The organism is Tranquillimonas alkanivorans, assembly GCF_900115595.1.
In the GTDB taxonomy this organism is placed as follows: Bacteria; Pseudomonadota; Alphaproteobacteria; order Rhodobacterales; family Rhodobacteraceae; genus Tranquillimonas; species Tranquillimonas alkanivorans.
In genome coordinates, this window is sequence record NZ_FOXA01000009.1 from 55,540 (window position 1) to 111,701 (window position 56,162).

At 68.2% G+C, this 56,162-nt stretch carries 54 protein-coding genes, 3 tRNA genes and 1 pseudogene (2 of these 58 only partly in view); 42 read left to right on the top strand and 16 right to left on the bottom strand.

Annotation, left to right across the window (positions count from 1 at the left end; genetic code table 11):
- The 9 genes and pseudogenes from BM162_RS23110 to BM162_RS12185 all read left to right on the top strand — a co-directional run.
- Positions 1-40, top strand: partial view of a hypothetical protein gene (locus BM162_RS23110; RefSeq protein WP_218153091.1) — the 3' portion only. 260 nt of this gene lie to the left of the window's left edge; only the last 40 of its 300 coding nucleotides appear in the window; the start codon falls outside the window, past its left edge; the stop codon is at positions 38-40.
- Positions 37-810 carry a gluconate 2-dehydrogenase subunit 3 family protein gene (locus BM162_RS23115; RefSeq protein WP_218153092.1) on the top strand — a complete coding sequence of 258 codons (774 nt, stop codon included), beginning with the start codon at positions 37-39 and terminating at the stop codon, positions 808-810. The genes BM162_RS23110 and BM162_RS23115 overlap by 4 nt, the downstream gene beginning before the upstream one ends.
- A gap of 707 nt (positions 811-1,517) precedes the next feature.
- Positions 1,518-2,566, top strand: a pseudogene (locus BM162_RS12165) (GMC family oxidoreductase).
- Between the two features lie 4 nt (positions 2,567-2,570).
- The gene (locus BM162_RS12170) at positions 2,571-3,413 is read left to right on the top strand and encodes a c-type cytochrome (RefSeq protein WP_093422239.1); all 843 of its coding nucleotides are present in this window, start codon (positions 2,571-2,573) and stop codon (positions 3,411-3,413) included.
- 36 nt (positions 3,414-3,449) lie between these two features.
- Positions 3,450-3,851, top strand: a complete 402-nt coding sequence (locus BM162_RS22415) for a hypothetical protein (protein WP_143096148.1) — start codon at positions 3,450-3,452, stop codon at positions 3,849-3,851.
- Positions 3,846-3,932: transfer RNA gene (locus BM162_RS22810), tRNA-Arg, on the top strand. Before BM162_RS22415 ends, BM162_RS22810 begins: the two co-directional genes overlap by 6 nt.
- A gap of 200 nt (positions 3,933-4,132) precedes the next feature.
- Positions 4,133-4,654 (top strand): TetR/AcrR family transcriptional regulator, encoded by a 522-nt coding sequence (locus BM162_RS12175; RefSeq protein WP_143096149.1) that lies wholly within the window; start codon positions 4,133-4,135, stop codon positions 4,652-4,654.
- Positions 4,651-5,712 (top strand): efflux RND transporter periplasmic adaptor subunit, encoded by a 1,062-nt coding sequence (locus tag BM162_RS12180; RefSeq protein WP_245759253.1) that lies wholly within the window; start codon positions 4,651-4,653, stop codon positions 5,710-5,712. Before BM162_RS12175 ends, BM162_RS12180 begins: the two co-directional genes overlap by 4 nt.
- Before the next feature lie 3 nt (positions 5,713-5,715).
- Positions 5,716-8,805 (top strand): efflux RND transporter permease subunit, encoded by a 3,090-nt coding sequence (locus BM162_RS12185; RefSeq protein WP_093422244.1) that lies wholly within the window; start codon positions 5,716-5,718, stop codon positions 8,803-8,805.
- A gap of 294 nt (positions 8,806-9,099) precedes the next feature.
- Here the strand turns inward: BM162_RS12185 and BM162_RS12190 are convergent, their stop codons facing one another.
- On the bottom strand, positions 9,100-9,684 hold the full coding sequence (locus BM162_RS12190; protein ID WP_093422246.1) for an HPF/RaiA family ribosome-associated protein: 585 nt from the start codon (positions 9,682-9,684) through the stop codon (positions 9,100-9,102).
- Between the two features lie 200 nt (positions 9,685-9,884).
- Here BM162_RS12190 and BM162_RS12195 point away from each other — a divergent pair, with 200 nt between their 5' ends.
- The 6 genes from BM162_RS12195 to urtE all read left to right on the top strand — a co-directional run bounded on the left by BM162_RS12195 (position 9,885) and on the right by urtE (position 16,655).
- Positions 9,885-10,088: a hypothetical protein gene (locus BM162_RS12195; RefSeq protein ID WP_093422248.1), complete on the top strand. Its 204-nt coding sequence runs from the start codon at positions 9,885-9,887 to the stop codon at positions 10,086-10,088.
- Between the two features lie 467 nt (positions 10,089-10,555).
- Positions 10,556-11,845: an urea ABC transporter substrate-binding protein gene (gene urtA / locus BM162_RS12200; RefSeq protein ID WP_093422251.1), complete on the top strand. Its 1,290-nt coding sequence runs from the start codon at positions 10,556-10,558 to the stop codon at positions 11,843-11,845.
- A 55-nt stretch (positions 11,846-11,900) separates the two neighbouring features.
- On the top strand, positions 11,901-13,868 hold the full coding sequence (urtB, locus tag BM162_RS12205; protein WP_093422253.1) for an urea ABC transporter permease subunit UrtB: 1,968 nt from the start codon (positions 11,901-11,903) through the stop codon (positions 13,866-13,868).
- A 3-nt stretch (positions 13,869-13,871) separates the two neighbouring features.
- On the top strand, positions 13,872-15,221 hold the full coding sequence (gene urtC / locus BM162_RS12210) for an urea ABC transporter permease subunit UrtC (RefSeq protein ID WP_093422256.1): 1,350 nt from the start codon (positions 13,872-13,874) through the stop codon (positions 15,219-15,221).
- Positions 15,218-15,958, top strand: a complete 741-nt coding sequence (urtD, locus tag BM162_RS12215) for an urea ABC transporter ATP-binding protein UrtD (RefSeq protein ID WP_093422258.1) — start codon at positions 15,218-15,220, stop codon at positions 15,956-15,958. The genes urtC and urtD overlap by 4 nt, the downstream gene beginning before the upstream one ends.
- Before the next feature lies 1 nt (position 15,959).
- Positions 15,960-16,655, top strand: coding sequence for an urea ABC transporter ATP-binding subunit UrtE (gene urtE, locus BM162_RS12220; protein ID WP_093422261.1), 696 nt, complete (start codon positions 15,960-15,962; stop codon positions 16,653-16,655).
- An 8-nt stretch (positions 16,656-16,663) separates the two neighbouring features.
- On the opposite strand, the gene BM162_RS12225 is transcribed toward urtE, so the two are convergent.
- Positions 16,664-17,107 carry a CBS domain-containing protein gene (locus BM162_RS12225; RefSeq protein ID WP_177215146.1) on the bottom strand — a complete coding sequence of 148 codons (444 nt, stop codon included), beginning with the start codon at positions 17,105-17,107 and terminating at the stop codon, positions 16,664-16,666.
- 383 nt (positions 17,108-17,490) lie between these two features.
- On the opposite strand from BM162_RS12225, the gene BM162_RS12230 reads away from it, so the two are divergent.
- The 6 genes from BM162_RS12230 to BM162_RS12255 all read left to right on the top strand — a co-directional run bounded on the left by BM162_RS12230 (position 17,491) and on the right by BM162_RS12255 (position 23,699).
- Positions 17,491-19,083, top strand: a complete 1,593-nt coding sequence (locus BM162_RS12230; RefSeq protein WP_093422266.1) for an ABC transporter substrate-binding protein — start codon at positions 17,491-17,493, stop codon at positions 19,081-19,083.
- 123 nt (positions 19,084-19,206) lie between these two features.
- Complete coding sequence (locus BM162_RS12235) at positions 19,207-20,211, top strand: ABC transporter permease subunit (RefSeq protein WP_093422269.1); 1,005 nt, start codon at positions 19,207-19,209, stop codon at positions 20,209-20,211.
- Positions 20,208-21,125 (top strand): ABC transporter permease subunit, encoded by a 918-nt coding sequence (locus tag BM162_RS12240; RefSeq protein WP_093422271.1) that lies wholly within the window; start codon positions 20,208-20,210, stop codon positions 21,123-21,125. Before BM162_RS12235 ends, BM162_RS12240 begins: the two co-directional genes overlap by 4 nt.
- A gap of 3 nt (positions 21,126-21,128) precedes the next feature.
- Entirely contained in the window at positions 21,129-22,118 is a 990-nt protein-coding gene (locus tag BM162_RS12245; RefSeq protein WP_093422274.1) for an ABC transporter ATP-binding protein, read from the top strand.
- A complete protein-coding gene (locus tag BM162_RS12250) occupies positions 22,115-23,119 on the top strand; it encodes an ABC transporter ATP-binding protein (protein ID WP_093422276.1) in 1,005 nt (334 codons plus the stop codon). Before BM162_RS12245 ends, BM162_RS12250 begins: the two co-directional genes overlap by 4 nt.
- A 199-nt stretch (positions 23,120-23,318) precedes the next feature.
- Complete coding sequence (locus BM162_RS12255) at positions 23,319-23,699, top strand: hypothetical protein (protein WP_093422279.1); 381 nt, start codon at positions 23,319-23,321, stop codon at positions 23,697-23,699.
- Between the two features lie 114 nt (positions 23,700-23,813).
- Here the strand turns inward: BM162_RS12255 and kce are convergent, their stop codons facing one another.
- Positions 23,814-24,743, bottom strand: coding sequence for a 3,5-dioxohexanoate:acetyl-CoA acetone transferase (gene kce, locus BM162_RS12260; protein ID WP_093422282.1), 930 nt, complete (start codon positions 24,741-24,743; stop codon positions 23,814-23,816).
- Positions 24,744-24,873: 130 nt separating this feature from the next.
- Here kce and BM162_RS12265 point away from each other — a divergent pair, with 130 nt between their 5' ends.
- Positions 24,874-25,650 carry an SDR family oxidoreductase gene (locus BM162_RS12265; RefSeq protein WP_093422284.1) on the top strand — a complete coding sequence of 259 codons (777 nt, stop codon included), beginning with the start codon at positions 24,874-24,876 and terminating at the stop codon, positions 25,648-25,650.
- Between the two features lie 69 nt (positions 25,651-25,719).
- Here BM162_RS12265 and trpE read toward each other — a convergent pair whose 3' ends face one another.
- Both trpE and BM162_RS12275 read right to left on the bottom strand, forming a co-directional pair.
- Positions 25,720-27,231 (bottom strand): anthranilate synthase component I, encoded by a 1,512-nt coding sequence (gene trpE, locus BM162_RS12270; protein WP_093422287.1) that lies wholly within the window; start codon positions 27,229-27,231, stop codon positions 25,720-25,722.
- Complete coding sequence (locus tag BM162_RS12275; protein WP_093422290.1) at positions 27,228-29,081, bottom strand: SurA N-terminal domain-containing protein; 1,854 nt, start codon at positions 29,079-29,081, stop codon at positions 27,228-27,230. The genes trpE and BM162_RS12275 overlap by 4 nt, the downstream gene beginning before the upstream one ends.
- Positions 29,082-29,277: 196 nt before the next feature.
- Here BM162_RS12275 and BM162_RS12280 point away from each other — a divergent pair, with 196 nt between their 5' ends.
- The 4 genes from BM162_RS12280 to BM162_RS12295 all read left to right on the top strand — a co-directional run bounded on the left by BM162_RS12280 (position 29,278) and on the right by BM162_RS12295 (position 36,252).
- The gene (locus BM162_RS12280) at positions 29,278-31,680 is read left to right on the top strand and encodes a mechanosensitive ion channel domain-containing protein (RefSeq protein WP_245759254.1); all 2,403 of its coding nucleotides are present in this window, start codon (positions 29,278-29,280) and stop codon (positions 31,678-31,680) included.
- Between the two features lie 71 nt (positions 31,681-31,751).
- A complete protein-coding gene (locus tag BM162_RS12285; protein WP_093422292.1) occupies positions 31,752-34,424 on the top strand; it encodes a molybdopterin-dependent oxidoreductase in 2,673 nt (890 codons plus the stop codon).
- Between the two features lie 223 nt (positions 34,425-34,647).
- Entirely contained in the window at positions 34,648-35,607 is a 960-nt protein-coding gene (locus tag BM162_RS12290) for an FAD binding domain-containing protein (RefSeq protein ID WP_093422295.1), read from the top strand.
- A 93-nt stretch (positions 35,608-35,700) separates the two neighbouring features.
- Complete coding sequence (locus tag BM162_RS12295) at positions 35,701-36,252, top strand: hypothetical protein (RefSeq protein WP_093422297.1); 552 nt, start codon at positions 35,701-35,703, stop codon at positions 36,250-36,252.
- A 28-nt stretch (positions 36,253-36,280) separates the two neighbouring features.
- Here the strand turns inward: BM162_RS12295 and BM162_RS12300 are convergent.
- A tRNA-Ser gene (locus BM162_RS12300) sits at positions 36,281-36,370 on the bottom strand.
- 153 nt (positions 36,371-36,523) lie between these two features.
- On the opposite strand from BM162_RS12300, the gene BM162_RS12305 reads away from it, so the two are divergent.
- From BM162_RS12305 to BM162_RS12340, 8 genes are all read left to right on the top strand, one after another.
- Positions 36,524-37,348, top strand: a complete 825-nt coding sequence (locus BM162_RS12305; RefSeq protein WP_093422300.1) for a DUF2059 domain-containing protein — start codon at positions 36,524-36,526, stop codon at positions 37,346-37,348.
- A gap of 174 nt (positions 37,349-37,522) precedes the next feature.
- Positions 37,523-38,203 (top strand): 50S ribosomal protein L21, encoded by a 681-nt coding sequence (locus tag BM162_RS12310; RefSeq protein ID WP_093422302.1) that lies wholly within the window; start codon positions 37,523-37,525, stop codon positions 38,201-38,203.
- Positions 38,204-38,209: 6 nt separating this feature from the next.
- On the top strand, positions 38,210-38,479 hold the full coding sequence (rpmA, locus tag BM162_RS12315) for a 50S ribosomal protein L27 (protein WP_093422305.1): 270 nt from the start codon (positions 38,210-38,212) through the stop codon (positions 38,477-38,479).
- Between the two features lie 283 nt (positions 38,480-38,762).
- Positions 38,763-39,302, top strand: coding sequence for a GNAT family N-acetyltransferase (locus BM162_RS12320; protein ID WP_093422307.1), 540 nt, complete (start codon positions 38,763-38,765; stop codon positions 39,300-39,302).
- A gap of 5 nt (positions 39,303-39,307) precedes the next feature.
- Entirely contained in the window at positions 39,308-40,303 is a 996-nt protein-coding gene (locus tag BM162_RS12325) for a GNAT family N-acetyltransferase (protein WP_093422309.1), read from the top strand.
- Positions 40,290-41,324, top strand: a complete 1,035-nt coding sequence (obgE, locus tag BM162_RS12330; protein WP_093422312.1) for a GTPase ObgE — start codon at positions 40,290-40,292, stop codon at positions 41,322-41,324. Before BM162_RS12325 ends, obgE begins: the two co-directional genes overlap by 14 nt.
- On the top strand, positions 41,312-42,442 hold the full coding sequence (proB, locus tag BM162_RS12335; RefSeq protein ID WP_093422314.1) for a glutamate 5-kinase: 1,131 nt from the start codon (positions 41,312-41,314) through the stop codon (positions 42,440-42,442). Before obgE ends, proB begins: the two co-directional genes overlap by 13 nt.
- Before the next feature lie 37 nt (positions 42,443-42,479).
- Positions 42,480-43,745, top strand: coding sequence for a glutamate-5-semialdehyde dehydrogenase (locus tag BM162_RS12340; protein ID WP_093422317.1), 1,266 nt, complete (start codon positions 42,480-42,482; stop codon positions 43,743-43,745).
- Here BM162_RS12340 and BM162_RS12345 read toward each other — a convergent pair.
- The gene (locus tag BM162_RS12345; RefSeq protein WP_177215147.1) at positions 43,735-44,331 is read right to left on the bottom strand and encodes a histidine phosphotransferase family protein; all 597 of its coding nucleotides are present in this window, start codon (positions 44,329-44,331) and stop codon (positions 43,735-43,737) included. The two genes, BM162_RS12340 and BM162_RS12345, sit on opposite strands and share 11 nt — an antisense overlap.
- 30 nt (positions 44,332-44,361) lie before the next feature.
- Here BM162_RS12345 and BM162_RS12350 point away from each other — a divergent pair, with 30 nt between their 5' ends.
- The 5 genes from BM162_RS12350 (at position 44,362) to BM162_RS12370 (ending at position 48,469) form a co-directional block, all read left to right on the top strand.
- On the top strand, positions 44,362-44,544 hold the full coding sequence (locus tag BM162_RS12350; RefSeq protein WP_093422489.1) for a DUF3553 domain-containing protein: 183 nt from the start codon (positions 44,362-44,364) through the stop codon (positions 44,542-44,544).
- A gap of 125 nt (positions 44,545-44,669) precedes the next feature.
- Positions 44,670-45,434, top strand: coding sequence for an L-ornithine N(alpha)-acyltransferase (gene olsB, locus BM162_RS12355; protein ID WP_093422321.1), 765 nt, complete (start codon positions 44,670-44,672; stop codon positions 45,432-45,434).
- Complete coding sequence (gene olsA / locus BM162_RS12360) at positions 45,431-46,252, top strand: lyso-ornithine lipid O-acyltransferase (RefSeq protein WP_093422323.1); 822 nt, start codon at positions 45,431-45,433, stop codon at positions 46,250-46,252. The genes olsB and olsA overlap by 4 nt, the downstream gene beginning before the upstream one ends.
- A 72-nt stretch (positions 46,253-46,324) precedes the next feature.
- Positions 46,325-47,623, top strand: coding sequence for an HlyC/CorC family transporter (locus BM162_RS12365; RefSeq protein ID WP_093422325.1), 1,299 nt, complete (start codon positions 46,325-46,327; stop codon positions 47,621-47,623).
- Between the two features lie 75 nt (positions 47,624-47,698).
- A complete protein-coding gene (locus tag BM162_RS12370; protein WP_093422327.1) occupies positions 47,699-48,469 on the top strand; it encodes a glycerophosphodiester phosphodiesterase family protein in 771 nt (256 codons plus the stop codon).
- Between the two features lie 10 nt (positions 48,470-48,479).
- On the opposite strand, the gene BM162_RS12375 is transcribed toward BM162_RS12370, so the two are convergent.
- The 5 genes from BM162_RS12375 to BM162_RS12395 form a co-directional block, all read right to left on the bottom strand.
- Complete coding sequence (locus BM162_RS12375; RefSeq protein WP_093422329.1) at positions 48,480-49,952, bottom strand: carboxypeptidase M32; 1,473 nt, start codon at positions 49,950-49,952, stop codon at positions 48,480-48,482.
- Positions 49,949-51,097: a heme A synthase gene (gene ctaA, locus BM162_RS12380; protein WP_093422331.1), complete on the bottom strand. Its 1,149-nt coding sequence runs from the start codon at positions 51,095-51,097 to the stop codon at positions 49,949-49,951. Before ctaA ends, BM162_RS12375 begins: the two co-directional genes overlap by 4 nt.
- A gap of 201 nt (positions 51,098-51,298) precedes the next feature.
- On the bottom strand, positions 51,299-52,036 hold the full coding sequence (locus tag BM162_RS12385; RefSeq protein ID WP_093422334.1) for an RNA methyltransferase: 738 nt from the start codon (positions 52,034-52,036) through the stop codon (positions 51,299-51,301).
- 64 nt (positions 52,037-52,100) lie between these two features.
- Positions 52,101-52,565: a disulfide bond formation protein B gene (locus tag BM162_RS12390; RefSeq protein ID WP_093422336.1), complete on the bottom strand. Its 465-nt coding sequence runs from the start codon at positions 52,563-52,565 to the stop codon at positions 52,101-52,103.
- On the bottom strand, positions 52,562-53,140 hold the full coding sequence (locus tag BM162_RS12395) for a YqaA family protein (RefSeq protein WP_093422339.1): 579 nt from the start codon (positions 53,138-53,140) through the stop codon (positions 52,562-52,564). The genes BM162_RS12390 and BM162_RS12395 overlap by 4 nt, the downstream gene beginning before the upstream one ends.
- Before the next feature lie 118 nt (positions 53,141-53,258).
- Here BM162_RS12395 and BM162_RS12400 point away from each other — a divergent pair.
- Positions 53,259-53,342, top strand: a tRNA-Leu gene (locus BM162_RS12400).
- A gap of 125 nt (positions 53,343-53,467) precedes the next feature.
- Here BM162_RS12400 and BM162_RS12405 read toward each other — a convergent pair.
- Together BM162_RS12405 and BM162_RS12410 are read right to left on the bottom strand one after the other, a co-directional pair.
- Positions 53,468-53,671 carry a hypothetical protein gene (locus BM162_RS12405; RefSeq protein WP_093422341.1) on the bottom strand — a complete coding sequence of 68 codons (204 nt, stop codon included), beginning with the start codon at positions 53,669-53,671 and terminating at the stop codon, positions 53,468-53,470.
- A complete protein-coding gene (locus tag BM162_RS12410; protein ID WP_093422344.1) occupies positions 53,668-54,048 on the bottom strand; it encodes a hypothetical protein in 381 nt (126 codons plus the stop codon). The genes BM162_RS12405 and BM162_RS12410 overlap by 4 nt, the downstream gene beginning before the upstream one ends.
- A gap of 88 nt (positions 54,049-54,136) precedes the next feature.
- Between BM162_RS12410 and BM162_RS12415 the strand changes: the two genes are divergently transcribed.
- Entirely contained in the window at positions 54,137-54,364 is a 228-nt protein-coding gene (locus BM162_RS12415; RefSeq protein WP_245759255.1) for a helix-turn-helix domain-containing protein, read from the top strand.
- 62 nt (positions 54,365-54,426) lie between these two features.
- A complete protein-coding gene (locus BM162_RS12420) occupies positions 54,427-54,660 on the top strand; it encodes a hypothetical protein (RefSeq protein WP_093422346.1) in 234 nt (77 codons plus the stop codon).
- Between the two features lie 4 nt (positions 54,661-54,664).
- On the opposite strand, the gene BM162_RS12425 is transcribed toward BM162_RS12420, so the two are convergent.
- Positions 54,665-54,991, bottom strand: a complete 327-nt coding sequence (locus tag BM162_RS12425; protein WP_093422350.1) for a phage tail assembly chaperone — start codon at positions 54,989-54,991, stop codon at positions 54,665-54,667.
- Positions 54,988-56,162: the 3' portion of a phage tail tape measure protein gene (locus BM162_RS12430; protein ID WP_093422352.1), read on the bottom strand. The gene runs 1,153 nt beyond the window's last position; the window shows 1,175 of its 2,328 coding nt (coding positions 1,154-2,328); its start codon lies off the right edge, out of view; its stop codon occupies positions 54,988-54,990. The genes BM162_RS12425 and BM162_RS12430 overlap by 4 nt, the downstream gene beginning before the upstream one ends.

Here is a 56,162-nt window from a genome sequence, read left to right on the forward strand (position 1 = left end):
GATCATGGGAGACCCGCCGGCAGGGGGAGAGATGCAATGAAGGGATTGTCACGCCGCGATCTGCTCAAGGCCGGCGCGGCCGGGGCTGCCCTCACCGTGCCCGGAACGTCCGGCTACGCACAGGAGGCCGACACTCGGCCCATGCCGCCCGAGCGGCCGGACGGGCCGCTCGATACGGCGCTGGAGTACGGCCGCGACGAGGACGTTCTTCTCTGGTTCAAGCCCGACGAGGCGAAGTTCGTGGAGGCCGCGATCGCGCGTCTGATCCCCGCCGACGACGAATGGCCGGGGGCCAAGGAGGCGGGTGTGCTCGTCTATATCGATCGTCAACTCTCGGGCGCCTACGGCAGTGGTGCGCGCATGTTTCTCAACGGCCCGTGGAAGCCCGACGCGCCACCGCAGCAGGGCTATCAACTGCGCTACACGCCCGCCGAGCTTTACCGGCTTGGGATCAAGCAGACGCGTGAATGGCTGGGTGAGCGGGACGACCGCGAGCTGTGGGACATGGAGGACGCCGAGATAGACGAGGTGCTCAGCGCCCTGGAGTCGGGAAAGGCGCAACTGCCCTCCGTCCCAGCGCCGGTGTTCTTCGAGACGCTGCTGGCTAATACCGTCGAAGGCTGGTTCGCGGACCCGGTCTATGGCGGCAATCGCGACATGGTCTCGTGGCGCATGGTCGGCTTTCCCGGCGGCTACGCGCAGTATCTCGAGCTCGTGGACAACTACAACTACCGCTACGACCGCGAGCCGATGGGCATCGCGGGGGGCGCGGCGCTTTTCGCGCAGCAGGCCCGGAAGGAGGACGGCTGATGGCGATCCGCAAGGAACCCGTCGATGTCGTTCTCGTGGGCGGCGGTGCGACCGCCTCGATCATGGGAAAGGAGCTGGCCGAGGCCGGGCAAAGCGTGGTCGCCCTCGAACGCGGGCCGATGCGCCAGACGGTGCCCGACTTCCAGTCCCCCACCATGCACGACGAGCTGAAGTATTCGGTCCGCCATTCGCTGATGCAGGACCCGTCGGTACAGACGATCACCTTTCGCAACTTCGTCGGTCAGCAGGCGCTGCCGATGCGGCAGTTGGGCTCGTTCCTGCCGGGCGAGGGCGTGGGCGGCGCGATGGTGCACTGGAACGGCCAGACCTGGCGCTTCCAGCCCGAGTGGTTCGAGCTGCAAAGCTGGGTGCGCGACCGCTATGGCGACGACTTCCTGCCCGACGACGTGGCGATCCAGGACTGGGGCGTCACCTATGACGAGCTCGAGCCCTATTACGACTTCTGGGAGCAGGTCCTGGGCGTCAGCGGCACCGCGGGCAATGTCGGCGGCGAAGCGCGGGACGGCGGCAACCCGTTCGAGGGGCCGCGCTCGCGCGACTATCCCAACCCGCCGATGAAGCAGTCGGCCTCCGGCCACCTGTTCGAGAAAGGCGCGCGGGAACTGGGCCTCGCCCCGTTCCCGGTTCCCTCGGCCAACGTGACGCGGCACTATACCAACCCGTTCGGTGCGAAGTTCAAGCCGTGCATGTATTGCGGCTTCTGCGAAACCTACGGCTGCGAGCACTACTCGAAGGCCAGCCCCCAGGTCGCCATCCTGCCCTTCGCCCTGAAGAACCCGAACTTCGAACTGCGCCCGCACTCGTATGTCCTGCGGGTCGAGCACGACGGGGAAGAGGCGACCGGCGTGACCTACGTGGATGCCGAGGGACAGGAGGTATTCCAGCCCGCCGGCATGGTCGCGCTCTGCGCCTTCGCGCACCACAACCCGATCCTGATGCTGAAATCCGGCATCGGGCAGGCCTATGACCCGGAGACACGCACCGGCACGGTGGGGCGGAACTTTACCTACCAGACGATGACCGGCATCTCGGTGTTCTACGACGGCGACGTGCGGATAAACCCGTTCATGGGGGCCGGCGCACTCGGCACGGCGACGGACGACTTCAACAACGGCAGCTTCGATCACTCCGACCTCGGCTTCGTCGGCGGGGCCTACATCGCCGCCTACCAGACCACGGGACGGCCGATCCACCACCACCCGGTCCCGCCCGGTACACCGCGCTGGGGGGCGGAATGGAAGCAGGCGGTGGCGCGGCATTACAACTCGACCGTCGGGATCACGGTGCACGGGTCGTCCACGCCGCATCCGAACAACTACATCGGCCTCGACCCCACTTACCGCGACGCCTTCGGGCAGCCGCTCGGGATGCTGACCTTCGACTTCCCGCACAACGACCGGCAGATGTCGCACTACGTCACCTCGAAGGCCGAGGAGATCGCCCACGCCATGGGCGGCAATGAGATCTCGGTCGGCTGGCTCGACGATCACTATTCTATCGTGCCCTACCAGACGACGCACAATACCGGCGGCGCGATCATGGGGGCGGACCCGGAGACCAGCGTCGTGAACCGCTATCTCCAGTCCTGGACCTGCACAACCTGTGGGTGGTAGGCGCCTCCGCCTTTCCCCAGAACGCGGGCTACAACCCCACGGGCACGGTGGGTGCGCTGGCCTACTGGGCGGTGGACGCGATCATCAACCGCTACCTTCCCAACCCCCGACCGCTGGTGTGACGCCATGAGACCGAAGGCCATTGCCCTCGCTCTGTTTACCGCCACCGGCCTCGCCGCGGGCGCCTTCGCGCAGGAGGACTGGCTGCGGCAGCCCGAGCCAAGGAGCCTGGAGGCGCGGGCGAGCCTTGCACAGGGCCGGTTCCTCGCCACGGGCGGCGAGTTTGGCGAGCTTCGCTTTGGCTGCGTGAGCTGCCACGGCGCCTATGGTCAGGGCGACCCCAGCGGGGCCTTCCCGCGCCTCGCCGACCAGAGCGCGTGGTACCTCTACGATGCGTTGCGCGCCTTCGCCACCGGGAGACGGCCGAGCAAGGTCATGGGCCCGGTCGCGGCCATGCTGACCGACCGGCAAATGCGTTCGCTGGCCGCCTGGTTCGCCTCGGTCGAGGAGGCACCGTACCCGCCCGACATCTCGCTCGGCCAGTCGATGGTCGAGGAAGGGCGGCAGATTGCGCAGCAGGGTGCGCCGGACGTGATGGCCTGCGTGATGTGCCACGGCCAGCAGTTGGTGGGCAACGAACCGATCTACCCGTACCTTGCGGGGCAGTCACAGCCATACCTCGAACACCAGCTCAAGCTGTTCCGCGCGGGCAAGCGCGGCGGTGGCATGCTGTCGGTGATGCACGATGTGGCCAACGGCATGAGCGACCGCCAGATCCGGGCGGTCTCGGCCTATGCCTCGTCACTGCGGCCGGAGGAAACGACGCCGCAGGATGAAGAAAAGCGTTCCCGTGCGCCGACACCGCCGCGTGACATCCCGATGATGACGGGCGCGGTGCTGGACGTGGAGGTCGAGCAGAACGACACGGTCCTGCCCGGCGCCGGTGGTATGAAGGGGGCGGAAGATTGAGCCCGCGCGCGGCAGACTCGTCGTCCCGCCGGCACGGTGCTCCTGCTCGGCCTCGTCGCCGGCTACATCCGCAACCGGCTCTGGATCGCGACCTGCCACCGATGCCGGCGTTCCTGCTCGGCGCAATTCTCGCGCCGACCGATCCCGTCGTGGCCGCCTCGATCACCGGCGGGAAGCTGGCCGAGCGCCGCGTCTCTCAAGCACACGGCGATCACGCTCGCGATCCAGGCAGGCATATCGGTCGAGGATGCGGCCGATTACTTTTCCACCTCCCTGGAGACCATCCAGAAGGTCTACTGGCACCACTCGCCGCACCATCAGGCGCGCGCCGTGGCCGCCATGAACAGCGTCGGCAAACACTCTGGGCAGCGCCGCACAGATACGCACAGAAACGACCGCACACGCACAGAAATAACGGCAAGAAAGCGCAGCGCATGACCTGTAAAATAAGGGGAAAATGAAGACTCTGCTGCCCTCCGAAGGCAGAGGCCATAGGTTCGAATCCTATCGGGTGCGCCATTTTCTCTCCCATCAAGAAAGAACTTACGCCGCAGGACATCCCTGTGGTGTTTCTGTCGTGGGCGGTCGCGCTTTGCGAAGATGCACATGGGCGGGCCGTTGCAGTTATTGACATCTGTCAAGAACTGGCCAAATAGGCGCCCATGGACCCGAGACGGAGACGCACGCGCGACCGCCTTCAGGCGGCGTTGCGAGAGGCGTTGGAAACACAGAAAATCAGCGGAATCTCCGTCGAGATGTTAGCCAAGTCGACCGGCGTCACGCGGCAGACCTTTTATGCCAACTACGGCAGCGTGGATGACCTGCTGCGCGAATATCTCGACGCTCATCTGGGGGACCTGAAGCGCCGTCACGAGGGCGCGAGTGCCGACGACGGCGCGCTCGAGGCGCGGATCCGCGAGGATGTCGGCGACCTGTTGCACCGCATTGACCGGGATGACTCGCGGCTTCGCGCGATCCTGGACGGACAGGCGGGGTTCAGCCCCGAGGACCGCTTTGCCGGCATCGTCGAAGGCTTCATGCGGCAGGATTCGGCGGGACGGGCATGCGACGAAACACTGACCGTGCGGGCGCAATTCTATGGCGGGGCCTTCATCGGAACGCTGCGATACTGGGTGCTGCACCGCGAAGGCCTGCCGGCCGACGCGCTGGCCGCCCTTTTCGCGGGGCTGGTCGTGCGCGGCGCGGCGGCGGGCCAGGAAAACGAGGACATGAGAGCATGATGAAACGTGGTGTGATGATCGTGGCGCTGTGCCTCGTCGCGGCGGGAACGGCCCAGGCGCAGGACGACGCGGCGCCGGGCCAGGCGGTGCGGCCGGTGAAGCTGCAAACCGCGGCGCCCGAGGACATGCGCATCCGCCGGCGGTTCTTCGGCCAGGTGCGGGCGCGGCAGACCACGGATCTGAGTTTCCAGGTCGCAGGCCAGATCGTCGATCTTCCGGTCTCCGAGGGCGAGCGGGTCAAGGAGGGCGACGTCATCGCGCGGCTCGACCTCGAGCCGTTCGAACTGGCGGTTGAGCAGGCCGAGATCGAGGTCGAGCAGGCCCGGCGGGATCGCGAGCGGCTGGAAAGCCTTGGACCCGAGACGGTATCGCGGGTGAACCTTCAGGACGCGCGGTCGGCCGAGAACCTGGCGCGGATCGCTCTGCGGCAGGCGCAGAACCGGTTTGACGATGCGACCCTGCGCGCGCCGTTCGACGCGCTGGTCGTGCGGCGCGAGGTGGCGAACTTCGCCACGGTGGGCGCGGGCACGCCGGTGGTGCGGCTGCACGACATGTCCGAACTGCGCGTCGACATCGAGGTGCCGGAGGTGCTGTTCCGCGAGGCGCGCGGCAACCTCGACGTCGACTTCGCCGCGACCTTCCCGGGCGACGACACGGCCTATCCGCTGACCCTGCGCGAGTTCGAGGCCGAGACGGCCGATGTCGGGCAGACCTATTCCCTCACGCTGGCCTTCGAGCAGGTGCCGGGGCCGTGGCTTCTGCCGGGTGCCTCGACGACCGTGGCGGCCTCGGCCGAGGGTGGCGGGGACGACGTGATCGAGGTGCCGCAGACGGCGGTCGTCTTCGGGCCGGACCGCCAGGCGGCGGTGATGGTCTTCGAAGAGGGCGAAGACGGCACGGGCACCGTGACGCGGCGGCCGGTCGAGGTTGCGGCGGACGCGGATGGCGGCGTCGACATCGTGTCGGGGCTCGAGCCCGGCGAGGAAATCGTGGCCGCGGGCGCTGCGCAACTGCGCGACGGGCAGACCGTGCGCCGCTACGTCGCGGCGGGAGAGTAAGCCATGGGCATCGCGCGTGCGTCCATCGACAAGGCCCTCGTGACCTGGATCGTGATCCTCGGCTGCCTGCTGGGCGGGCTCTGGGGCTTCGCCACCATCGGGCGGCTCGAGGATCCGGCCTTCACCATCAAGCAGGCGGTGGTCGTCACCGCCTATCCCGGGGCTTCGGCCGAGCAGGTGGCGCGCGAGGTGTCCGAGCCGCTGGAATCGGCGGTCCAGCAGATGGCCGAGATCGACTATGTCACCTCGTCCAACCGCCCCGGCCTGTCGCGCGTCGACGTGCACATCCAGGACACGTACGACGGCGAGGAACTGCCGCAGATCTGGGACGAACTGCGCAACCGTATTTCCGACGCCGCGCGGGGCCTGCCCCAGGGGGTGGCGCCGCCGCTGGTCAATGACGGATTCGGCGACGTCTATGGCATCTTCTATGCCGTCACCATGCCCGGCTTTACCGATGCCGAGGTGCACGAGGTCGCCGATTTCCTGCGCCGGGAGCTGCTGGCCGTGAACGGCGTGGCCGACGTGGCGGTGGCCGGGCTGCCGGAAGAGGCGATCTTCGTCGAGCCGGACATGCCGATCCTGACCAACCTCGGCCTGTCGCCGGCGGCGATCATCCAGGCGATCTCGGAATCGAACGACGTCGTCGCGGCGGGTGAGGTGACGCGCGAGGGCACCAACATCCGGATCGAGGCGCCCGAGGGGTCGGACAGCGTGGGCGAGATCGCGGGCCTGACCATCGGCGTGGGGGGCGAGGTGATCGAACTGAGCGACGTGGCGCGCGTCTACCGCGCCCGCGTCGAGGACCCGGGCCAGATCATCCGCTTCGACGGGACCGAGGCCTTCACGCTGGGGGTCGCGGGCCTGTCAGACCTCAACATCGTGGACATCGGGCACCGGGTCGACGACCGCCTTGCCGCGCTCCAGCCCGAGATCCCGGTGGGCGTCGACCTGCACCCGATCTACCAGCAGCACCTGGTCGTCGAGGAGGCGTCGAACGCCTTTCTCGTCAACCTTGCCATGTCGGTGGGCATCGTGGCCGTGGTGCTGCTGGTGTTCATGGGATGGCGCTCGGCCGTGGTGGTGGGGGCGACGCTTCTGCTGACGGTCGTCGGCACGATCTTCTTCATGGCAATCTTCGGGATCGAGATGGAGCGCATCTCGCTCGGGGCGCTGATCATCGCCATGGGCATGCTGGTCGACAACGCTATCGTCGTGGCCGAGGGGATGCAGATGCAGATGCTGCGGGGGCGCACATCGCGCGACGCGGCCGAGGATGTGGCCAGCCGCACGCAGATCCCGCTGCTGGGGGCGACGGTCATCGGCATCATGGCCTTCGCGGGCATCGGCCTGTCGCCCGACGCCACCGGCGAATTCCTGTTCTCGCTCTTTGCCGTCATCGGGATCTCGCTCCTGCTGTCGTGGGGGCTGGCGATCACCGCGACGCCGCTTCTGGCGCACTACGTGTTCAAGCGCGGCGCCGCCGGAGAGGGCGAGCAATACGGCGGCCCGATCTTCCGCGCCTATGCCGCCACGCTGGGACTGGCGCTGAAGCTGCGCTGGCTGGTGCTGGCCGCGCTCGTCGGCGTGACGGCGGCTTGCTACGTCGGCTTCGGTCGAGTCGAGCAGCAGTTCTTCCCCGACAGCAACACGCCGATCTTTTACGTGCATTACCGCCTGCCTCAGGGTGCCGACATCCGCCAGACCTCGGCCGACATGGAGCGGGTCGAGGCATGGCTGGAAGACCGGAACGAGGTCGTCTCGGTCGCCACCTTCGTGGGCGGCGGCGCGACGCGCTTCATGCTGACCTATCCGCCCGAGGAGAGTCTGCCGACCTATGGCCACCTGATCATCCGCACCGAAAGCCTGGAGGACATCCCGCCGCTCAAGCGCGAACTCGAGGTCTTCGGCCGGTCCGAGCTGGTCGCGGGCGAGTTCCGGACCGAGCGTCTGGCCTTCGGGCCGGGCGGCGGTGCACCGGTGGCGGTGCGCTTTTCGGGCAGCGATCCGGACGTGCTGCGTGCGCTGGCCGAGGAGGCCGAGGCGCGGCTGGGCGCGGCCTCTGACCGGTTGCAGGATCTGCGCACCGACTGGCGCGAGCGGGAACTGGTGCTCAAGCCCGTCTATGCCGCCGAGCGCGCGCAGACCGCCGGCATCGCGCGGCAGGACGTGGGACAGGCGCTTCAAACGGCGACCGAGGGCGCGCAGGCCGGCGTCTACCGTGAAGAAGATCGCCTGATCCCCATCGTCGTGCGCACGGGCGGCACCGAGGACGACACGCAACTGATCGACCAGCCCGTCTATTCCGACGCGGCCGGGCGCTTCATCCCGCTGGAAGAGGTCATCGACGGCTTCGGGTTCGAGGTGCACGACACGCTCCTGCGCCGCCGGGACCGGCTGCCAACGATCACGGTGCAGGCGGGCGTCGTGGACGGCGAGAACGTCTCGGACGTCTTCAACGAGGTGCGCAGCGCGGTTGAGGCGATGGACCTGCCCGAGGGCTATGCCATGGAGTGGGGCGGCGAGTACGAAAGCTCCAGCCAGGCGCAGGAGAAGCTGGGCAGCCAGCTCCCCCTCAGCCTGTTGGTGATGGTGCTGATTTCGATCCTGCTGTTCGGCAAGCTGCGACAGCCGCTGATCATCTGGCTTCTGGTGCCGATGTCGGTCAACGGGGTGGCGATCGCGCTACTGGGCTCGGGGCTTCCGTTCTCGTTCACCGCGCTTCTGGGGCTTCTCAGCCTCTCGGGCATGTTGATCAAGAACGGCATCGTGCTGGTCGAGGAGATCGACCTGACGCGGGCGGCGGGTGTCCCCTTCCGACAGGCCATCGTCGAGGCATCGACGTCGCGTCTGCGGCCCGTGGTGCTGGCGGCGGCGACGACGATCCTGGGGATGATCCCGCTTCTGTGGGACGCCTTCTTCGCCTCGATGGCGGCGACGATCATGGGTGGTCTCGCCTTCGCCACCATCCTCACGCTGATCGCGGCGCCGGTGCTTTACTACTCGTTCTTCCCCCGCGCGCGGAAGGCGGACAAGGCCGGCGACCCGGTGGAGCTTCGCGACGCGCCGCAAGAACCAGCCGCCGCGGCCTGAGGCTCGAAGGCCGGTCCGAACAAGAAGCGCCCGGGTCAATGCCCGGGCGTTTCGCTTTCAGCGGCGCCGTCATTCCCGCGAAAGCGAGAACCTCACCCCGCCCGCGCGACAGCCGAGCCACCGCCTGCGCGGTGGGAGGCCCCCGCTTGCGCGGGGGGACACCGGGCGGCGTGGGATCGGTTGCGGTGCTTCAATGGAACACCTCGACCCGTGCCGTGCCACAGCCGAGCCGGGAACAACAGGGAGAGGCCCTCGCGTGCGCCGCGGTGACACTTGCCGACGGGTATGGCTCCGTCACGTCCGCGACGGCACCTCGCCCATAAGCTCCATCGGCCCGATCGGTCGCACCATCGATGCCTGCGGGCCCATCGCGCCGATCGATTCCGAGATCGACAGTTCGACGCTGTCGCCCTCCTTCAGGTCGTCGAATTCGCCTTGCACCACGGCGGTCTCGTTGAACCAGTATTCCTGGCCATCCGTCGCCTCGACGAACCCGTAGGTTTCGAACTTGCGCACGACGCGGCCTTGCGGCTGGCCCTCGAGCGTCTTCACGTCGCCGCGCACGCGCTGCGAAAATCCCTCGAGCTGGCGGTCCATCGCGTCAAAGGCGTCGCGCATCGCGATGTAGGGGTCGTAATGGTTGCCGCGCTTGTGCGGGTCGTTGCTGACCACCAGCTCGTCGCCGGGCACGCGCGTCTCGATCCGGACATGGTAGTCCTTCTTCGCGTGCTGGCTGCGGTGGGGCATGTCCACCACCACGTGCACCGAGTTGATATGCTTGAAATAGCGATGCAGCTTGTCCACCCGGTCGCGGATCGCCTCCTCCAGCGCGTCGGACTTCGCGACATTGTGCCAGGCGATTTCGAGGGGAACGTCCATGACGACCTCCGTTCTTGTGGATGTGCCCGAAAAACGCGCGGCCCGGATCCGCCGTTCCGTTGCGCACGATCACAAGTGCCCGGGGCGGCAGAGGAGCGCCGGGAACGGATCGCCGGGCCGTACGCTAGGACCGTGGTGCGGACGCGGCGGCCGGTGCCGTTTCACGCGTCCGGCGGGACGAGCGACAGGAGGAATAAGCCATGAGAGCCGACATGCAGCGCGATACCTCGGCCATGCGCGCGCGCCTGAGCGAGGACCTCGAGCATTTGAGGGTCGAGGTCGAGCGCACCGACGATCCGCAGACGCGCGCACTCTACGAGACGGCGGCCGAGGTTCTGAAGGGACTGGTGACCGCGATGGAACATCACGACGCGCGCAGCGAAGCGGCTTGGAAACCACTCTGACACGGCAAGGGGCCGGCCTGGTGCTGACGCAGAAGAACCCGCAGCCCATGCAGGGCGAGAGCACTGCGTGCGCGGGAAGTGGAGGGGCGCAGGACACCTGAGAAGCCGCCCGGTCCACGTGCCGGAACGGTTCCTCGTGCCGTGTCGCCGCACGCCCCTCGGCCTCAGCAGCTGCACAACTTTCGCGCAGAGGGGCGTGTCCCGCCCGTTTTTTGAACTTCCGGGTCCGCCCGCGCTTTGCCGGATGCCGTTTTCGGCAGCACCTCTTTGCGCTTCGGCGCCCGGGCGGCTCATCTGAAGCCGGCCCTACGGAAGGCCGAGGAAAGGATGCGCGGTGGCGAGCGTTCTTGGCGGTCCGTCACCACCGCGCGGGTGCAACTTACGCTGCGAGTGCCGGATATCGGTCGCTTCGCTCAAAGATCAAGCGCTTCGGCGCGCCGCGGCGTCCGACAAGGGAATGACCGGACATGTCTGCAACGAAATCGACACTGATGGGCGCGAGCCTGCTGATCCTCGCGCTGACCGGCGCGGCGAGCGCGCAGGAGACCGAGTGCCCCGTCAAGGTCGGCGTGCTCCACTCGCTTTCCGGCACGATGGCGATCTCCGAGACGACGCTGAAGGACACGATGCTCCTGCTGATCGAGCAGCAGAACGAGAACGGCGGCCTTTTGGGCTGCGAGATAGAGCCGGTCGTCGTGGACCCGGCCTCGGACTGGCCGCTCTTCGCCGAAAAGGCGCGTGAGCTTCTGACCGTGCACGACGTCGACGTGATCTTCGGCAACTGGACCAGCGTCAGCCGCAAGTCCGTCCTGCCGGTGATCGAGGAACTCAACGGCCTGCTGTTCTATCCGGTGCAGTACGAGGGCGAGGAAAGCTCGAAAAACGTCTTCTACACCGGCGCGGCCCCGAACCAGCAGGCGATCCCGGCCACCGATTACTTCCTGGAAGAGCTGGGCGTCGAAAAGTTCGCGCTGCTGGGCACCGACTATGTCTATCCGCGCACGACGAACAACATCCTCGAGTCCTATCTGAAGTCGAAGGGCATTCCCGAGGAGGACATCTTCGTCAACTACACGCCCTTCGGCCATTCCGACTGGTCCAAGATCGTCTCCGACGTCGTCGCGCTCGGGGCAGACGGCAAGCAGGTCGGCGTGATCTCGACCATCAACGGCGATGCCAATGTGGGCTTCTACAAGGAGCTCGCCGCGCAGGGCGTGTCGGCCTTCGACATCCCGGTGGTCGCCTTCTCGGTCGGGGAAGAGGAGCTGTCGGGCCTCGACACCTCGAACCTCGTCGGCCACCTCGCGGCGTGGAACTATTTCCAGTCCGCCGACACCGAGGCGAACGAGGAATGGATTGCCGCGTGGAAGGCCAAGATGGGCGAGGACCGGGTGACCAACGACCCGATGGAGGCCCATTACATCGGCTTCAACATGTGGGTGAACGCGGTCGAGGAGGCCGGCACCACCGACGTCGATGCCGTGCGCGAGGCGATGTATGGCCAGGAGTTCCCGAACCTGACCGGCGGCACCGCCGTGATGCTGCCGAACCACCACCTGGCAAAGCCGGTGCTGATCGGAGAGATCACCGAAGACGGGCAGTTCGACATCGTCAGCCAGACCGAGGAAGTGCCGGGCGACGCCTGGACCGACTTCCTGCCGGACTCGGCGGTGCTGAAGTCCGATTGGCAGGAACTCGGCTGCGGCATGTACAACACCCAGAACGAGAGCTGCGTGCAGATCAAGTCGAACTACTGAGCGACCTACGCGGGGCGGCGACCGGCCGCCCCGTCCTCCACGCGGACAGGCTGGCATGACACGACATCTCCGACCCCTTCTGGCGGCGTTGGCGCTGCTACTCGCGCCCCTCGCGGCCGCGGCGCAGACGCCCGGCATCCAGGCGCTGCTGCAAGAAAACCGCGACCTGATCGAGGAAAGCTCGCGCCGCAGCATCGGCCCGGCCATCGACGCGCTCGCCGACAGCGGCCTTCCCGAGGCGCAAACGGTGATGGAGCGCTGGCAGGACCGCGACCTCTATATCCGTGAAAGCGACGGCCGGTTCTTCTTCGCCGAGGAGACGGACGACGACGCCTACACCCTCACCGACGTCGCTACCGGCGAGACGGCGGGCGAGGTGCCTGACGACGCTTTGATCCAGCTGCGCCCCAACGGCGGCATCCGCAAGATGATCGGCGCGGCGCTGGTGCAGTTCCAGCTATCCGATCCCGATCCGGCGACCCGCCGCCAGGCGCTCACGGCCATCGGCCGCGACGCGGAGGCCTCGCACCTCGCCGCGCTGCGCAAGTCCATCGACAGCGAGCCCGATGCAGTCATCCGCGCGGCGAAAGAGCGGCTCGAGCGCCTGCTGACCATCCAGTTCGGCGAAAGCGACGAAGAGCGGGTCAACGCCATCGAAAGCTTTCGGGGCGACACGGACATGGATGTGCGCGCCACGCTCAACCCCATCCTCGCCACCCGCCGCAGCGTGGCGCCGGGCGACGACGCGCCCGCCGACCTGAACGTGGCTCGCACCCTGCGCCCGGGCGGTGAGGCGCTGAGCGAGGAAGAGGCGTACGGACTTCTCGTCGATGAAGGCCTGGCCCAGCCGCGCATCAGCCGCGACGACCGCCGCGCCGCGCTTGTCGCCAACATCGATGCGGGGCAGGTGGCGGGCGTCCGCGTCTCGACCCTCGACACGGAGGCGGCGCGCGACACCGCCTATGCCCAGCTCGCCAGCCTTGGCCTTGCCGAACCCACGGCGACCGAGGAAGAGGTGCGCGCGGCGCTCGACGCCCACACTTTCTTCGACAGCTACTTCGAGCCCTCGGTCGCCGTGACGCAGGCCGCCGAGCGTGCGCTGTCGTCGATCGAGCTGTCGGTGGCGACGAACCGGACGCTCGACCTGGCGCTGGACGCGCTGTCGCTGGCCTCGATCTATTTCCTCGCCGCCATCGGGCTGGCCATCACCTTCGGCGTGATGGGCGTGATAAACATGGCGCATGGCGAGTTCATCATGATGGGCGCCTACACGGGCTACGTCGTGCAGCAGATCGTCCCCGACTACACGCTATCGATCCTCATCGCCCTGCCGCTGGCCTTCGCCGTCACCTTCGCCGCCGGCGTGGCGATGGAGCGGCTGGTGATCCGCTGGCTCTATCACCGCCCGCTCGAGACGCTGCTGGCGACCTTCGGCATCTCGATCGCGCTGCAACAACTCGCCAAGAACATCTTCGGCACCCAGGCGCGGCCGCTGACCTCGCCCGACTGGCTCGACGGGGCGCTGGTGATCAACGACATCGTCTCGATCAGCTATATCCGCATCGCCATCTTCGTGCTCGCGCTGGTCTTCCTCGCAGTCTTCCTGTTCATCATGAACCGCACGCGGCTGGGGCTCGAGGTGCGCGCGGTCACGCAGAACCCGCGCATGGCCGCCTCGATGGGCATCAATCCTGACCGGATCAACATGCTGACCTTCGGGCTGGGCTCGGGCATCGCCGGCATCGCGGGCGTGGCCGTGGGTCTCTACGCCAAGGTCACCTCCGAGCTCGGGCAGGACTACATCGTGCAGTCCTTCATGACGGTGGTCGTGGGCGGCGTGGGCAACATCTGGGGCACGCTCGCGGGCGCGACCCTCATCGGGTTCCTGCAGAAGGGCATCGAGTGGATGAACCCCTCGAACACGCTCGCCGCACAGACCTACATGATCCTCTTCATCATCCTCTTCATCCAGTTCCGCCCCAGGGGCATCATCGCCCTGCGCGGCCGCGCCGCAGGAGACTGACCCATGCCAGCCGACGCAGCCGTCACCGACAAGCTCCCTCATGTCTCATCTTCGGTCCGGAAATACCTCGGGGGGTCCGGGGGGCAGGCCCCCCGGGATCGCGGCGGCGCAGCCGCCGCAAGACCTCGTGGCTTCTTCGCGAATAACCCCTCCGTCCTGATCTTCATCGCCTGCCTCGCCGTCTTCACGCTCGCCGTGACGATCCTGTCCGAGGGGCTGGGCCTCGGCATCATCTCCACCAGCTTCGTCAAGACGCTGGGGAAGACGCTGTGCCTTTGCCTCGTCGCCATCGCGATGGATCTCGTCTGGGGCTATTGCGGCATCCTCAGCCTGGGGCATTTCGCGTTCTTCGGGCTCGGCGGCTATATGATCGGCATGTGGCTGATGTACGAGCGCACGCGCCTGATCGTGGTCGACAGCCTTGCCAACGCACCGCTTCCGCCCACGCCGGACGAGGTCCGCGACGGCATCGCAACGCAGATCTTCGGCGTCGTCGGCGCCTCGGATTTTCCCGCCGTGTGGGCCTTCGCCCATTCGCTGCCCATCCAGCTGGCGCTGGTGGTGATCGTGCCGGGGCTGCTGGCGCTGGTCTTCGGCTGGCTGGCGTTCCGCAGCCGGGTGACGGGCGTCTACCTGTCTATCCTGACGCAGGCGATGACGCTGGCGCTGGCGCTCTACCTCTTCCAGAACGACAGCGGGCTCAGGGGCAACAACGGCCTCTCCGGGCTCCAGAACCTCCCCGGGCTCGAGGCCGTGCCGCAGGCGCTGATCTCGGTGTGGTTCCTGTGGGGCTCGGCACTGGCGCTGGGGCTGGGCTACGTGCTGGCGGCCTGGGTGGTGTCGGGCAAGCTGGGCAGCGTGATCCGCGGCATCCGGGACGACGAGGCGCGGGTGCGGTTCCTGGGCTACCCGGTCGAGGGCTTCAAGCTTTTCATCTTCACCCTCACCGCCGTCATCGCCGGCATCGCCGGCGCGCTCTATTACCCGCAGGCCGGCATCATCAACCCGGCCGAGATCGCGCCCATCGCGTCGATCTACCTTGCCGTCTGGGTCGCCATCGGCGGGCGGGGGCGGATTTACGGCGCGGTCATCGGCGCGGCCTTCGTGTCGCTCCTGTCCACGTGGTTCACGGGCGGGCAGGCGCCCGACCTGCCGCTGGGCATCTATACCGTGCAGTGGGTGGACTGGTGGCTGGTGCTCCTGGGTCTGAGTTTCGTGCTGGTCACGCTGTTCGCGCCCAAGGGGATCGGCGGGCTGTTCGACCTGGTCTCGCACCAACGCCACCCCGACCGGCACGGCGCGGACCTCGGCCCCGACATGGGCAGCTACCGCGAGCAGGAGGCGCAGGAATGAGCACGCTTCTGGAAGTCTCGGGCGTCTCGGTCAGCTTCGACGGGTTCCGCGCCATCAACAACCTGTCGTTTTCCATCGGCCCGACCGAGCTGCGGGCGATCATCGGGCCGAACGGCGCGGGCAAGACGACGTTCATGGATATCGTCACCGGCAAGACGAAGCCGGACGAGGGCAGGGTGCTTTGGGGCGACGAGAACGCTTCGCTCCTGCGGATGTCGGAAAGCCGGATCGCGCAGGCGGGCGTCGGCCGGAAGTTCCAGCGCCCGACGGTGTTCGAGGACCAGTCGGTTTTCGACAACCTGATGATGGCGCTCAAGAAGCCGCGCAACCCGTTCAAGGTGCTGGTCTTCCGCCCCACCTCCGAGGACGAAGACCGAGTGGTGGCGCTGGCCGAAGAGATCGGGCTGGCTGCGCACCTGTCACGCAAGTCGGGCGAGTTGAGCCACGGGCAGAAACAGTGGCTGGAGATCGGGATGCTGCTGGCGCAGGAGCCTCGGCTTCTGCTGGTGGACGAGCCCGCGGCGGGGATGACGCTGGCCGAGCGCGAGCACACGACCGAGATCCTCAAGGAGGCCGCGAAGACGCGCGCTGTGGTGGTGGTCGAGCACGACATGGAGTTCGTTCGCCGGCTCGACTGCAAGGTGACGGTGCTGCACGAGGGCTCGGTCCTCGCCGAGGGCAGCCTGGATCACGTGACGAAGAACAAGGACGTCATCGACGTCTACCTGGGGCGCTGAGATGTTGAGAACCGACGGACTGACCCTTCACTACGGCGGCTCGCAGATCCTCCACGGCATCGGCGTGGAGGCCGAGACGGGCGAGGTGACCTGCGTCATGGGCACGAACGGCGTGGGCAAGACCTCGCTTCTGAAGGCCATCTCGGGCACGCACCCCCGCTCGGGCGGCAGCTATACGCTGGACGGCCAGGAGGTCGGCAAGCTGCCTGCGCAGGCGCTCGCCCGGATGGGGGTGGGATATGTCCCCCAGGGGCGCGACATCTTCCCGCTGCTGACCGTGCGCGAGAACCTCGAGACCGGGTACGCCTGCCTGCCGCGGGGCGAGCGCGAGGTGCCCGAGCGGATTTACGAGCTGTTCCCGGTGCTTCGGGAAATGCGGAACCGGCGCGGCGGAGACCTGTCGGGCGGTCAGCAGCAACAACTCGCGATCGCGCGAGCGCTGATCACCAGGCCGAAGCTGTTGCTGCTGGACGAGCCGACGGAGGGCATCCAGCCCAACATCATTCAGCAGATCGGGCGTGTCATCTCGTATCTTCGGGACGAGGGGCGCATGGCGATCGTGCTGGTTGAGCAGTATTTCAGCTTCGCCTACGACCTCGCCGACCGCTTCTATGTCCTCGAACGGGGCGCGGTGCGGATGAGCGGGACGAAGGCGACACTGACCCGCGACGAGTTGACCGCCGCCGTTTCGGTCTGACCCCTCTTTCAGCCGGCGGCCTGGTGCGACAGGGCGATGTCACGCAGGGTGTCGCGTTCAAGCTCCATCTCTTCGATGCGGTCGCGCACCACGTCTCCGACGCTCACGATGCCGATGACGCGGCTGTCCTCGATCACCGGAAGGTGGCGGGCGCGGTGCAGGGTCATCACCTTCGCAGCGAGCGACAGGTGATCGCCGGGGCGGCAGGTCGGCGGACGGTGGGCCATGTAGTCCGACACCGGCAGCTTCAGCGCGCGCGGCCCGTGATCCACGATGGCCTGCACCACGTCGCGTTCCGAGATCAGCCCGGCCAGCGCGCCTTCCGGCGTGCGCACCACCAGCGCACCGACCTGTTCGAGGCGCATCAGCGCCGCCGCGATCTCGATGGCCTCGTGCGGGCTGACGGCCTTGACGTCGTGGCCCTTCCTTTCAAGCACGTCCCTGACCAGCATCTCTTCCTCCCCGGATCCGTTGCGGTTCGACGGGGCGACCCTGCGGGCGCGGCATCTCCGGCGCCCCGCGGGGCACCCTTCAGCCAGCATAGCACGAAGCCGCGCCCGGGGCGTTCAGCACTGCGCGAGGACGAAAATCGTCCTCATACCGCCCCTCCGCGGCCGATCCGGTTTCTTCGATGATAAAAAATCGCGAACGCCTGTTCGCCTCCGCGACGCCCTTGGCTTGCAGCGTCCAAACCGCTTTGACTGACGCGAGGTCATAAACGGGGCGTTGCGGGCCTGCGGAATGTTGGGCTTGCAACGACGGCCCATCGCAAGTCTATTTCCGCCATCGAAGCGGGCGTCAGATCCGCTTCCCCAAGAAACTAGGGAGACTCTACATGAAAAAGTGGACCGGACTTGGTGCCGCAGCCGCCGTCACGGCGCTGATGGGCACCGCGGCGAGCGCGCAGACGCTCGTGTACTGTTCGGAAGGCTCGCCGGAAGGCTTCGACCCGGCGCTCTATACCTCGGGCACGACGTTCGACGCCTCTTCGCGCAACGTCTACAACCGCCTGGTGGAGTTCGAGCGCGGCACCACGACCACGGTCCCCGGCCTGGCCGAAAGCTGGGAGGTGTCCGAGGACGGCCTTGAGTACACGTTCAACCTGCGTGACGACGTGCAGTTCCAGGACACCGAGTTCTTCACGCCGACGCGCAACATGAACGCCGACGACGTGATCTTCTCGTTCATGCGCCAGCTCGACCCCGAGCATCCGTACCACACCGTGTCGGGCGGCACCTGGGAATACTTCAACGGCATGTCGATGCCCGACCTGATCGAGTCGATCGAGAAGGTGGACGACCACACCGTGAAGTTCACCCTGACGCGTCCAGAGGCGCCGATGATCGCGAACCTCGCGATGGACTTCGCCTCGATCCTGTCGAAAGAGTACGCCGACCAGATGATGGAAGCGGGCACGCCCGAGATGCTGAACCAGCGTCCCGTCGGCACCGGCCCGTTCGAGTTCGTGGGCTACCAGAAGGATGCGGTGATCCGCTACAACCAGAACGAGGATTACTTCCGCGGCGCGGCGCCGATCGAGAACCTGATCTTCGCCATCACGCCCGACGCCTCGGTCCGCTACCAGAAGCTGCAGGCGGGCGAGTGCCACGTCATGCCGTACCCGAACCCGGCGGATCTCCAGGCGATGGAGCTCGACGAAAACGTGAACCTGCTTCAGCAGGAAGGTCTGAACGTCGGCTACCTGGCCTACAACACGCAGGTCGAGCCGTTCGATGACCCGAACGTTCGCAAGGCACTGAACATGGCCATCGACAAGCAGGCCATCATCGACGTTGTCTTCCAGGGCGCCGGCACCGCGGCCAAGAACCCGCTGCCGCCGACGATCTGGGGCTACAACGAGCAGATCAAGGATGATCCGTACGATCCGGACCAGGCGCGCCAGCTGCTCGAGGAAGCGGGTGTCGAGGATCTCTCGATGGAGATCTGGGCGATGCCGGTGCAGCGTCCCTACAACCCGAACGCCCGCCGCATGGCCGAGCTTCTGCAGGAAGACTTCGCCAAGGTCGGCGTCGATGCCGAAATCGTCTCGTACGAGTGGGGCGAGTACCTCGACCGTTCGAAGGATGTCGACCGCGAGGGTGCCGTCCTTCTGGGCTGGACTGGCGACAACGGCGATCCGGACAACTTCCTGGCCGTTCTGCTGGGCTGTGACGCCGTGGGCGGGTCGAACCGCGCCCAGTGGTGCTACGAGCCGTTCAACGACCTGATCATGGAAGCCAAAACCGTGTCGGATCGCGAGCAGCGGATCGAGCTTTACGAAGAAGCGCAGCGCATCTTCAAGGAGCAGGCGCCGTGGGCGACCATCGCGCACTCGATCGTGTTCGAGCCGATCCGTCCCGAAGTTCAGGACTACAAGATCGACCCGTTCGGCGGCCACCAGTTCTATGGTGTTTCGCTCGCCGAGTGATCGTATAACTTGACGTTCGGAGGAGGCCGGGCTACGCCCCGGCCTTCTTCTTTTTTCAGAGCGTGCCAGTCCTCCGATAGCCATGTCCGGCGCGCCTGACGCCCGCAGCCATCAGCGAGACCGATGCTACAATTCCTCTTCAAGCGACTGCTGACGTTCGTGCCGACCTTCATCGGCGTGACGATCATCTCGTTCGCGTTCATCCGCCTGCTTCCGGGCGACCCGATCCTCCTGCTTGCAGGCGAGCGCGGGGTCGCACCGGAACGCTATGCCGAACTCGCCGCGCAATTCGGCTTCGACCAGCCCATCTGGAGACAGTACCTCGATTACCTCGGGGGGATCTTCCAGGGCGACCTCGGCATCTCCTTCACCACCAAGCGCCCGGTGCTGGACGAGTTCTTCACGCTGTTCCCGGCCACGCTCGAGCTGTCGCTCTGCGCCATCACGCTGGCCGTGATCATCGGCATCCCCGCCGGCGTGATCGCCGCCGTGAACCGGGGCAAGTTTTTCGACCAGGCGCTGATGACCACCGCGCTGACCGGCTACTCGATGCCGATCTTCTGGTGGGCGCTCCTGCTGATCATCGTGTTCTCCAGCGGGCTCGGCTGGACGCCGGTCTCGGGGCGGATGTCGCTGATGTACTTCTTCGACACGCCGACGGGCTTCATGCTGATCGACAGCCTGCTGTCGGGGCAGGAGGGTGCGTTCCGCTCGGCCGTGGCGCACCTGATCCTGCCGACGGTGGTGTTGGCCACGATCCCGCTTGCCGTGATCGCGCGCCAGACCCGTTCGGCCATGCTGGAGGTGCTGGGCGAGGATTACGTCCGGACCGCCCGCGCCAAGGGCCTGTCGCCGCTGCGCGTCAACGGCCTGCACGCGCTGCGCAACGCGATGATCCCCGTCGTCACCGTGATCGGCCTGTCGGTCGGCACGCTGCTGGCCGGGGCCATCCTGACCGAAACGATCTTCTCCTGGCCGGGCATCGGCAAATGGATGGTCGATAGCATCTTCCGCCGCGACTATCAGGTCGTGCAGGGCGGCCTGCTGCTGATCGCCACCATCGTCATGGCCGTCAACCTGCTGGTCGACGTGCTTTACGGAATGATCAACCCGAAGATTCGCAAATGACCGATCGTACGGCTGAACTCGAACCCCCCGCCATTCCCGCGCAGCCCAAGCCGCCGGGGCCGCTGAAGGAGTTCTGGAACTCCTTCAAGGAAAACCGCGGCGCCGTCATCGGCCTGTGCATCTTCGCGGCCTTCCTTTTCATCGCGATCTTCGCGCCCTGGATCGCGCCCTACGACGCGTCCGAGCAGTTCCGCGACGCCCTGCTGCAGCCTCCGGCGTGGCAGGAGGGCGGTAGCTGGCAGTTCCCGCTGGGCACCGACCCGCTGGGCCGCGACATGCTGTCCCGCCTGCTGCACGGCGCGCGCTTCTCGTTCTTCATCGGCATCATCGTGGTGTCGCTGTCGCTGGTCACGGGCGTGGTCATCGGCGTGATCGCGGGCTTCTCGCCGAAATGGGCCGACACGCTGATCATGCGCGTGATGGACATCATCCTGTCGTTCCCGTCGCTCCTGCTGGCGCTGGTGCTGGTGGCGATCCTGGGTCCGTCGCTGATCAACGCGATGATCGCCATCGCGGTGGTGCTGCAGCCGCACTTCGTGCGCCTGACCCGCGCGGCGGTGATGTCCGAGCGCGCGCGCGACTACGTCACCGCGGCCAAGGTCGCTGGGGCAGGGCGCTTCCGCATCATGTTCCTGACCGTGCTGCCCAACTGCCTGGCGCCGATCATCGTGCAGGCTGCGCTGTCGTTCTCGACTGCCGTTCTGGACGCCGCCGCGCTCGGCTTTCTGGGCATGGGCGCGCAGCCGCCCACGCCGGAATGGGGCACCATGCTGGCCGAAGCGCGGGAATTCCTGCTGCGCGCGTGGTGGGTGGTGACGCTTCCGGGCGTCTGCATCCTGGTCACGGTGCTGGCGATCAACCTGATGGGCGACGGTCTGCGCGACGCGCTCGATCCCAAGCTGAAACGGAGCTGACGCATGGCTCTTCTCGAAATCCGAAACCTCTCGGTCGACTTCAAGACCGCGGGCGGCAAGTTCCGGGCCGTCGACAACGTGGACGTCGCCGTGGACAAGGGCGACCTGATGGCCATCGTGGGCGAGTCCGGGTCGGGCAAGTCGGTGTCGATGCTGGCGGTGATGGGCCTGCTGCCCTGGACCGCCACGGTCACTGCCGACGTGATGCGCTTCGACGGGCAGGACCTCCTGAAGATGCCGGCGCGCAAACGGCGGCAGATCATCGGACGCGACATCTCGATGATCTTCCAGGAGCCGATGTCGAGCCTGAACCCCTGCTTCACGGTCGGCTTCCAGATCAAGGAGGCGCTGAAAAGCCACCTGGGCCTCGACCGCAAGCAGCGCCACGCGCGCGCTATCGAGCTGCTGGAACAGGTGGGCATCCCCGCGCCCGAGAAGCGGCTGTCGGCCTTCCCGCACCAGCTGTCGGGCGGCATGAGCCAGCGCATGATGATCGCCATGGCGCTGGCCTGCAAACCCAAGCTCCTGATCGCGGACGAGCCGACGACGGCGCTCGACGTGACCATCCAGGCGCAGATCCTCGAACTCCTGACCGATCTGCAGAAGAACACCGGCATGGCGCTGATCCTGATCACGCACGACATGGGTGTGGTGGCCGAGACGGTGGACCGCGTCGCGGTGCAATACGCCGGCCGCCGGGTCGAGGAGCAGAACGTCGTCGACCTGTTCGACGACCCGCACCATCCCTACACCGCCGCGCTTCTGGCCGCGCTGCCCGAACGAGCGCACAACCGGCTGCTGCCGACGATCAAGGGCGTGGTGCCGGGCCAGTTCGACAAGATCGACGGCTGCGTCTTCGCCCCCCGCTGCCAGTTCGCCGACGCGCGCTGCCGCGCGGTGCCGCCCAAGCCCGCGGGCAAGGAGCTGGGCGACGCGCTGTGCCACTACCCGCTGATCAAGGGCCAGCCGCAGAACAAGGAGATGTCGGCATGAGCCAACCGATCCTGAAGGCCGAGGGCCTGAAACGTCACTACGAGCTCAAGGGCGGGATGTTCTCGTCCGACGCGACGGTGCGCGCGCTCGACGGCGCGAGCTTCGAGCTGACGCCGGGCCGCACGCTTGCCGTCGTGGGTGAGTCCGGCTGCGGCAAGTCCACGCTCGCCCGCGTCGTCACGATGATCGAGCCGCCGACCGAGGGCACGCTGACGATCGAGGGCCGCAAGATCGAGCCCGACAGCGTGGCCAAGGACCCCGATCTGCGCGCGAAGGTGCAGATCGTGTTCCAGGACCCCTACGGCTCGCTCAATCCGCGGCAGACCATCGGCAAGACGCTGATGGAGCCGCTGAAGATAAACCGCCCGGACGTGAGCGCGAAAGAGCGCGAACAGCGGGCGCGCGACATGCTCCAGATGGTGGGCCTGCGCCCCGAGCACTTCGAGCGCTACCCGCACATGTTCTCGGGCGGGCAGCGGCAGCGGGTCGCGGTGGCGCGCGCGCTGATGCTGGACCCGAAAATCCTGGTGCTGGACGAGCCAGTGTCGGCGCTCGACCTGTCGATCCAGTCGCAGATCCTCAACCTTCTGGTCGAACTGCAGGACCGGCTGGACCTGGCCTACCTCTTCGTCAGCCACGACCTGTCGGTGGTGCGCCACTTCTGCGACGACCTGCTGGTGATGTACCTGGGAAAACCGGTGGAGCAGGGACCGAAGGACGAGGTCTTCGACGCGCCGCGGCATCCCTACACCAAGGCGCTCCTGTCGGCGACGCCGCAGGCGGACCCGCGCCGCAAGCGCCAGCGGATCAAGCTGCAGGGCGAACTGCCGTCGCCGATGAACGTCCCGCCCGGCTGCCCGTTCAATCCGCGCTGCTGGAAAGCGACCGAGGAGTGCCGCACCGTCGTGCCGCAGCTCGAGGGCGGCGACCACCGCTTCGCCTGCTTCCACCCGCTCGAGCCCGGTGAGGTGCCCGAGCCGAAGACGGCGGAGGCGGTCTGAGACCGGGGCCGGGGCACGGTCGCTCCGGCCCTTTTCCGTTCCGCTCCCGGCGGTCTGAGCGAAGTCCTGCCGAGCTCGGCCCCGGATGTCGGCGTGCATTGGCCGGCAGGGTCGAACTTCGTTACTCTGAAACGCGACAGGGGCCGGTGGCGCGCCCCGCAGACAGGCCCCCGTCCAGAGGGGCCGGACGAGAGGCGACATGCAGATCATCACCGCAAAGAGCCGCGTGCTCGACGTCCCGCGCATCTGGGCGCGGCGCCCGCTGACCATCGACGGGGACGCCCGGCTGAGGCTCGAGTCCGACGGCGAGGTGTCCGTCCTCGCCCCCGTTCGCCCGCGCTTCCTGGGCCGGTTCCGCGACGTCCGGTACGAGCGTGTGGGCCGGCTGGAGCCGCGGCTGACCGCGGTAATGGCACCTCTTTTGGCCGAGCGGCGGCGGGTGCGGGTCCGGCTCGTGGACGTGCCCGCGCCGTTCGAGCGCGCGGCCGAGCCGGCGATCTGGGTGTCGGTCTGGGGCGACGTCGAGATGGCGCGAGTCCGACCCGCCGGCGGCAGTCGGCCGCGCGCGCTGGCGGGCTGACCGGCGCAACCTGCGCCTGCGCCGGGCGGGGAAAGGGGGCTGTCTGCCCCCTCTTGAGCTTCGCTCAATTCACCCCCGAGGATATTTCAGGACCGAAGATCAAGCGGGACCGCATCAGAAGTTCGTGCGGTCGCCGCCCTTGAGCGCCAACATTGCGCGGGCCTCCTCCGGCGTGGCGATGTCACGGCCCATCCCCTCGATCAGGGCGCGGACGGTGCGGACCTGCTCGGCGTTCGATTCGGCGAAGCGGCCGGGGCTGCCCCAGAGCGAGTCCTCGAGTCCGACCCGGACGTTGCCGCCCATGGCGACGGACATCGCGGCGACCGGCATCTGGTTGCGCCCGGCGCCGAGGACGGACCAACGGTACTCCGCGCCGAACAGGCGGTCGGCCGTTCGCTTCATGTGTGCCACGTCCTCTGGGTGTGGGCCGATGCCGCCCAGCAGGCCGAAGACCGACTGGACGAAGAACGGCGGCTTCACCACGCCGCGGTCGGCGAAGTGCGCCAGCGTGTAAAGGTGGCCGATATCATAGCACTCGATCTCGAACCGGGTGCCGTTCTTGGCGCACCGGGTCAGGATGTACTCGATGTCGCGGAACGTGTTCTTGAAGATGCGGTCGTGCGAGCCTTCGAGGTAGGGACGCTCCCAGTCGTGGCGGAACTCGGTGAACCGGCCGAGCATCGGGTAGAGCCCGAAGTTCATTGACCCCATGTTGAGCGAGGCGACCTCGGGTGCGAAGCGTTCGGCGGGGATCACCCGCTCTTCGACCTGCATGGTTGGTGCGCCGCCGGTCGTGATGTTGATGACCGCGTCGGTGCGTTGCTTGACGCTGCGAAGGATCGGCGCGAACGCCTCGGACGACTGGTCGGGACGCCCGGTCTCGGGGTCGCGGGCGTGGAGATGGACGATCGCCGCACCGGCCTCGGCCGCGCCCACGGCGGCGTCGGCGATCTCTTCCGCCGTCACGGGCAGGTGCGGCGACATGGACGGTGTGTGAATCGCCCCCGTCACGGCGCAGGTGATGATGACCTTGTCGCGGCTCATGCGCGGCGTCCTCCCTGTGGTCCCGGAGCCGAGCTTCGACTGCCGCGGTGTCGATGACAAGGCAAAGCGCTTGCCCTGAGGAGGAGGAGCGCGCAGGCTTGAATGCAAGCGGTATCCGGGGGATCGGGACATGGATCTGCATCTGGAAGGGGCGCGGGTGATCGTCACCGCCGGCGCCAGTGGCATCGGACGCGAAATCGTTCGGCGCTTTCGCGACGAGGGTGCGCGCGTGGCGGTGTGCGACGTGGACGACCTGGCGCTGGAGGCCTTGCGCAAGGACATGCCCAGCGTCGCCGCCGAGCGCTGCGACGTGGCCGATCCGGCAGGGGTCACCGGCTTCGTCGAGCAGGCGGTCGAGGCGCTCGGCGGGCTGGACTGCCTGGTGAACAACGCCGGTATCGCGGGCCCGACGGCGCGGATCGAGCACATCGACGACGAGGGATGGCGGCGCTGTCTGGATGTCTGCCTGACGGGACAGTTCAACACGGTGCGCGCCGCCGTGCGGTACCTGCGCGCAAGCGCGAACCCGTCAATAGTCAATATCTCGTCGGCGGCCGGGAAGCTGGGCTTCGCGCGGCGCACGCCCTATGCCGCCGCGAAGTGGGGCGTCATCGGGCTGACGAAGTCGCTGGCGGTGGAACTGGGGCCCGACCGGATCCGCGTGAACGCCGTCCTGCCGGGGCTTGTCGCCGGGGATCGGCAGAGGCGGGTGATGGAGGCCAAGGCACAGAACCGCGGCGTGTCGTTTGACGAGGTCGAGCGCGAGGCGTTCTCCTACACCTCGCTGCCCGAATACGTGACGGCCGAGCAGCTGGCCGACCAGATCCTGTTTCTGGCGAGTCCCCGTGGGCGAACGATCACCGGGCAGGCGATCGCGGTCGACGGCGACACAAAGATGCTGGCCTGACGGCTGCCGGCGCGCCGCCAATGCTCATAATGCGCGGGTTTTGCGTGGCAGGCGAATGCGGTGGCGGCCTCAGCCGTTGCCGCCGCCAGTGAAGCGACCGGCATCCTCGGCGGCGCGGCGGATGGCCTTGGCCTTGTTCACCGTCTCCTGGAACTCGGCCTCGGGGTCGCTGTCGTGCACGACGCCGCCGCCCGCCTGGATATAGAGCGTGCCGTCCTTCACCACGGCCGTGCGCAGGGCGATGCACATGTCCATGTCGCCGCCCGCGCTGAAATAGCCGACGCCGCCGCCATAGACGCCCCGCTTCTCGGGCTCGAGCTCGTCGATGATCTGCATCGCGCGGACCTTGGGCGCGCCGCTGACCGTGCCGGCGGGTAGACCGGCGAGCAGGGCCGAAAGCGCGTCGTGCTCGTCCGAGAGCTCGCCCACGACGTTCGACACGATGTGCATGACGTGGGAGTAGCGCTCGATGATGAACTGCTCGGTCGGGCGCACGGTGCCGCGCTTGGCCACGCGGCCCACGTCGTTGCGGCCCAGGTCGAGCAGCATCAGGTGCTCGGCGCGTTCCTTGGTGTCGGCCAGAAGCTCGGCCTCGAGCGCACGGTCGGCCTCGGGCGTGGCGCCGCGCGGACGCGTGCCGGCGATCGGCCGGATCGTGACCTCGCCATCGAAGGCGCGCACCAGGATCTCGGGACTCGCGCCGACGACCTGGAAGCCGCCGAAGTTGAAATAGAACATGAACGGCGACGGGTTCGTGCGCCGCAGCGAGCGGTAGAGCGCGAAGGGTGGCAGAGGGAAGGCCTGCGCCCAGCGTTGCGAGGGGACGACCTGGAAGATGTCGCCGGCCTTGATGTACTCCTTCGCGCGCGCGACAGCGGCGAGATAGGCGTCATGCGTGAAGTTCGACACCGGCTCGGGGACCTGCGCCTCGTGGCCCAGGTCACGGACCGCGCCGGCGGGATTGCGTTCGAGATCGCGCACCGCGTCCATCACACGCTCGGCCGCCTGCGCATAGGCGGCGCGTGGCGAGAGGCCCGACGACACCCAGGCTGGCGAGACCACCGTCACCTCGCCCTTCACGCCGTCGAGCACCGCGATGACCGAGGGGCGCAGCATCACCGCGTCAGGCAGGCCCAGCGGGTCGGGGTTCACGTCCGGCAGTCGCTCGACCAGCCGGATCATGTCGTAGCCGAGGTACCCGAAAAGACCGGCGGAGGACGCCGGCAGATCGTCGGGCAACTCGATCCGGCTTTCCGCGATCACCGCCCGCAGCGTGTCGAGGGGCGAGCCGTCAAGCTGCTCCCAGGCGTCCGGATCGAAACGCGCCTGCCGGTTCAGGCGGCTCGTCTCTCCGTGGCACTGCCAGATCAGGTCGGGCTTCAGGCCGACGATGGAGTAGCGGCCGCGCACTTCGCCGCCGGTGACCGACTCGAGCATGAAGCTGTCGCGCCCGGCCTCGCCGAGCTTGAGCATCAACGAGACCGGCGTGTCGAGGTCGGCGGCCAGGCGGGTGTAGACGACCTGGTTTTCGCCGCGGGCATAGCCGGCCTCGAAGGCTTCGAAGGACGGGGTCAGCGTCATGGGAACTGCGCGTGCACCGCGTTGATGGCGGCCTGGTTGAGCTCGATGCCGGCGCGCATCTCGACCGCGCGGGTGAAGGCGTCGACAAGGTCCTGCGCATAGCCCTGGCCGGCCTGTGCGGAGAAGCGCTGCTTGATCTGCTGCGCTTCCTCGGTGTCGCCGTCGGGCGCGGCCACGGCGTCCACGCGCAGCAGGGCGGCGCCGTCCTCGGTCTCGATGACCTGGACCTCGCCCTCATTTCCCTCGAACGCGGCGGTGACAAGCTGCACCGGCGCATCCTCGAGGAACGCATCGCGGGCCAGGCCGGTCTCGGTCATCAGCGCCAGCGGCTGGTCCTCGAGCGTCTCGTCGCCCTCGACGGCGGCGGCGATCTCCTCGGCCCGCGCGATCAGGCGCGCACGTGTCTCAGCGGCTTCCCATGCCTCGATCACCTGCACCTCGACGTCCTCGAAGGGCTGGAGCGTCGGCTCCACGACCTCGTCCAGCCGCAGGGCGAAGAGCCCGCCATCCGACAGTTCCAGGATCTCGGGGAAGTCGCCCTCCTGCACCTCCTGCGCGGCCTGCCGGAAGGCCTCGTATGCGGCGATGCCCTGGTCGTCGCCGGGCGCCCACAGGATTTCACCTGTCTCGAGGATCGTCTCCTCGTCCAGCTCTTCCAGCGTCGCCCCCCCGGCGAGCAGGTCGTCGAGCGGTTCGATCTCGTCCTCGATGCGGCGGCGGGCGGTGTCGCGGGCGTACTCGGCCTGAAGGTCCTCGCGGGCCTCCTCGAACGTGGTCTCCTGCGCGGCGAGGATGCCGTTCATGCGAAAGAGCGCCGGTCCCAGCGGCGTCTCGACCGGGCCCACGACGCCCGGCGCGTCGAGCGCGAATACGGCTTCGGCCGCCGCGTCGGGCAGCTCGTCGCGCGCCACGTCGCCAAGATCGACATCGGCCAGCGTCAGGCCGCGCTCCTCGACCAGCGCCTCGAACGTCGTCTCGCCCGCCTCGATGGCCGCGGCGGCGTTCTGCGCGGCTTCCGCGTCGGCGAAGATCAGACGCTCGACCAGGCGCCGCTCGGGCTGGCGGTACTGGTCGGCGCGTTCTTCGTAGAGGGCGCGCAGCTGTTCCTCGTCCACCTCGATGTCGCCCACGATCAGGTCGGGGGTGACATAGGCATAGGTGATGCGGCGCCGCTCGGGCAGGGTGAAGCGGTCTTCGTTCTCTTCGTAGAACGTGCGCAGGTCCTCCTCGCTCGGCTCGGGCAGCGGCTCGGCGAGGTCGGCGCGGGTCAGCTGCGCCCAGGTGAAATCGCGGGTTTCGCGCGCGAAGTCATAGAGTGTTTCGGTCAACACCTCGGGGGCGGTGACGCCCCCCACGACGGCGCCCTGCAGGATTGTGCGGGCGGTCTCGTCGCGGATGCTCTCCTCGAACGCTTCCACGGTCAGGCCGGACTGGTCGAGCGCGAATTCGTACGCCTCGCGGTCGAAGCCGCCGTCAAGGCCGCGGAACGCCTCGATCTGGAGGATCTCCTCGCGCACGATCTCGTCGCCGACCGAGATGCCCAGCCTGTCGGTCTCGTCCTCGATCGCGGCAAGACCCACGACCTGCGCCAGCACCGCGCGGTCGAGCCCGAACTGCCGGGCCTCGCTGAAGCTGATCCGCTGGCCGGTCTGCTGCTCGAACGACCGCAGCTCGCGCTGAAGGGCGTTTGCGTAACGGGTGACCGGGATCTCGGTGTCGCCGACGGTGCCGACCGTACGCACGGTGCCGCCGAAGTTGGTCGCCCCGAAGCCGGCGAGGCCGATGATCAGAAGCAACAGGATGATCCAGACGAGCGTCTTCGAGATCGGGTTCTTCGCGCCAGCCGCCATTTCGCTCCCCGCTTGGGCTTGTGGTTCAGGGCGGTTGTGTATGCGAGGGGGCCAAGGGGGGCAAGGCCGCCCGCGCGTCGATGCACTCCCGCACCACGGGGCCGCGCCCGCGGGCATTCGGGCCGCACGGGTTGTCGAACCGGGTGCGGCGAACTAACACATTCGGAACCTTTTGAAGAAGAAGAGCCGTAATCCGATGACTCTCGTCCACCGCGCCGCCGGCGCGATCGCCGCATTCGTCCGCCCGTTCGCCGCGCTTGTGGCGGTGCTGCTGCTGGTTGCGGGCCTCGCCGCCGGGCAGCTTCACGCGCAGGACGCGGTCGCCGATCCCGCCGCCACCGACGAGACGGCGGCCGGGGACCCGGCTGACCTTCTGCTCGAGATCCTGCGGGACGAGGAGAGCCTGAACCGCTTGATCGAGGGGCTCGAAGCGCGCGCCGGAGAGGCCGTGGAGGCGGTGGAAGAGCCGCTGGTCGAGCCGGTTGCGCCCGCCTCTTTCGGCCGCCGCCTCGCGGTACTCACGCAAGAGGCCGCACAGGACGTCGCGCGAAGCGTGGAGTCGCTGTGGCGCGCGCTGGAACGTGCGCCGCGCATCCTGTCGAGCGTGGGGGCCGACGAGATGGAGGTGATCTGGGACGCCTTCCGCGAGCTGATCCTGATCATCGCCATCACTGTCGTCGTCTTCCTCGTGCTGCGCGCGGCGCTGATCCCGGTCTATCGCCGCATGGGCGCGCGCGCCTCGAACGGCAGCCCCGGCTACAGGATCATGGCGTTCCTGGGCTCGGGACTGCTGGACGTGCTGATCGTGGTCGCCGCCTGGGCCATCGGATACGCCGTAGCGATCTCGTTCTTCGGCGAATTCGGCGAGATCGGCATACGCCAGACGCTGTACCTGAACGCTTTCCTGGCCGTCGAACTGGTCAAGACGGCGGTGAGGCTGGTTCTGTCGCCGTCCACGGGCCACCTGCGGATCGTGCCGATGTCGGACGCCGCCGCGAAATCGCTGATGCGGGTCGTGAATATCTCGGTCAGCGTGCTGGGCTATGGCCAGCTTCTGATCGTGCCCATCGTGAACGCCAACGCATCGTACCTGGCCGGGCGGGGGATCTCGGCGCTCCTGTCGTCGCTGGTGATGATCTATCTCGCGCTCGTGGTGCTGGCGCGGCGCAAGGGGGTCGCCGACTGGCTGCTGGCGCAGACCATGCCCGTGTCGCCGCCGCCGTCGGACCAGCCCGATCCGGCGCTCGACGACGAGGAGAGCGTGGACGAGGAAGAGCGCGTCGTCGTCGCCGGCACCGCCGCCGAGGTCGAGGACGAGACCACGGAGGAGCCGGTGCAGACGGCCGAGCGCAAGCGCCGCCGTCGCAGCGTTCTGGCGCCCGTGGCCCGAAACTGGCACTGGTTCGCGCTCGCCTACCTGGCCGGCGTGCTGCTTCTGGTCCTGTCGCGGCCCGGCCCGGTCGTGTTCGAGGTACTGCTGAGTTCCGGCAAGATCGCGCTGGCGCTGATCGTGGGCGTGGTCCTGTCGGGCATCCTGGGCCGCGTGATCTCGCGCGGGATCAGCCTGCCCGAAAGCGCGCGCGAGCGGCTGCCGCTGCTCGAAGGGCGGCTCAACCGCTTCGTGCCGCAGGCGCTGACGGTGGTGCGGCTGGTCATCATGGCAGCCGTGGCGCTTTACGCGCTCGACGTGATCGGCGTGATGGGGGTCAGCAGCTGGCTGGACGGGGAACGTGGCGTCTGGGTCGCGGGTACGGTGGTCAGCGTGGCCCTGATCCTGCTGGTGGCGTTCCTGCTGTGGCTCGCGCTGAACTCGTGGGTCGACTACCGCCTGAACCCCGATTTCGGCAAGGTCGCGACCCCGCGTGAACAGACGCTGCTGACGCTTCTGCGCAACGCCGCGACGATTACCATTATCGTGCTCACGCTGATGTTCGTGCTGTCCGAGATGGGGCTGAACATCGGGCCGCTCATCGCCTCGGCCGGTGTATTGGGCCTGGCCATCGGTTTCGGCGCACAGAAGCTGGTGCAGGACATCATCACCGGCGTGTTCATTCAGTTCGAGAACGCCATCAACGTGGGCGACGTGGTGACCGCCGGCGGCACCACCGGCGTGGTCGAGAAGCTGACCGTGCGCTCGGTCAGCCTGCGCGACCTGCAGGGCGTCTTCCACATCGTGCCCTTCAGCTCGGTCGACATGGTGTCGAACTTCACGCGCGAATTCTCGTACTACGTCGTCGACATGGGCGTGGCCTATCGCGAGAACGTGGACGAGGTGAAACAGGCCATGTTCGACGCCTATGAAGACCTGCGCGCCGACCCCGAGCAGGGGCCGTTCCTGATGGGCGACCTGGAATGGTTCGGCCTCGACGCATTCGGCGACAGCGCCGTGGTGCTGCGCTGTCGGATCAAGACCCTGCCGGGCAAGCAGTGGGGCGTGGGCCGGGCCTATAACGAGGTGGTCAAGCGCGTCTTCGACGCCCGCAACATCGAGATCCCGTTCCCGCACCAGACGATCTATTTCGGCGAGGACAAGCAGGGCAACGCCCCCCCGGTCCACGTTGCCCGGATCGGGCGCGACCGGGCGGACGCCGCGGAATGAGCCGCGCGCGGGTGTCAAACGACATCCGCATGCTATCCTGATGCGCAGGATGATCCCGGCGGAGGCGGTCCATGCGCACCACGATCAACGGTGAGTTCTTCGAGTTCGAGCCCGACGCCGCCGAGACAGCGGTCGACGTGATCCGCGAGCGGGCCGGGCTTACCGGGACCAAGGTGGCGTGCGGACAGGGCGTCTGCGGCTCCTGCGCCGTGCTGGTGGACGGGGAGCCGATCAACGCCTGTCTGATGCCGGCCATCCACATGGAGGGTCGCGACATCCGCACGGTCGAAGCGCACGGCCGCGACGAGCTGCATCCCGTCCAGCTGGCGCTGATGGCGAACGAGGGGCTGCAATGCGGCTTCTGCACCCCCGGCTTCGTGATGGAAGGTATCGCCTTCCACGACCGCTGGCGGGCCGAGCGCGGCCGGGAACGCCCCACGCGGGACGAAATCGCAGCTGCAATGGCCGGCCACCTGTGCCGCTGCGCCGCCTATCTCGGCATCTACGCCGCTATCGCCGACGCCTGCGAAGGGGAGTTCGACGGCGTGAACCAGCGGCTGGGTCCCCGCGTGGATGCGCTGGAAAAGGTCACCGGCGAAGCGCGCTATACGGTGGACCTGGCGCTGCCCGGCCAGCTCGAGGGGCGCATCCTGCGTGCGGCGCATGCCAATGCGCGCGTGCTGTCGGTCGACACCTCCGCCGCCGAGGCGCTCGACGGGGTCGTCGCCGTGGCGGACTTGCTTGAGGATCACCGGCAGGTCCGGTTCACCGGTCAGCCCGTTTTTGGCGTCGCGGCTGTCGACTGGGCCACGGCCGAGCGGGCGCTGAAGCTGATCGAGGTGGACTACGAGGTTCTGCCGGCCGCCATCGGCATGGATCAGGCGCTGGCCGAGAGTGCGGCAAAGGCGTTCGTCGGCGACCGCAAGACGATGGCGAGCGCCGCCGAGCAGGCCCCGTTGCCCACCCGCTGGGACGGCAACGTGGGCCATGCCCGGATCAACGGCACCTCGTGGCGGCCCGGCACCGCCCGCCGACGGGTCGCGGCGGCGCGCGGGGGCAGCGGCGGTGCGCTGGCCGAGGGCGCGTTCCGCAACCACCAGCAGACGCACGCCGCGCTCGAACCCCATGCGGCGGTCGCGGCGTGGGAGGGCGGCAGGCTCACCGTCCACGCATCGACGCAGAACGTGCACCACCTGCGCACGCTGCTGGCCGACAAGTTCGGCCTCGAGAAACAGGACGTGCAGGTCGAAAGCCAGCACATCGGCGGCGGTTTCGGCGGCAAGCAGGGGCTCTATGGCGAAACAGTTGCGGCGGTGAAGCTCGCCCGCGCCGCCGGTGCTCCTGTTCGGGTGGTGGCGAGCCGGCTGGAGGATCTCTCCTATACCGGCCAGCGCTCCGGCAGTCGCAACGAGGGCGCGGTCGTGCTGGGAGAGGACGGCGCGCCGCGCGCGCTGCGGCTGCACGCCGACGGTGACGCCGGCATCGCCAAGGGCACGGCGGCGGCGCTCCTGTACGGCCTGATTTCTCCCTGGGTGGCGAAGGACCTCAAGGACCGGGTCGTGGTCAACAACACGCCCCCCGCGCTGCCCATGCGGGGGCCCGACGCGCCCTCGGCGCTCTGGACAATGGAGCAGCTTCTGGACGACGCGGGCACGCAGCTGGGCCTCGACCCGGTCGAGGTCCGCCGCCGCTTCATGCCGAAGAACGACATCCGCGACCGCCTGCTGGACTGGGCCGAGGCGCTGCCCGCGTGGCGCGACCGCGACGCCAACCGCGGCGACGAACGCTTTCGCCGCGGGGTGGGCATGGCGGCGGCGTCGTGGGTGTTCCTTTACAACCCGAACGTCGAGGTCACCGTGTCCTGCGATTCCGACGGCCTGACCGTCGCCTGCTCGACCCAGGACATCGGCAACGGCACCCGGACCTCGATCGCCAAGGCGGTGGAGGACGCGATCGGGCTGGACCGCCACGCGGTGCGGCTGGATCTCGGGCGCGCGGATGCGCCGCTGGGGCCGGTGACGGGTGGCAGCCAGGTCACCGCCTCGGTCTATCCGCCCACCTATCGCGCGGCCGAGCGGCTGGCGGCGCGGCTGGTGGAACAGGCGGCGGAGCGGCTGAACCTGCGCGAGGCCCGGGCCGGGCGCGGCGGCATCGCCCATGCCGGGGGTGTCATGCCGTGGGAGGAGGTATTGCGTGCCTGCGAGCCCGTGTCCGTCACCGAGAAGCGGGTGACGGAGCGCGGGCCGCTGGGCCTGCGGCTCAACATGTCGATGGACCCCGACAGCCCGTTCCCCGGCTTCCGCCGCAGCCATGCGCTGGTGGTGACCGAGGTCGAGGTCGACACGCGGCTGGGCCGCATCCGCCCGCTGAACGTCTGGACCGGCATCGCGGCAGGGCGGATCCTGGTGCCCGAGCTTGCGCGGTCGCAAGTCTTCAGCGGCGCGATCCAGGGCATGGGCTACGCGCTTTACGAGAAGAAGGTCTACGAGCCGGCGACGGGCCACGTCCTGAGCTCGAATCTGAACGACTATCGCCTGCCGGGGATCGGCGACGCGCCGGAGGTGCACGCGCATTTTGACGAGGCTGGGTACGAAGACGTCGCCCACGGCGCCATCGGCATGTCCGAACTCGCCACCGTGGGCGTCGCCGCCTCGGTCGGAAACGCCGTGCACCACGCCACCGGCTGGCGGCCGCACGAGACGCCGATCCTGCCGCAGGCGGTGGTGGAGGGGGTGTCCATATGACGACAGGAGGTGAGGCCACTCGTAAAGCTCGGCCACACTTGCGCCCGGGCAACCGGACCGGGCAGCGCCCGCCCGCCCCCCAGGCGGGCGCTTTCGCGCCCACGCCGGGCGGTCGCGGCCCTCTGAGACGCGCTGGTTCGACGATATCTCTTTCCGAAGACGAAGCGGCGCAGCGGACAGCGATGCTGGCCTCTGTCAACCGATGGGCAACGGACTCCACCTCATGCTGACCCGCCTCCACACCCTTGCACAGGCATCGCAGGCCGACGGGGAGTTCCGCGCCGGGGGTACCGACCTGCACGACCGCCTGCGCTCGGGCGTCTCGGACGGGCCGCTCGTGGACATCATCGGCCTGCCGGGCCTCGACGGGATCGACCGGCAGGACGACGGGTGCGAGATCGGCGCGCTTCTTAGCCTCGACGGCCTCGCCCGGAACCCGGACATCGTCCGCGACTATCCCGGCCTCGCGCAGGCGGCGGCGGGGCTCGCCACGCCGCAGATCCGGCGGGCGGCGACGGTGGGCGGATGCCTCCTGCAACGCACGCGCTGCGCCTATTTCCGGCATCCCGACCTGGCATGCACCCGCAAGGGCGACGCCGCCTGCGGCGGGCGCAAAGGCGTGCACGACAACGGCGTGATCTTCGACCAAGGGGGGTGCGCCCATCCGCATGCCTCGAGCCTCGGCATGGCGCTTCTGGCCTACGACGGGCGCGTGCGCACCACGGAGCGCGAGATGAGCATCGCGGACCTTTACGGCGGCGGCAGCGCCCATGACCGCGACCACCTGCTCGCGCCCGGCGAGCTTCTGACACACGTCCTGCTGCCGCCACCCGCGCCGGGCGAGCGCGCGGCGTACCTGCGCGCCATCAGCCGGGCCGAGGCGGAATGGCCCATCGTCGAAAGCCTCGTCCGCCTGTTCGTGAACAACGGCACCGTTACCGAAGCCCGCGTCGCCGCCGGAGCCGTCAGCCAAGTGCCGCTCCGGCTGCACGGGGTCGAGGCGGCTCTGGTAGGGCGACCGGCGCAAGCGGGCACGTGGGGTGCGGCCGCCGCCCGGGCGGGCGAGGGCGCCAACCCGCTGCCGCAGGCGGCGTGGAAGGTGACGATGCTCGAGCGGACGGTGCTGACGGCGCTGGAACAGGCCGCTGCTCACGAGACCGTGCAGACGCAGACCGCCGGATGAGCGCCCGCGCCGGCGAAAGTTGAAGTAGCATCAAGGAAACATCACCGCCCGAAGACGTTGCGCATTGACACCCCGCCGCCCACGGAGGACGCCATGATCGAACCGTTCCGGACCCGGACCCTTGCGGAGCAACTGGTGGTCGGCAGCGTGTTCGCCACGGCGGGCACTGCCACGGGGATCTGGCTGCCCCCTGGGCTGATGGCGATCCTGGCGACGGTGGTGCTGCTTCGTCTCTGCTGGCTCGACGACAACATCCAGCACGACCTCCTGCCGAAGAAACGGGTCCCGGGGTCGTACCTCGAAAGTCAGCGCCGGCGCGGCCTGTTTCGCGGCCCCTTCGCCGACGGGCAGCGCGAGGTGCGGTGTTCGAAGCTGCTGGCCTCGCAACTGCGTATCCAGACGCACGCCTGGCACGTCTATTTCTGGGCGGCGCTGGCGGGGGCGATCCTGACCGGCCTGCCGTTCCCGCCCGTCCTGTCGGCGCTCGCCGGCGGGCTTGCGCTTGTGGCATCGCTGCGCGGCATCGACCGCTTCGCCGAGGCGCAGGCGACCGTCCTGGCCGGTCGGCCGCTCGCCGCGCGGGAACTGGCCTCACGCGGCTGGCTCGCCGATTTCCTCGTCAACGACCGCCGGGGCGGATCGTGACGCGCAAGCGCCTGATCGGGAAGGATAATGGCGGAGAGACAGGGATTCGAACCCTGGGACCCCGTGAAGGGTCAACGGTTTTCGAGACCGCCCCGTTCGACCACTCCGGCACCTCTCCGCGAAGGGTCTGGCGGGGACATATTGAAGACGACCGCGGCGTGCAACCACTTTTCTTGGCCTTGCCGCAAGGTCGTGCAAGGCGCGCCGGACTTGGCAGCCGGGCCTGCGCCACCTACCTTCGCGTCACACTCATCGTGCCGAGGGTTCCTGCATGCGCGCCGCCGTTCTGACCGTCTGCCTCTCCGCCGCCATGGCTGCGCCCGCCACCGCGCAGGAGCCCTACGAGATCGAGGCGCTGTACGAGGCGCTTCGCATCCCCGACGTGCTCGCCATCATGCGCGAGGAGGGGCTGGAGTACGGCGACGAGCTCGAGGCCGAACTGTTCCCGCGCAAGGGCGGCGCGGCGTGGGAAGCGCTGGTGTCGAACCTCTATGGCGTGGATGCGATGGACGAACTCGTGACGCAGGTCTTCACCGACGAGATGCAGGGCACGGATGTCGCGCCGCTGGTGGAGTTCTTCGCCTCTGAGCGCGGGCGCCAGATCGTCGAGCTTGAACTGGAGGCACGGCGTGCGCTGCTGGACGAAAGCGTCGACGAGGCCGCGCGCGAGACCTATGCCGACATGCGGGCGCAGGATGCGCCGCGGCTCGCCCTGATCGAGCGCTTCGTCGAGGTCAACGAGCTGGTCGAGAGCAACGTCGTCGGCGCGCTGAACTCGAACTACGCGTTCCTGACCGGGCTGATGGACGGCGACGCGCTGCCCGGCGGCATGACCGAGGACCAGGTGCTTGCCGATGTCTGGTCGCAGGAGCCCGAGATCCGCGACGAGACGGAAGAGTGGGTCTTCTCCTACCTGACCATGGCGTACGAGCCGCTCGAGGACGCGGACCTTCGCGCCTATATCGACATCTCCGAGACCGAGGAGGGGCAGGAGATGAACCGCGCTCTATTCACCGCGTTCGACGAGATGTATTCGAAGATTTCCGGCGCCCTCGGCGCGGGGGCCGCGCGTTTCATGGCCGGCGAGGATATATGAGCCGGGTTGACAGGCGGCGGGAACCGGATCATAAGCCCGGCTCCTGCCCGGGTTCACGCCCGGGCGGTGCTTTATTGACATGACGCCCCAAAGGGGCGCGCTGTCCGAGGCGGCCGCAGGGCCGGAAACACCCGGAAGGGGGCCAAAGGGCGCGGGAAAGGAAGGAAGACGCAGATGTTCGCGGTCCTCAAGACCGGTGGCAAGCAGTATCGGGTCCAGTCGGGGGATGTCCTCCGGGTCGAGAAGCTTGCTGCCAACGCTGGTGAAAAAGTCCAGTTCAACGAGATTCTGATGGTCGGCGGCACCGTCGGCACGCCGCTCGTCGAAGGCGCGGGCGTTCAGGCCGAAGTGCTCGACCAGGTCAAGGGCGACAAGGTCATCCACTTCGTCAAGCGCCGCCGTAAGCACGGCTCGAAGCGCACGAAGGGCCACCGCCAGCAGCTCACGCTTCTGCGCGTGACCGACATCCTCGAGTCCGGCGCGGATTCCTCGGGCATCAAGGCCGCCGTGGGCGCGGGCTCGGTTCCGGGCGGCTTCGTCGCCTCCGACGACCGCTACACCCAGAACCGTGCCGACCAGGCCGAGATGAAGAAGCGCGTCAAGACCGGCGGCGCGCAGGAAAAATCGGCCGAGACTCCCGCCGGCGCGTCGGATGACGACCTCAAGAAACTGACGGGCGTCGGCCCGGCGCTCGAGAAGAAGCTGCACGAGGCGGGCATCACCAGCTTCGCGCAGATTGCGTCGTGGTCGGACGAGGACGTGGCCGAGTGGGACGCGAAGGCCGACCTCAAGGGCAAGATCGAAAAGGAAGGCTGGGTCGATCAGGCCAAGGCCATCCTGGCTGAGAAGGAGTAACGACCAATGGCACACAAGAAAGCAGGCGGTTCGTCCAGGAACGGACGCGACTCCGCGGGACGCCGCCTTGGCGTCAAGAAGTTCGGCGGCCAGGAGGTCATCCCGGGCAACATCATCGTGCGCCAGCGCGGCACCAAGTGGTGGCCGGGCGAGGGCGTCGGCCTGGGCAAGGATCACACGATCTTCGCGACCGCCGAAGGTCGCGTGACCTTCCACAAGGGGCTCAAGGGCCGCACCTTCATTTCGGTGCTTCCGCAGGCCGAGGCCGCCGAGTAAGCCGAACCTCAGGTTCTACGACATCGGGGGATCGGCGCACCGCCGGTCCCCTTTTTCGTTTCCGGATGCCTGCCCCGTCCGCCGGGGCGGGGAAACCGCGTCATATCAAAGGACTGAGGGCCTTGGCCCTTGCCTGAGAAGCGAGCGGGGACCATCTTCTATAAGGGAATGCGTGTCGCCGGCCGTGGCGGAGACGGTCGGAACGCGGGTGACTCACCCGCTGCGAGCGACGCGTTATCAGGGCGTCTGGACGCCCGTTTATGCTTTTCGGAGGAGGGGAAGCATGATGCTGGACAAGATGATCGAGCAGCCTGTCATCGAAACCGATCGCGCCGTGCTGCGCCCGGTGCGCAAGTCCGACGCCGGGCTTCTGGCGCTCTATTCGGGTGACGAGAGGGTGGCGCGCGGCACGCGCTCGGTCCCGCATCCGCTTCCGCCCGGCGCGGCCGAGGCGTTCATCGCCCGCGCGCAGTCGCCCGACCGGACCGAGGATATCTGGGTGATGGACGGCAGCGCCTCGGGCCTGTCGGAACTGGTCGGCGTCATCGGCATGGAGCGGATGGACCGCGAGCAGAGCCAGATCAGCTATTGGGTGGCACCCGCGATGTGGAACACCGGGCTCGCTTCGGAAGCGGTGCGTGCGATGGTGCAGGCCAACCCGCAGGGCTGCCGCACGATCTTCGCCGAGGTCTTCCAGGACAACCCGGTCTCGGCGCGCGTGCTGACCAACGCCGGCTTCGCCTATCTCGGCGATGCCGAGGCGTATTCCGTGGCGCGGGGCGGCAAGGTGCCGACCTGGACCTATTCGCTGAAACTCGATTGACCGGAATGGCGGGGCCCGCGCACACCATCCGGACCCCGCGCCTGATCCTCAGACCGCTGGTTTCCGACGATGCCGAGGCCGTGGCGCGCGGTGTCGGCAACTATGACGTCGCGCGCTGGCTCGCCGTCGTGCCGTATCCTTACGCGCTGGCCGACGCGCGGGAGTTCCTGTCGTCGCCCGCCGCCGCGCCCGGCACGGCCTGGGCCATCTGCGACGCCTGGGGGCTTCAGGGCATCATCGGCATTGGCCGCGAGCTTGGCTATTGGCTCGCCCGCCCGGCTTGGGGCCGCGGCTACGTGACCGAGGCGGGGGATGCGCTGATCGACGCGTGGTTCGCCGACCGCCGGAACCGATCGCTGCGCTCGGGCTATTTCGAGGGCAACGCCCGCTCGGCCGGGGCGCTGGCCAAATTGGGCTTCGTTGAAACCGGCCGTGCCGTTCGTTTCGCGCGCCCGTTGCAGCAGGATGTGCCGGTGCGCGACATGGTTCTCTCCCGCGCCCGCTGGAAGGAACGGCGGAGGTTCCGCGCGCGAAGCGGCGGCCTGCGCCTGCGGGAGCTGCGCGACAGTGACCGCGGCGCGGTGCGGCGGCTGCTGCCGGTCTGCGCGCCCTCCGACCCGCCGCAGGACAGCTCGGCCCCCGGTCTGCGCCACTGGATCGACACTGTGCGCTTCCGGGGGCGGCCCGGTTTCCGCGCCGCCGTTTGCCTGCCGACCGGGCGGCTTGTCGGCCTCGTGCGGCTCGCGCGCGATCTGACCCTCGAAGTTGCACTAGACCCTGCCTACACCGCGCCCGGCGATACGCGGCGGGTGATCCGCACCTTCGCCGACGCCTGCTTCGCCCGCTTCGACATCGACGCGGTAACCGTGCGGCAGCCCGGCCCGGCCGCGGCGCCCGGTGCTGCCGACGACACCACCTCTCCGGCGCGGCTTGAGCCTGCGCCCAATGTCCTTTATCGGCTTGACCGCCAATCCTTCGAGGCTCCCCATGAAGTTTCTTGATCTCGCCAAGGTGTACATCCGGTCCGGAGGCGGAGGGTCCGGCGCGATCAGCTTCCGCCGCGAGAAGTTCGTCGAGTACGGCGGCCCCGACGGCGGCGACGGCGGCCGGGGCGGCGACGTCTGGGCCGAGGCCGTGGACGGGCTGAACACGCTGATCGACTTCCGCTATCAGCAGCACTTCTTCGCCAAGTCCGGCCAGCCCGGCATGGGCAAGCAGCGCACCGGCCGCGACGGCGACGACGTGGTGCTGCGCGTGCCCGTGGGGACCGAGATCCTCGACGAGGACGAAGAGACGGTGATCGCCGACCTGACCGAGGTCGGCCAGCGCGTGCTGTTGGCCAAGGGCGGCAACGGCGGCTGGGGCAACCTGCACTTCAAGACCGCCACCAACCAGGCCCCGCGTCGGGCCAATCCCGGGCAGGAGGGGGTCGAGCGCACGATCTGGCTGCGCCTCAAGCTGATCGCCGACGTGGGCCTTCTGGGCCTGCCGAACGCGGGCAAGTCCACTTTCCTTGCCGCCACGTCGAACGCGCGGCCGAAGATCGCGGATTATCCCTTCACCACGCTGGTGCCGAACCTGGGCGTCGTGGGCGTGGACGATGCCGAATTCGTCGTCGCCGACATCCCCGGCCTGATCGAGGGCGCGCACGAGGGCAGGGGCCTGGGAGACCTGTTCCTGGGCCATGTCGAGCGCTGCGCGGTCCTTCTGCATCTGGTGGATGCCACGGCCGAGGACGTGGCGCAGGACTGGCGCACGATCATCGACGAGCTCGAGGCCTATGGCGGTGCGCTGGCCGACAAGCCGCGCGTCACCGTTCTCAACAAGATCGACGCGCTCGACGACGAGGAACGCGCCGAGAAGAAGGCCGAGCTTGAAGCGGTCGCGGGCGAGGTCATGCTGATGTCGGGCGTCAGCCGCGAAGGCGTGACCGAGGTGCTGCGCACGCTACGCGCGCAGATCGGCGCCGACCGCCTGCGCCAGCGCAAGGACGAAGAGGACACGGGACCGTGGCAACCCTGACTCAGACCGCCGCGACGCCGACGCTGGCCGAGGCGCGCCGGCTGGTCGTCAAGATCGGCTCGGCGCTGCTGGTGGACCGCGAGAGTGGCGCGCTGCGCTCGGACTGGCTGCGCGGGCTGGCCGAGGATGTGGCGGCGGCCAAGGCGCGCGGGACCGACGTGATCCTCGTCTCGTCCGGCTCCATCGCGCTGGGACGTGGCGTGCTGGGGTTGGGGACGGGCACGCTCCCGCTCGAACAGTCTCAGGCCGCTGCCGCCGTTGGCCAGATCCGGCTGGCCCGCGCCTATGAAGAAGCGCTGGCGCCTCACGGCATCACCACCGCGCAGGTACTGGTGACGCTCGAAGACAGCGCCGACCGTCGCCGCTACCTGAACTCGCGCGCAACGCTCGCGCAGCTTCTGGGCCTTGGCGTCGTGCCCATCGTGAACGAGAACGACACCATCGCCACTGACGAGATCCGCTTCGGCGACAACGACAGGCTCGCCGCGCAGGTCGCCGTGACGGTGGGTGCCGACCAGCTGATCCTTCTGTCCGACGTCGACGGCTTCTACTCCGGCAACCCCCGCGACGACGCCACCGCCCGCCGCTTCGACGTGATCGAGGCGATCACGCCCGAGATCGAGGGCATGGCGGGCGACGCGGGATCCGGCCTGTCGAAAGGCGGCATGAAGACAAAGGTGATGGCCGCCAAGACCGCCACCGGCGCGGGCTGCGCGCTGGCGATCACCGAGGGCTCGGTCCTGCGGCCGCTGAAGGCGCTCGCGGATGGCGCGCCCTCCACCTGGTTCCTGGCCCACGGCGATCCTCAGGCCGCGCGCAAGCGCTGGATCGCGGCGATGAAGCCGCGCGGAGAGATCCGGGTGGACGCCGGCGCGGCGCGCGCGCTGGGGCAAGGGCGTTCGCTTCTGCCCGCGGGCGTCACCGGCGTGACGGGCCGCTTCGGCCGGGGCGACCCGGTCGATATCGTCGGCCCCGAGGGGACGCTGGGCAAGGGGCTGACCCGCTACACGGCCGAGGAAGCCCACGCGATCCGGGGCCGCCACACCAGCGAAATCGAGGCGACGCTCGGCTATCCGGGCCGCGCCGCGCTCATTCACCGCGACGACATGGTGCTGTAAGCACGCAACCGATGTCACCCGAACCCGAGGGCCGATCATGAAAGACGCCACCGACATTCCCGCCCTGATGGCCGACATCGGCGCGCGCGCACAAGCCGCCGCCGCCGAGCTCGCCTTCGCCGACCCGTCGGCCAAGCGCGCCGCGCTCGAGGCCGCCGCCGACGCTGTCTGGGCCGGGCGCGACGGCATCATTGCCGCGAACGCCAAAGACCTCGAGTTCGGCCGCGACAAGGGCCTGTCGCCCGCGATGATGGACCGGCTGATGCTGGACGAAGCGCGGATCGAAGGCATCTGCGCCGGGCTGCGCGCCGTGGCGGCGCAGGACGATCCGGTGGGCGCGGTGCTGTCCGAATGGGACCGGCCGACCGGCCTGCACATCCAGCGCGTCCGCACGCCGCTGGGCGTGGTCGGCGTGATCTATGAATCGCGGCCCAACGTCACCGCCGACGCGGGCGCGCTGTGCTTGAAGGCCGGCAACGCCGTGATCCTGCGCGGCGGGTCGGAGAGCTTCCATTCCTCGCAAGCCATCCACGCCTGCCTGCAAGAGGGGCTGCGCGCCGCCGGCCTGCCCGAGGACGCGATCCAGCTGGTCCCGACCCGTGATCGCGCGGCGGTGAGCGAGATGCTGACCATGACCGGCGTGATCGACGTGATCGTGCCGCGCGGGGGCAAGGGCCTGGTCGGGCTGGTCCAGCGCGAGGCGCGGGTGCCGGTCTTCGCCCATCTCGAGGGGATCGTGCACATCTATCTCGATGCGCAGGCCGACCCCGAGAAGGCGCTGAAGGTGGTGCTGAATGCCAAGACCCGCCGCACCGGGATCTGCGGCGCGGCCGAATGCCTGCTGATCCACCGCGACGTGGTCGACACGATCGGGCAGGGCGTGATCCGCGCGCTGGTCGAGGCGGGGGTCGAGGTGCGGGCGGACGAGACGCTGCAGCGGATCGAGGGCACCGTGCCGGCGACCGAGGCGGATTGGGGCTGCGAATACCTCGACATGAAGATCGCCGCGAAGGTGGTGGACTCCATCGACGTCGCCATCGCGCATATCCGCCGCTACGGTTCGGACCACACCGACTGCATCGTGACGGAGGACGACGCCGCGGCGGCGCGATTCTTCCAGCGGCTCGACAGCGCCATCCTGATGCGCAACGCCTCGACTCAGTTCGCCGACGGGGGCGAGTTCGGGATGGGGGCCGAGATCGGCATCGCCACCGGAAAGATGCATGCGCGCGGACCGGTCGGGGCCGAGCAGCTCACCAGCTTCAAGTACCTCGTGACCGGGGACGGCACGGTCAGAAGCTGACCTGGACCGAGCCGTCCTGAACCTGCACGCCAAGCGCACGGCCCGCCTCAGCCGCCGTGCGTCCGGCGAGGGGGAAGTGCACCTCTCCCGGCGCGACGTCAGCCGGCGTGTCGGGGTGGTCGAGCAGGCTCCACAGGCGCCGATCGGCCGATACACGCGGCCCCGCTCCGGAGACCCGCCATTCGCCGTCATGGTGCACCGACAGCGCGCCGCCACGGGGCAGGGCGCTTTCCGCGCATTGCAGCACCAGGCAGCACAGCTTGGCCTCGACGCGTGGCAGGCTGTCGGGCCCCGCCCAGTCCAGCGTGAAGCGGCGGCCGTCGTAAAGCTGGCGGAGGATGGAAAGAACCTCCCCATGCCCTATGCTCTGCCCCGGCGGTGCGGCACCGAAGGCGATGCGGAAGAAGCGCAGGCGGGCGCTGGCATGGGCGACGCTGTGGCTGACTAGCGACAGCTCTTCGCTGGGCGCGGTGCCGGCGAGGTCCAGAAGCTCGAGCCCATTGCCGATCGCGCTCATCGGGTTGATGAGGTCGTGGCATATGCGGGAGCCGATCAGGTCGGTGAGCGTTGGGTCACGAAGGCTCATCGCGCCGCCCCGCGCAGAAGGAAGATATCCATGTCCGACCTCACATCGCTTCTGGAGCCGGGAATGCTGGTTCGCCATCCCGATGCACCGGAATGGGGGCTGGGCCAGGTACAGACGAACATCGGCGGCCGTGTCACGGTGATGTTCGAGCATCAGGGCAAGGTGGTCATCGACGGTCGCACGGTTGAGCTGATGCCTGTGTTCGACGAATAGCTGTCTTACAACCGTCGCAGCAGAACGTTACGCAATCCTTAACGTCCGCGAGGCGCCGCCCGTGTTGCCAAAACCGGGCGCTCTGCCTAGAAGTCGGGCGACACAGGACGGAACCTGCCCCGCCCATGATGCCCGACGCGCCGAAGTTCGCCCTGCGGCTGGCCCAGACCGAGTCCGATCTCGTCGCAGCGCAGCGGCTGCGCTACGAGGTATTCGTGGATGAACTCGGCGGCGACGGCCCCCTCGTCAACCACGACGCGCGGCGCGAGATGGACCGGTTCGACCCGTATTTCGACCACATGGTCCTGATCGATCCGCGGCGCCCCGAGGGGTGGCACGTCATCGGGGTCTATCGGCTTCTGCGCGAAGACCAGGCCCGCCGCGCCGGCCAGTTCTATTCCGAGGACGAGTACGACCTGACCCCGCTGCGCCGCACCGGTCGCCGGTTGCTCGAGCTGGGGCGGTCCTGCCTGCACCGCGACTACCGCGGCGGTACCGCCATGGTGCATCTGTGGAACGGGCTGTCGGACTACGTGCAGAGCCACGGGATCGAGGTTCTGTTCGGCGTCGCCTCGTTTCACGGGACCGACCCGCGGGCCCTGGCCGAGCCGTTGTCGTATCTTCACCACCGCCATCTCGCCCCGCCCGAACTGCGGGTGCGCAGCGTCATGTACCAGCCGATGGACCTGATCCCGGGCGAACGGATCGACCGGGTGGCGGCGATGCGGGCGACGCCGGCGCTGATCAAGGCGTACCTGCGCATGGGCGGTTTCGTGGGCAACGGCGCCTTCATCGACCACGCCTTCAACACCACCGACGTCTGCCTGGTTATGGACGTGGCGCGCGCCAACCACCGGCAGAGGGCGCTTTACGCCCGGGGCCGCCTGTGAGCCGCACCTGGCATTCCGAGGACCTGCCCGCCACCCCCGCGCTGGACGGCGCGGGCCGGGTCCGCGCGGCACTGCGCGGCACGGCGCTGGCGCTCCTGCTGGTCACCGGGCTGGCGCTGCACCTGGTGCTTCGCCTGGTCGAGCGGCCGCTCTTCGGCCTGCGCCGCCCGGTCACGCCCTACGTCACGCAAGGCGTCTGCCGCGGCGCGCTCGCCATCCTCGGCCTGCGCTTCCGGCGCGAGGGAAGGCCGATGCGCGAACGCGGGGCCGTGGTGGCCAACCATTCGTCCTGGCTCGACATCTTCGTGCTGAATGCGGGGGACCGGATCTACTTCGTCTCGAAGTCCGAGGTGCGGGACTGGCCCGGCATCGGCTGGCTGGCCCGCGCCACCGGCACCGTCTTCATCCGCCGCGACCCGCGCGAGGCGCGCGCGCAGCAGGAGCTGTTCGCCGAGCGGCTGAAACTGGGCCACCGGCTGCTGTTCTTCCCCGAGGGGACCTCGACCGATGGAATGCGGGTTCTTCCTTTCATTCCAACGCTCTTCCAGGCGTTCCTGACAGACGACCTGAAGCCGATCCTGCACGTTCAGCCCGTCAGCGTCCGCTACTCCGCTCCCGACGGGGAGGAGGCCCGGTTCTACGGCTGGTGGGGTGACATGGGCTTCGGGCCGCACCTGGTGAAGGTGCTGGCGGCGCGGCGGCAGGGCACGGTCGAGATCGTGTATCATCCGCCGCTTAAGGCCGATGCCTTCGCCGACCGCAAGGCGCTGGCCGCGCGGGCCGCCGAGATCGTGCGCGCGGGGCTCGGCCGGGGCTGAGCGGTCCCGCATTCCCTTGCAAGGGACACGGCGGGCCCCCATAACCCTTCTGGTCACAAGCGAAAAGACGAAATGGAACCCGCACTCGACGCCGCCTTCTGGATCACCTCTGCCGCCATCCTCGGCCTTCTCGTCCTCTCGGCCTTCTTCTCGGGGTCCGAGACCGCGCTGACCGCCGCCTCGCGCGGGAAACTGCGCGCCCAGGCCGACAAGGGCTCGAAGGGCGCCGAACGGGCGCTCAAGATCACCGAGGACAACGAACGGCTGATCGGCTCGGTCCTGCTGGGCAACAACCTGGTCAACATCCTGGCCACGTCGCTGGCCACCGCGCTGTTCACGCGCGTCTTCGGCGAGTCTGGCGTGGCGCTTGCCACGCTGGTCATGACGCTCCTGGTGCTGATCTTCGCCGAGGTGCTGCCCAAGACCTATGCCATCACCAATGCGGAAACGGCGGCCTCGGCCGTCAGCCGCGTCATCCAGATGGTGGTGCTGGTTTTCTCGCCCGTCGTCAGCGCCGTTCGTGCGTTCGTGCGATTGGTGCTGCGCGTCTTCGGCGTGCGCACCGACCCCGACACGCAGATCCTTGCCGTGCGCGAAGAGATCGCGGGCGCGCTGCACCTGGGGCATTCCGAAGGCGTGGTCGAGAAGGAGGACCGCGACCGCATCCTCGGCGCGCTGGACCTGGGCGAGCGCACGGTCGAGGAGATCATGCTCCACCGCTCGAAGATCGAGATGATCGACGCCGGCTCGCCACCGCAGGAAATCCTGCAGCAGTGCCTTCAAAGCCCGCACACCCGGCTTCCGATCTATCGCGAGCGGCAGGAAAACATCGTCGGCGTGATCCACGCCAAGGACCTGCTGCGCGCCATGTATGCACGCGAACAGGCCACGCCCGAGGCGCGCGATCCGTTCGAGGGGTTCAACATCCTCGACGTCGCCATGAAGCCGTACTTCGTGCCCGAGACGACGACGCTCGACGACCAGATGCGCCAGTTCCTGCGCCGCCATACGCACTTCGCGCTTGTTGTGGACGAATACGGCGCGCTGCAGGGCCTGATCACGCTCGAGGATATCCTCGAGGAGATCGTGGGCGAGATCACGGACGAGTTCGACATCGACGCCGAGCATCCCCTGCGCCGGACCGAGGGCGGGGACACCATCGTGGATGGCGGTATGACCATTCGCGACCTAAACCGCGCGACCGACTGGCACCTGCCCGACGAAGAGGCCAACACCATCGCCGGCCTTGTCATTCACGAGGCGCAGACCATCCCCGCTCCCGGGCAGGTGTTCAGTTTCCACGGCTTCCGGTTCGAGGTCCTGAACCGCAAGGACAACCGGATCACGAAGCTCAAAATCCGTAAATTGTGAGACGTTTAGCGGCGGCGGGACCGGAACCCCGCCGCCCGGCCCGCGGTTGGTGCGCGACAGCCGACGGAGCCACCGATGCGTCCTGCCGCGACACATCCTTTTCTCGACCACCCCCATCCGCTTGCCTTCGCGCATCGCGGCGCGGCGGGCCCGGCCGAAGAGAACACGATGCCCGCCATCGAGCGGGCCGTCGCGCTGGGATACGTCTATATCGAGACGGACGTTCAGGCGACGCGCGACGGTGTGGCGGTCCTGTTCCACGACGAGACGCTCGAACGGCTGCTGCGCGTGCCGGGGCGCGTGCGCGACCTGACCTGGGACGAGCTGAGGAACCTGCGCATGCCCAGCGGCGCGAGCGTGGCGCGGCTGGACGACGTGATGCGGGCCTTTCCCGACCGGCGCTTCAACCTGGACGCCAAGACCGACGCGGCGGTCGAGCCGATGGCGCGGACGATCGCCGATCTCGACGCCTGCGACCGCGTCTGCGTCGGCTCGTTCAGCGCGGAGCGCACCGCGCGCCTGCGCGAGCTTCTGGGCGGACGTCTGTGCTGGTCGCCCGCGCGGGGCGGCATCGCGCGGCTTTGGCTGGCGGGCTGGGGCCTGCCGATGCCTAACCTGCGCTTTCACGCCGCGCAGATCCCGCCCGAACACCGCGGCATACCGCTGACGACGCGGCGCGTCCTCCGGGCGGCGCACCGGCGCGGGATACAGGTGCATGTCTGGACCATCGACGCCCCGGACGAGATGGAGCGCCTGCTCGACCTCGGGGTGGACGGCCTGATGACCGACCGGCCCGAGGTACTGAAAGACGTGCTCGTGCGGCGGGGGCAGTGGGGCGGCGACTGAGCCGCGCCCCTCAGACCCCGTAGATCGCGCCGAACTTCTGTTCCAAGTATTCCAGAAGCGGCTCTTCCGACGGCTCGAACCCGCAGGCATGGCGCACCGTCTCGCGCGGGGCGCGCAGGCCGCCGAAGCGCTGGAGGTTGCGGTGCAGCCAACCCGTCGCGGGCGAGGTGTCGCCCCGAGCCAGCGCCGCGTCGAGCTCGGGTTCGGCCTCGCGCAGCGCCTTGTGCAGGCAGCCGGCATAGACGTTGCCCAGCGTGTAGGTCGGGAAGTACCCGAACAGCCCCAGCGACCAGTGCACGTCTTGCAGGCACCCGTTCGACGCCCGGTCGACCTTGCGGCCGAAATCCTGCTCGAAGCGAGCGTTCCACGCCTCTTCCAGGTCTGCGACGGCCAGCTTGCCGGAGACCAGGTCGCGTTCCAGGTCGAAGCGCATGAGGATGTGCAGGTTGTACTGCACCTCGTCGGATTCGGTGCGGATATAGCCGGGCGTGACGCGGTTGACGCAGGCGAAGAAGGCGTCGACGTCGGTGACGCTCATCTCTCCGAAGGTGTCGCGCATCCGCTCGAACAGGAAGCCGGTGAAGGCGCGCGAGCGGCCAAGCTGGTTTTCATAGATGCGGCTTTGGCTCTCGTGCACGCCCATCGACACGCCCTGTCCCAGCGGGCTCAGGTGGTAGGCGTCGTCGATGCCCTGTTCGTACGCCGCATGTCCGACCTCGTGGATGGTCGAGTAGAAGCAGTTGAACGGATCGTCGGCGGCCGTCCGCATGGTGATCCGCACATCCGCGCCCGATCCGGACGAGAACGGGTGCACGGCCTTGTCGATCCGGCCTCGATGGAAGTCATAGCCGAAGACCTCGGCCAGTTCCCGCGACAGGGCAAGCTGCCCGGCCTCGGCGAAGGTACCCTCCAGCGCCTCCGGGCGCCGGTCGCTGCCCATCACCCGGTCGCGCAGCGCCACGAGGCGCGGGCGCAGGGCGCCGAACATCTGCGACAGGCTTTCGCCCGTGGCGCCGGGCTCGTACTCGTCCAGCAGCGCGTCATAGGGATCGCGCCCGTCGGCCAGGCAGTCGGCCAACTCGCGCGTCAGCTTCACGACGTCCGACAGCGTCGGCGCGAAGGCGGCAAAGTCGTCCTTGGCCCGCGCCTCGGCCCAGATGCCCTGCGACAGGCTGGTGACGCGCGCCATCTCGCTGGCCAGTCGGGCGGGCACGCGCGTGGCGCGCTCGTGGCTGCGGCGGATCAGGCGAAGCTGCGCGGCGCCGGCCTCGTCCGGGGCCTCGGCCCTGTCCAGCCACTCGCCCACGCGCGGGTCGACGCGGCGGGCGTGCAGCACCGCGCTCAGCGCCGCCAGCTCCTCGCCCCGTTGCAGGGCCGAGCCGCGGGGCATCATCGTCTCCTGGTCCCAGTGCAGCCGGCCCTCGACCTGCGCCAGCGCCTCGGTCTCGCGCTGGAAGGCCATCAGTTCGTCAAAGGCGCTCATGCCGTGCCTCCCCGGATGGATTGCGTGCGTGGGTATTGCGACAGGAAGCGCGCGCGGATGATCAGCACCCACAGGAACACCGCGCCCAGCTGGTGGACGATCGCGATCTCCCACGGGGCCGAGTACATCACCGTGCCGATGCCCAGCAGGGTCTGGACGAACATCATCGCCAGAACGGCGGCGAAGGCGAAGCGCGTCACGGCATTGGCCGAGGCGCGCGAGCGCCGCCAGGCGATGACGCCGAAGACCACCAGGGCATAGCCGGTCATGCGGTGGATGAACTGCACCAGCCCGTCGTTTTCGAAGAAGTTCCGCCAAATGGGTTCGATCTGAAGCGGGTCGGGCGGCAGGAAGCCCCCCGCCATCAGCGGCCAGTCGGTATAGTTCCGCCCCGCGTCAATGCCAGCCACTAGCGCGCCGATCACGATCTGCAGGAACGCGAAGTGCATCAGTCCCGTGCCCAGCGAGAACAGCTTGCCGTCCCGCGCCCGGCGCGCCTGCATCAGCTGCGCCTCGCTCCGGCCCAGAAGGAACACGTACCACGCGATGAAGCCCAGGATCACGAAAGCCAGGCCAAGGTGCGTGGCAAGGCGATAGGAGGCGACGTCCAGCATCTCGCCGTCCAGCCCGCTCGACACCATCCACCAGCCGATGAAACCCTGCAGCCCGCCGAGCGCGCCGAGGCCCAGCAACCGCGGGGTCCAGCCCGTGGGGATCTTGCGCGCCACCAGGAAGCCCAGGAAGCCCACGGCCCAGACAAGCCCGATCACGCGGCCAAGCTGCCGGTGGCCCCATTCCCACCAGTAGATGAACTGGAACTCCGACAGGCTCATGCCACGGTTCTGAAGCTGGTACTCGGGGATCGCCCGGTATTTCTCGAACTCGGACTGCCAGTCGGCCTCGTTCATCGGGGGCAGGGCGCCGGTGACGGGCCGCCACTCGGTGATCGACAGCCCGGAATCGGTCAGCCGCGTCAGGCCGCCCACGGCGATCATCACGACCACCAGGGCGAAGATGATCATCAGCCAGACGCGGATCGCGGTGCGCGCGCCGCGCGGTTTGGCGTCGATCAATCCGCCCCTGGGAGTTTCGCGTTTCGGCGTGTCGGTGCCGACCTCTTCAAAGATGGATCGCTTCGCGCTCATCTCGTGCCTTTCGAAAACCTGCCGGAACCTAGGCAGACGTCCGCGCAAGGGCAAGCGGCACCCCGCGCGGCGGATGCGGGACACGGTGCCGCAAGGGGCAGAGGGGGTTTGCAAAGTCAGTTAGCAGATTTGCCAACGTCGCGCCTGGATCCCGATGCGCGAAGAGGCGGCAGCACTTTGCAAAGCCGCTTCGCAACTTTGCTAACCGCGCTCTTTCCAGCGCACCATCTGGCGCAGCATGCCGTGGAACATCTGCACGTCGGCCCGGGTGAGCGGCATCCGGCTCCACAGGTTGCGCAGGTTCGCCTTCATCCCCTCGGCCTTGGTCTCGGGGAAGAAAAACCCGGCCTGGTCCAGCCGCTCTTCGTAATGCGCGGCCAGCTTCTCGACCTCGAGACCCGTGGCAGGCTCGGTTCCCCCCATCTCCATCCGCTCGCCGTCGGCGGGCACGTCCGCGCGCCGCCATTCGTAGGCGGTGAGCAGCACGCACTGGGCCAGGTTGAGCGACGGGAAGTCCGGGTTCACCGGGACCGAGATGATGGCGTTGGCCTGGATGATGTCGGCATTCTCGAGCCCCGCGCGCTCGGGCCCGAACATCACGGCGACCTTGCGCCCCTCGGCCGTCATCTCGCGCGCCTTGGCCATCGCGGCCTCGGGCGTGAAGACGGGCTTCGTCATGCCGCGGGGGCGGGCGGTGGTGGCGAACACGTAGTGGCAGTCGGCCAGCGCATCGGCGGTGGTGTGGAAGACGCCCGCACCGTCCAGAAGCCGTCCCGCGCCCGAGGCCAGCGCCACAGCGCGCGGGTTCGGCCAGCCGTCGCGCGGATCGACCATGCGCATCCGGTCGAGCCCGAAGTTCCACATCGCCCGCGCCGCCGCGCCGATATTCTCGCCCATCTGCGGGCGGACGAGGACGAAGGCGGGCTGGCGGTCGGTCATGGGATCATCCGGGCTGGGCGTTCGGCGCGCGTGATAGGCGCGCACGCCCCGCCGCGCAAGCCGCTCAGGCGCGGGCGCGGGCCGCGGCGATCCAGATGCCGACCAGCACCGCCGAGAGGATGCCGTTCCAGGCGGCCATGGACAGGCCGAAGAGGCTCCACACGATCTCGTCGCACATGATGATGGCGCCCGCGCCCTCGGTCGACAGCAGGTCCGCTCCGCTCAACCCCGTGACGCCCGGGCCGGTGCCGGTGCACGAGGTCGGTCCCTCCCACCAGCCCTGCTCGACGCCGGCATGGAAAAACCCGAGGCCCGAGGTGACTGCCGCCGCCGCCGCGCCCAGCCAGGCCACGACGGCCGCCGGATACGCTGCCCCGATAAGCCCCAGCGCGATCGCCGCCCCGTGGGGCCAGCGCTGCCAGATGCACATCTTGCAGGGCGGGTAGCCGGCAAGCTGGAACAGGAATGCGCCGCCCAGAAGCGCGAACGAGCCGGCGGCGGCCAGAAGGATCAGGGTACGGCGGGTCACAGGAACCTCAGAAGTGCGAAGCCACCCACCAGCAAGGCGACGAAGGCGGTGAAGACAAGGCCAAGGCGCTCTTCGATGAAGCGGCGCACGGGCGGGCCGAACTTCCACAGAAGGGCGGCCACGACGAAGAAGCGGAAGCCCCGCGCGATGACGCTGGCGACCATGAAGACGGGCAGCGACAGGCCGGTGGTGCCTGACAGGATGGTGATGACCTTGTAGGGGAACGGCGTGATCCCCGCGATCAGCACCGCCCAGGCGCCCCAGGCGTTGTAGGTCTCGCGGAACTCGTCGAAGCGGGCGTCCTTGCCGTAGAACTCCAGCACCGGGCGGCCCACGCTCTCGAACAATCCCGCGCCGATGACATAGCCCGCCAGCCCGCCCGCGACCGAAGAGGCCGTGGCCACCGCCGCGATCAGGAACGCGCGGTGCGGCGCGGCAAGGATCATCGGGATCATCAAAACGTCGGGCGGAATCGGAAACACCGACGATTCGACGAAGGCGACGATGGCAAGCGCCCACATCGCGTGCGGCGTCTCGGCCAGCCGGATCGTCCGGTCATAGAGTTTTCGGATCATGCGCGGTGTCCCCCGGAGTGGCGACCATGCATCACGCCGGCCGCGCCGCGTCAAGCGGGCCCGTCCGCGCCATTTCCCGCTTCCCCCGCGCCGCGTCCCCTTGTACACAGTCGCCCGTGCCCGAGTGGCGGAATGGTAGACGCAGGGGATTCAAAATCCCCCGCCTCACGGCGTGTCGGTTCGAGTCCGACCTCGGGCACCACTTTGAACCTTAAAACACTGTTTTTACAGTGTTTTTTTATGGGCGCATTTGCCAGCCCGCCCAAAGAGCCGCCCAAAAGAAAACCCCGCGAAAAGCGGGGGCTCCTTCGGTTTCTCCGGCGGGGTTCACGCAGCCTTGAATCGCTTCGTCGCTGCCCTGTGCTCGTTCAGCATCTCGATCGCTGCGTCGAGTTTCTGCTCGATCACGCTGGCCAGCGCGGCGACGGACTTTTCCGCATCGCTCTCGGCGCCCTGGTGCGCCATGAGAAGCATGCCGTTCAGATTACGAGCCTCGCTGATGAGGTCGCTCGCATCGAGGATGTCGCTCATGCCGCCATCTCCTTCGCGCCCACGATCATGTTCTCGAACAGCTTCCGGTCGAGGTTGTCCCGCATGTTGCCGAGCGCGTGCTCGCCGTACCCGTCCGGGTCCGTAAGGAATTCGAGCTGCGCGATGAGACCTTCCATGGTCGTGGGCGGCGTCGTGCAGAGGAGTTCCTCGAAGCGGAATTCCTCGTTCCAATGATGCTTCGCTTCGGCGCTGTCCTCATCGTACCGCGACCACGCTTCCCGGTGCTCCTTCCAGAGGCGGAAGTACTCCACGATCGGATCCTGCGTTTGTCCCTCGGTCGCCACGGCCTGCCCGGCGGCCAGGGCGGGAATTCCGGCCAGCACGACGCGGCGCGTTGGCAGGTTCTTCTTCGTCATTGCATCTTCCCCAAAGACTGTGTTTGATAGGTTTGCTATCAACCGAAAGCAGTCGCCGGTGTCAATAGAAAAAATATCAGTCCGTCAGGTGAAGGCGGCGCGCAGCTTGCTCGGGTGGTCGCAACGCGACCTCGCCGGAAAGTCGGGAATTTCCTATCCGACCATTGCGCGCCTGGAGTCGCAGGACGGGCCGCTCGGCGGCCGGAACGGGACCGCCGACGCGATCCGGACTGCCTTGGAAGGGGCAGGAGTGGAGTTCCTCGACGCCGGGCCGGAGGGAGGCCCCGGCGTTCGGTTGAAGCGAGACACAGAGTGACTGGTTGTGCCGCGCCTCTCGCCGATCCTATTGTCCGGCACATCAGCTTTTGAGAGGTAGCGATGTTCGAGATCGGGAAGAAGTACGAGTTCTGCGTCCTCACGGCCACTGAGGATGGATTGTCGGAGACGCTCAGCCGATGGACAGTAGTGGACGTCGAAGGCACGCTGTTGCACCTGCACGTTCCGGCCGACACTGACAGTCCTTTCGCAAAGCTCTCTGGACCCAGCGAAGAGAGGAACATGGTGCTCAACACCGCATCCTCATTCTTTCACAGCGCGACGCTGGTCGACTGATCTCTCACCCGAACACGGCATCGAACCCCGCCGCGGTCAGGTCCTGTGGCGGGGCTTCCTTCCGTCCCGTGGCATGATCCAGCCATATGCGATCCATGGCGCAGAGGATCCCCACATGGCGCGGCTCCAGCGGCACTCGCATCAGACGACAATAGGCGTCGACCTCGGCGTAGGTGATCGGCTCCGGCCCCTCGGCGGTCCGCTTCCGGGTCCGGGACAGAGCGACGAAGGCATTCCAGACGCTCTCCGAGCCTTCCGGCGGGCGGGGTGCGCGGCCCCTGAGGTTGTCCTCCAGAGCCGCGCAAATGAGCTTCTCCAGCCGGTGTGTCATCGCATCGTCCCCCGGTCGTGCATCGTGCTGCTCCAGGCGCCGTGACGGCGTCGGGATTCGGCCACAGCGGCGACACCTGACTGTTTCGCGGTGACGCGCATCGCGGCGGCGACCTGCCCGTTGTCGGTCAACACCAGGTCGCCACCTTCGACGACAACCCGAACCTCCTGCGCACGGCCTCCGGAGGCGGATTGCGAGAGGGCGCGTTGCGCCTGAGGGACGTTCAGCACGGCTCCAGAGCGGGACGGCACGAACACTTCGCTGTTCGGCGTCCCCTCGTTGACCAGGTACGGAACCCCGGCCTTCACAGGTCCACCGTCGGCCCGGGCGCCGCCGAGCAATCCGCCGAGCCACCCGAAGACCCCGCCACCGCCACCGCTGCCGATCATCCCGAGCAAGCCCTTCTGCATCTGAACCTTCGCGATCTCCATCAGGAGCTGTACCAGCGCGTCCTTCGCGCTCATGGAACCGTCGATGATGGAGCCGAAGAGGTCGGCCATCCGATCCCTCCCGCGCTCCGCGTTCATCTCCATCTGCTCGAGCGTGTTCGCCGCGTCCTCCGCGTTCTGGCCCGCCGTGGTGTAGGCGAGGGCGAGGTTGTCGATCTCGGCGCGCAGCTCGGGCGTGATCTCCCGCCCCTCCTGCTGTGCCGCGTGGAGAAGCTCGGCCTTCCTGCGGGCGAACTCGATGGCGTCCCCGTACTCCTGCCCGCTCTCGGCCACTGCCACGAGCGCCACGGCCTCCGCCTGAAGCGCCTGCGTCTGCTCGCGGATCGCCTCCACCTCGCGCTGATACTCGCCCACGTCTGCACTGCCGCCACCGCCGCCGCTGGCTCCGGTCGCCGGGATGTTCTCGTGGATCATCGGGGGCGCGGGTCGAGGTCGTGGGGAAGAGGCCGGAGCCTCGTCCGTCGCCGTCCTGTTGCGCCAGTCGCGAATGCTGCCGCCCATGCCGCGCGGGTCGCCACCGCGCCCACGGTTCACCGGATCGGAGGCCCCTCCACCAGGCAGGGCTTCCTTCACCGAACGGGCGATGGACAGAAGGCCGGAGAGAGAGGAGCCAAGACGCTCGACGGCCGAAATGGCCCCGCTGAACTCTACCCGGTCCACGTCCTCCAGCGCGTTGAAAGCGTCCACGGCCTGCGTCTGCACGTCGCCCATGCGCTCGGCGA

Coding starts and splice junctions, on each gene's coding strand:
- BM162_RS23115 (WP_218153092.1), top strand. CDS start 37: ATGAAGGGATTGTCACGCCGCGATCTGCTCAAGGCCGGCGCGGCCGGG.
- BM162_RS12170 (WP_093422239.1), top strand. CDS start 2,571: ATGAGACCGAAGGCCATTGCCCTCGCTCTGTTTACCGCCACCGGCCTC.
- BM162_RS12180 (WP_245759253.1), top strand. CDS start 4,651: ATGATGAAACGTGGTGTGATGATCGTGGCGCTGTGCCTCGTCGCGGCG.
- BM162_RS12185 (WP_093422244.1), top strand. CDS start 5,716: ATGGGCATCGCGCGTGCGTCCATCGACAAGGCCCTCGTGACCTGGATC.
- BM162_RS12190 (WP_093422246.1), bottom strand. CDS start 9,684: ATGGACGTTCCCCTCGAAATCGCCTGGCACAATGTCGCGAAGTCCGAC.
- BM162_RS12195 (WP_093422248.1), top strand. CDS start 9,885: ATGAGAGCCGACATGCAGCGCGATACCTCGGCCATGCGCGCGCGCCTG.
- urtA (WP_093422251.1), top strand. CDS start 10,556: ATGTCTGCAACGAAATCGACACTGATGGGCGCGAGCCTGCTGATCCTC.
- urtB (WP_093422253.1), top strand. CDS start 11,901: ATGACACGACATCTCCGACCCCTTCTGGCGGCGTTGGCGCTGCTACTC.
- urtC (WP_093422256.1), top strand. CDS start 13,872: ATGCCAGCCGACGCAGCCGTCACCGACAAGCTCCCTCATGTCTCATCT.
- urtD (WP_093422258.1), top strand. CDS start 15,218: ATGAGCACGCTTCTGGAAGTCTCGGGCGTCTCGGTCAGCTTCGACGGG.
- urtE (WP_093422261.1), top strand. CDS start 15,960: ATGTTGAGAACCGACGGACTGACCCTTCACTACGGCGGCTCGCAGATC.
- BM162_RS12225 (WP_177215146.1), bottom strand. CDS start 17,107: ATGCTGGTCAGGGACGTGCTTGAAAGGAAGGGCCACGACGTCAAGGCC.
- BM162_RS12230 (WP_093422266.1), top strand. CDS start 17,491: ATGAAAAAGTGGACCGGACTTGGTGCCGCAGCCGCCGTCACGGCGCTG.
- BM162_RS12235 (WP_093422269.1), top strand. CDS start 19,207: ATGCTACAATTCCTCTTCAAGCGACTGCTGACGTTCGTGCCGACCTTC.
- BM162_RS12240 (WP_093422271.1), top strand. CDS start 20,208: ATGACCGATCGTACGGCTGAACTCGAACCCCCCGCCATTCCCGCGCAG.
- BM162_RS12245 (WP_093422274.1), top strand. CDS start 21,129: ATGGCTCTTCTCGAAATCCGAAACCTCTCGGTCGACTTCAAGACCGCG.
- BM162_RS12250 (WP_093422276.1), top strand. CDS start 22,115: ATGAGCCAACCGATCCTGAAGGCCGAGGGCCTGAAACGTCACTACGAG.
- BM162_RS12255 (WP_093422279.1), top strand. CDS start 23,319: ATGCAGATCATCACCGCAAAGAGCCGCGTGCTCGACGTCCCGCGCATC.
- kce (WP_093422282.1), bottom strand. CDS start 24,743: ATGAGCCGCGACAAGGTCATCATCACCTGCGCCGTGACGGGGGCGATT.
- BM162_RS12265 (WP_093422284.1), top strand. CDS start 24,874: ATGGATCTGCATCTGGAAGGGGCGCGGGTGATCGTCACCGCCGGCGCC.
- trpE (WP_093422287.1), bottom strand. CDS start 27,231: ATGACGCTGACCCCGTCCTTCGAAGCCTTCGAGGCCGGCTATGCCCGC.
- BM162_RS12275 (WP_093422290.1), bottom strand. CDS start 29,081: ATGGCGGCTGGCGCGAAGAACCCGATCTCGAAGACGCTCGTCTGGATC.
- BM162_RS12280 (WP_245759254.1), top strand. CDS start 29,278: ATGACTCTCGTCCACCGCGCCGCCGGCGCGATCGCCGCATTCGTCCGC.
- BM162_RS12285 (WP_093422292.1), top strand. CDS start 31,752: ATGCGCACCACGATCAACGGTGAGTTCTTCGAGTTCGAGCCCGACGCC.
- BM162_RS12290 (WP_093422295.1), top strand. CDS start 34,648: ATGCTGACCCGCCTCCACACCCTTGCACAGGCATCGCAGGCCGACGGG.
- BM162_RS12295 (WP_093422297.1), top strand. CDS start 35,701: ATGATCGAACCGTTCCGGACCCGGACCCTTGCGGAGCAACTGGTGGTC.
- BM162_RS12305 (WP_093422300.1), top strand. CDS start 36,524: ATGCGCGCCGCCGTTCTGACCGTCTGCCTCTCCGCCGCCATGGCTGCG.
- BM162_RS12310 (WP_093422302.1), top strand. CDS start 37,523: ATGTTCGCGGTCCTCAAGACCGGTGGCAAGCAGTATCGGGTCCAGTCG.
- rpmA (WP_093422305.1), top strand. CDS start 38,210: ATGGCACACAAGAAAGCAGGCGGTTCGTCCAGGAACGGACGCGACTCC.
- BM162_RS12320 (WP_093422307.1), top strand. CDS start 38,763: ATGATGCTGGACAAGATGATCGAGCAGCCTGTCATCGAAACCGATCGC.
- BM162_RS12325 (WP_093422309.1), top strand. CDS start 39,308: ATGGCGGGGCCCGCGCACACCATCCGGACCCCGCGCCTGATCCTCAGA.
- obgE (WP_093422312.1), top strand. CDS start 40,290: ATGAAGTTTCTTGATCTCGCCAAGGTGTACATCCGGTCCGGAGGCGGA.
- BM162_RS12340 (WP_093422317.1), top strand. CDS start 42,480: ATGAAAGACGCCACCGACATTCCCGCCCTGATGGCCGACATCGGCGCG.
- BM162_RS12345 (WP_177215147.1), bottom strand. CDS start 44,331: ATGAGCCTTCGTGACCCAACGCTCACCGACCTGATCGGCTCCCGCATA.
- BM162_RS12350 (WP_093422489.1), top strand. CDS start 44,362: ATGTCCGACCTCACATCGCTTCTGGAGCCGGGAATGCTGGTTCGCCAT.
- olsB (WP_093422321.1), top strand. CDS start 44,670: ATGATGCCCGACGCGCCGAAGTTCGCCCTGCGGCTGGCCCAGACCGAG.
- BM162_RS12365 (WP_093422325.1), top strand. CDS start 46,325: ATGGAACCCGCACTCGACGCCGCCTTCTGGATCACCTCTGCCGCCATC.
- BM162_RS12370 (WP_093422327.1), top strand. CDS start 47,699: ATGCGTCCTGCCGCGACACATCCTTTTCTCGACCACCCCCATCCGCTT.
- BM162_RS12375 (WP_093422329.1), bottom strand. CDS start 49,952: ATGAGCGCCTTTGACGAACTGATGGCCTTCCAGCGCGAGACCGAGGCG.
- ctaA (WP_093422331.1), bottom strand. CDS start 51,097: ATGAGCGCGAAGCGATCCATCTTTGAAGAGGTCGGCACCGACACGCCG.
- BM162_RS12385 (WP_093422334.1), bottom strand. CDS start 52,036: ATGACCGACCGCCAGCCCGCCTTCGTCCTCGTCCGCCCGCAGATGGGC.
- BM162_RS12395 (WP_093422339.1), bottom strand. CDS start 53,140: ATGATCCGAAAACTCTATGACCGGACGATCCGGCTGGCCGAGACGCCG.
- BM162_RS12405 (WP_093422341.1), bottom strand. CDS start 53,671: ATGAGCGACATCCTCGATGCGAGCGACCTCATCAGCGAGGCTCGTAAT.
- BM162_RS12410 (WP_093422344.1), bottom strand. CDS start 54,048: ATGACGAAGAAGAACCTGCCAACGCGCCGCGTCGTGCTGGCCGGAATT.
- BM162_RS12420 (WP_093422346.1), top strand. CDS start 54,427: ATGTTCGAGATCGGGAAGAAGTACGAGTTCTGCGTCCTCACGGCCACT.
- BM162_RS12425 (WP_093422350.1), bottom strand. CDS start 54,991: ATGACACACCGGCTGGAGAAGCTCATTTGCGCGGCTCTGGAGGACAAC.